This is a genomic window from Paenibacillus sp. AGC31, assembly GCF_057334655.1.
The window spans coordinates 1-57,671 of record NZ_JBHFJH010000047.1 but is presented as its reverse complement, the minus strand read 5'-3'; the positions used below and the strand labels follow the sequence as shown (position 1 = coordinate 57,671).

49 protein-coding genes, 1 tRNA gene, 1 rRNA gene and 2 other annotated features (1 of these 53 running past the window's edge) are annotated in these 57,671 nt (G+C 46.9%); of the genes, 48 read left to right on the top strand and 3 right to left on the bottom strand.

Annotated features, from left to right (window positions below; genetic code table 11):
- A protein-coding gene (locus ACE04G_RS28070) for a S8 family serine peptidase (RefSeq protein WP_449004642.1) crosses the window boundary here: on the top strand, positions 1-2,910 show its 3' portion. 1,059 nt of this gene lie to the left of the window's left edge; only the last 2,910 of its 3,969 coding nucleotides appear in the window; its start codon lies off the left edge, out of view; the stop codon is at positions 2,908-2,910.
- Between the two features lie 126 nt (positions 2,911-3,036).
- Here ACE04G_RS28070 and ACE04G_RS28065 read toward each other — a convergent pair whose 3' ends face one another.
- From ACE04G_RS28065 to ACE04G_RS28055, 3 genes are all read right to left on the bottom strand, one after another.
- Entirely contained in the window at positions 3,037-4,266 is a 1,230-nt protein-coding gene (locus ACE04G_RS28065; RefSeq protein ID WP_339178897.1) for a CynX/NimT family MFS transporter, read from the bottom strand.
- Positions 4,267-4,632: 366 nt separating this feature from the next.
- Positions 4,633-4,842, bottom strand: a complete 210-nt coding sequence (locus tag ACE04G_RS28060) for a hypothetical protein (protein WP_221820873.1) — start codon at positions 4,840-4,842, stop codon at positions 4,633-4,635.
- A 58-nt stretch (positions 4,843-4,900) separates the two neighbouring features.
- A tRNA-Arg gene (locus tag ACE04G_RS28055) sits at positions 4,901-4,974 on the bottom strand.
- 194 nt (positions 4,975-5,168) lie between these two features.
- Between ACE04G_RS28055 and ACE04G_RS28050 the strand changes: the two genes are divergently transcribed.
- From ACE04G_RS28050 to ACE04G_RS27820, 47 genes are all read left to right on the top strand, one after another.
- Complete coding sequence (locus tag ACE04G_RS28050) at positions 5,169-6,143, top strand: hypothetical protein (protein WP_397376256.1); 975 nt, start codon at positions 5,169-5,171, stop codon at positions 6,141-6,143.
- A gap of 138 nt (positions 6,144-6,281) precedes the next feature.
- On the top strand, positions 6,282-7,622 hold the full coding sequence (gene tig, locus ACE04G_RS28045; RefSeq protein WP_221820872.1) for a trigger factor: 1,341 nt from the start codon (positions 6,282-6,284) through the stop codon (positions 7,620-7,622).
- Between the two features lie 379 nt (positions 7,623-8,001).
- Complete coding sequence (gene clpP, locus ACE04G_RS28040; RefSeq protein WP_076216932.1) at positions 8,002-8,592, top strand: ATP-dependent Clp endopeptidase proteolytic subunit ClpP; 591 nt, start codon at positions 8,002-8,004, stop codon at positions 8,590-8,592.
- A gap of 12 nt (positions 8,593-8,604) precedes the next feature.
- A complete protein-coding gene (gene clpX, locus ACE04G_RS28035) occupies positions 8,605-9,858 on the top strand; it encodes an ATP-dependent protease ATP-binding subunit ClpX (protein WP_076216933.1) in 1,254 nt (417 codons plus the stop codon).
- 120 nt (positions 9,859-9,978) lie between these two features.
- Positions 9,979-11,076, top strand: a complete 1,098-nt coding sequence (ispG, locus tag ACE04G_RS28030) for a flavodoxin-dependent (E)-4-hydroxy-3-methylbut-2-enyl-diphosphate synthase (RefSeq protein ID WP_076216934.1) — start codon at positions 9,979-9,981, stop codon at positions 11,074-11,076.
- A gap of 167 nt (positions 11,077-11,243) precedes the next feature.
- Positions 11,244-12,998: an ATP-dependent protease LonB gene (gene lonB, locus ACE04G_RS28025; RefSeq protein WP_221820871.1), complete on the top strand. Its 1,755-nt coding sequence runs from the start codon at positions 11,244-11,246 to the stop codon at positions 12,996-12,998.
- 86 nt (positions 12,999-13,084) lie between these two features.
- Positions 13,085-15,424, top strand: coding sequence for an endopeptidase La (gene lon, locus ACE04G_RS28020; protein ID WP_221820870.1), 2,340 nt, complete (start codon positions 13,085-13,087; stop codon positions 15,422-15,424).
- A gap of 156 nt (positions 15,425-15,580) precedes the next feature.
- Positions 15,581-16,237: a ribosome biogenesis GTP-binding protein YihA/YsxC gene (yihA, locus tag ACE04G_RS28015; protein WP_221820869.1), complete on the top strand. Its 657-nt coding sequence runs from the start codon at positions 15,581-15,583 to the stop codon at positions 16,235-16,237.
- Between the two features lie 266 nt (positions 16,238-16,503).
- On the top strand, positions 16,504-17,091 hold the full coding sequence (locus ACE04G_RS28010; protein WP_076216938.1) for a non-ribosomal peptide synthetase module: 588 nt from the start codon (positions 16,504-16,506) through the stop codon (positions 17,089-17,091).
- A 336-nt stretch (positions 17,092-17,427) separates the two neighbouring features.
- Positions 17,428-17,829, top strand: coding sequence for an adenosylmethionine decarboxylase (gene speD, locus ACE04G_RS28005; RefSeq protein WP_091011877.1), 402 nt, complete (start codon positions 17,428-17,430; stop codon positions 17,827-17,829).
- Between the two features lie 340 nt (positions 17,830-18,169).
- Positions 18,170-19,555: a glutamyl-tRNA reductase gene (hemA, locus tag ACE04G_RS28000; protein ID WP_449004643.1), complete on the top strand. Its 1,386-nt coding sequence runs from the start codon at positions 18,170-18,172 to the stop codon at positions 19,553-19,555.
- Positions 19,556-19,569: 14 nt separating this feature from the next.
- A complete protein-coding gene (gene ccsA / locus ACE04G_RS27995) occupies positions 19,570-20,397 on the top strand; it encodes a cytochrome c biogenesis protein CcsA (RefSeq protein ID WP_371129100.1) in 828 nt (275 codons plus the stop codon).
- A 5-nt stretch (positions 20,398-20,402) separates the two neighbouring features.
- Positions 20,403-21,053, top strand: a complete 651-nt coding sequence (locus ACE04G_RS27990) for a precorrin-2 dehydrogenase/sirohydrochlorin ferrochelatase family protein (protein WP_221820867.1) — start codon at positions 20,403-20,405, stop codon at positions 21,051-21,053.
- 2 nt (positions 21,054-21,055) lie between these two features.
- Positions 21,056-22,012, top strand: coding sequence for a hydroxymethylbilane synthase (gene hemC / locus ACE04G_RS27985; RefSeq protein WP_449004644.1), 957 nt, complete (start codon positions 21,056-21,058; stop codon positions 22,010-22,012).
- A gap of 4 nt (positions 22,013-22,016) precedes the next feature.
- A complete protein-coding gene (gene cobA / locus ACE04G_RS27980; RefSeq protein ID WP_449004645.1) occupies positions 22,017-23,579 on the top strand; it encodes a uroporphyrinogen-III C-methyltransferase in 1,563 nt (520 codons plus the stop codon).
- Between the two features lie 105 nt (positions 23,580-23,684).
- Positions 23,685-24,686 (top strand): porphobilinogen synthase, encoded by a 1,002-nt coding sequence (gene hemB, locus ACE04G_RS27975; RefSeq protein ID WP_017692601.1) that lies wholly within the window; start codon positions 23,685-23,687, stop codon positions 24,684-24,686.
- A 26-nt stretch (positions 24,687-24,712) separates the two neighbouring features.
- Positions 24,713-26,017, top strand: a complete 1,305-nt coding sequence (gene hemL / locus ACE04G_RS27970) for a glutamate-1-semialdehyde 2,1-aminomutase (RefSeq protein WP_449004646.1) — start codon at positions 24,713-24,715, stop codon at positions 26,015-26,017.
- Complete coding sequence (locus ACE04G_RS27965; RefSeq protein ID WP_449004647.1) at positions 26,014-26,922, top strand: RluA family pseudouridine synthase; 909 nt, start codon at positions 26,014-26,016, stop codon at positions 26,920-26,922. Before hemL ends, ACE04G_RS27965 begins: the two co-directional genes overlap by 4 nt.
- Before the next feature lie 368 nt (positions 26,923-27,290).
- Positions 27,291-28,877, top strand: coding sequence for a LysM peptidoglycan-binding domain-containing protein (locus tag ACE04G_RS27960; protein ID WP_449004648.1), 1,587 nt, complete (start codon positions 27,291-27,293; stop codon positions 28,875-28,877).
- 155 nt (positions 28,878-29,032) lie between these two features.
- Positions 29,033-29,314: a binding site (T-box leader), on the top strand.
- A 60-nt stretch (positions 29,315-29,374) separates the two neighbouring features.
- The gene (locus ACE04G_RS27955) at positions 29,375-32,041 is read left to right on the top strand and encodes a valine--tRNA ligase (RefSeq protein ID WP_449004649.1); all 2,667 of its coding nucleotides are present in this window, start codon (positions 29,375-29,377) and stop codon (positions 32,039-32,041) included.
- A 78-nt stretch (positions 32,042-32,119) separates the two neighbouring features.
- Positions 32,120-33,496 carry a bifunctional folylpolyglutamate synthase/dihydrofolate synthase gene (locus ACE04G_RS27950; protein ID WP_036673600.1) on the top strand — a complete coding sequence of 459 codons (1,377 nt, stop codon included), beginning with the start codon at positions 32,120-32,122 and terminating at the stop codon, positions 33,494-33,496.
- A 56-nt stretch (positions 33,497-33,552) separates the two neighbouring features.
- Positions 33,553-34,872, top strand: coding sequence for a UDP-N-acetylmuramate--L-alanine ligase (gene murC / locus ACE04G_RS27945; protein WP_047841184.1), 1,320 nt, complete (start codon positions 33,553-33,555; stop codon positions 34,870-34,872).
- Between the two features lie 116 nt (positions 34,873-34,988).
- Positions 34,989-36,218, top strand: coding sequence for an SPOR domain-containing protein (locus tag ACE04G_RS27940; protein ID WP_221820861.1), 1,230 nt, complete (start codon positions 34,989-34,991; stop codon positions 36,216-36,218).
- 145 nt (positions 36,219-36,363) lie between these two features.
- Complete coding sequence (locus ACE04G_RS27935; protein WP_036605903.1) at positions 36,364-36,606, top strand: DUF4321 domain-containing protein; 243 nt, start codon at positions 36,364-36,366, stop codon at positions 36,604-36,606.
- A gap of 94 nt (positions 36,607-36,700) precedes the next feature.
- On the top strand, positions 36,701-37,312 hold the full coding sequence (locus ACE04G_RS27930; protein WP_036673538.1) for a Maf family protein: 612 nt from the start codon (positions 36,701-36,703) through the stop codon (positions 37,310-37,312).
- A 37-nt stretch (positions 37,313-37,349) separates the two neighbouring features.
- Positions 37,350-38,039 (top strand): RadC family protein, encoded by a 690-nt coding sequence (gene radC / locus ACE04G_RS27925; RefSeq protein ID WP_036673540.1) that lies wholly within the window; start codon positions 37,350-37,352, stop codon positions 38,037-38,039.
- Between the two features lie 183 nt (positions 38,040-38,222).
- Entirely contained in the window at positions 38,223-39,257 is a 1,035-nt protein-coding gene (locus ACE04G_RS27920; protein WP_017692612.1) for a rod shape-determining protein, read from the top strand.
- A 185-nt stretch (positions 39,258-39,442) separates the two neighbouring features.
- Complete coding sequence (gene mreC, locus ACE04G_RS27915; RefSeq protein ID WP_210109919.1) at positions 39,443-40,315, top strand: rod shape-determining protein MreC; 873 nt, start codon at positions 39,443-39,445, stop codon at positions 40,313-40,315.
- Positions 40,315-40,848 carry a rod shape-determining protein MreD gene (gene mreD, locus ACE04G_RS27910; protein WP_091037552.1) on the top strand — a complete coding sequence of 178 codons (534 nt, stop codon included), beginning with the start codon at positions 40,315-40,317 and terminating at the stop codon, positions 40,846-40,848. The genes mreC and mreD overlap by 1 nt, the downstream gene beginning before the upstream one ends.
- A gap of 74 nt (positions 40,849-40,922) precedes the next feature.
- On the top strand, positions 40,923-41,585 hold the full coding sequence (gene minC / locus ACE04G_RS27905) for a septum site-determining protein MinC (RefSeq protein ID WP_017692615.1): 663 nt from the start codon (positions 40,923-40,925) through the stop codon (positions 41,583-41,585).
- Between the two features lie 3 nt (positions 41,586-41,588).
- On the top strand, positions 41,589-42,383 hold the full coding sequence (gene minD / locus ACE04G_RS27900; RefSeq protein ID WP_053783092.1) for a septum site-determining protein MinD: 795 nt from the start codon (positions 41,589-41,591) through the stop codon (positions 42,381-42,383).
- A 148-nt stretch (positions 42,384-42,531) separates the two neighbouring features.
- The gene (locus ACE04G_RS27895) at positions 42,532-43,380 is read left to right on the top strand and encodes a peptidoglycan DD-metalloendopeptidase family protein (RefSeq protein WP_449004650.1); all 849 of its coding nucleotides are present in this window, start codon (positions 42,532-42,534) and stop codon (positions 43,378-43,380) included.
- Entirely contained in the window at positions 43,373-44,233 is an 861-nt protein-coding gene (locus ACE04G_RS27890) for a M50 family metallopeptidase (protein ID WP_339178851.1), read from the top strand. Before ACE04G_RS27895 ends, ACE04G_RS27890 begins: the two co-directional genes overlap by 8 nt.
- Before the next feature lie 106 nt (positions 44,234-44,339).
- Positions 44,340-45,590 carry an Rne/Rng family ribonuclease gene (locus ACE04G_RS27885; protein ID WP_036605911.1) on the top strand — a complete coding sequence of 417 codons (1,251 nt, stop codon included), beginning with the start codon at positions 44,340-44,342 and terminating at the stop codon, positions 45,588-45,590.
- Between the two features lie 56 nt (positions 45,591-45,646).
- Positions 45,647-45,731 (top strand) — a sequence feature (ribosomal protein L21 leader region).
- A gap of 14 nt (positions 45,732-45,745) precedes the next feature.
- Positions 45,746-46,057, top strand: a complete 312-nt coding sequence (gene rplU, locus ACE04G_RS27880) for a 50S ribosomal protein L21 (protein ID WP_017692620.1) — start codon at positions 45,746-45,748, stop codon at positions 46,055-46,057.
- A 14-nt stretch (positions 46,058-46,071) separates the two neighbouring features.
- Positions 46,072-46,401: a ribosomal-processing cysteine protease Prp gene (locus ACE04G_RS27875; RefSeq protein WP_449004651.1), complete on the top strand. Its 330-nt coding sequence runs from the start codon at positions 46,072-46,074 to the stop codon at positions 46,399-46,401.
- Positions 46,402-46,424: 23 nt separating this feature from the next.
- The gene (gene rpmA, locus ACE04G_RS27870) at positions 46,425-46,736 is read left to right on the top strand and encodes a 50S ribosomal protein L27 (protein ID WP_017692622.1); all 312 of its coding nucleotides are present in this window, start codon (positions 46,425-46,427) and stop codon (positions 46,734-46,736) included.
- A 90-nt stretch (positions 46,737-46,826) separates the two neighbouring features.
- Positions 46,827-47,624 carry a Spo0B domain-containing protein gene (locus tag ACE04G_RS27865; protein ID WP_017692623.1) on the top strand — a complete coding sequence of 266 codons (798 nt, stop codon included), beginning with the start codon at positions 46,827-46,829 and terminating at the stop codon, positions 47,622-47,624.
- A 17-nt stretch (positions 47,625-47,641) separates the two neighbouring features.
- The gene (obgE, locus tag ACE04G_RS27860; RefSeq protein ID WP_076216952.1) at positions 47,642-48,952 is read left to right on the top strand and encodes a GTPase ObgE; all 1,311 of its coding nucleotides are present in this window, start codon (positions 47,642-47,644) and stop codon (positions 48,950-48,952) included.
- A gap of 228 nt (positions 48,953-49,180) precedes the next feature.
- On the top strand, positions 49,181-49,618 hold the full coding sequence (locus ACE04G_RS27855) for an ACT domain-containing protein (RefSeq protein ID WP_017692625.1): 438 nt from the start codon (positions 49,181-49,183) through the stop codon (positions 49,616-49,618).
- A gap of 61 nt (positions 49,619-49,679) precedes the next feature.
- Positions 49,680-50,966 carry a homoserine dehydrogenase gene (locus ACE04G_RS27850; protein WP_017692626.1) on the top strand — a complete coding sequence of 429 codons (1,287 nt, stop codon included), beginning with the start codon at positions 49,680-49,682 and terminating at the stop codon, positions 50,964-50,966.
- A gap of 117 nt (positions 50,967-51,083) precedes the next feature.
- Positions 51,084-52,154, top strand: coding sequence for a threonine synthase (gene thrC / locus ACE04G_RS27845; protein WP_036605915.1), 1,071 nt, complete (start codon positions 51,084-51,086; stop codon positions 52,152-52,154).
- Positions 52,151-53,119: a homoserine kinase gene (gene thrB, locus ACE04G_RS27840; RefSeq protein WP_221820855.1), complete on the top strand. Its 969-nt coding sequence runs from the start codon at positions 52,151-52,153 to the stop codon at positions 53,117-53,119. Before thrC ends, thrB begins: the two co-directional genes overlap by 4 nt.
- The gene (gene pheA / locus ACE04G_RS27835) at positions 53,116-53,988 is read left to right on the top strand and encodes a prephenate dehydratase (protein WP_449004652.1); all 873 of its coding nucleotides are present in this window, start codon (positions 53,116-53,118) and stop codon (positions 53,986-53,988) included. Before thrB ends, pheA begins: the two co-directional genes overlap by 4 nt.
- Positions 53,989-54,136: 148 nt before the next feature.
- On the top strand, positions 54,137-55,021 hold the full coding sequence (gene ilvE / locus ACE04G_RS27830; RefSeq protein ID WP_017692630.1) for a branched-chain-amino-acid transaminase: 885 nt from the start codon (positions 54,137-54,139) through the stop codon (positions 55,019-55,021).
- 195 nt (positions 55,022-55,216) lie between these two features.
- Positions 55,217-56,845, top strand: coding sequence for a LysM peptidoglycan-binding domain-containing protein (locus ACE04G_RS27825; protein WP_449004653.1), 1,629 nt, complete (start codon positions 55,217-55,219; stop codon positions 56,843-56,845).
- A 549-nt stretch (positions 56,846-57,394) separates the two neighbouring features.
- Positions 57,395-57,671 (top strand): 16S ribosomal RNA (locus tag ACE04G_RS27820); the annotation flags it as partial.

Genomic DNA, 57,671 nt, shown 5'->3' with positions numbered 1-57,671 from the left:
GTTGTTGCAAGTGGTAACAGTGGTCCCAACCGTTATACACTCGGTTCTCCGGGTGCGTCTGCAATGGCCATTACAGTAGGTAACTCTACAGGACCTAGCCAGGTGATTACAGCCGATACCCACTTCTGGATTGGTGAGGAAGGCGAAGAGGCACAACCTGAACAACAACCGGTGCCAGAGGTTGAACAATCTCCTGAACTGGGTACGGCACCTGGAACAGAAGAGCCAGAAGGTTCGGAGCAAGGTGTACCTGCAACTGCTGATGAGGAAAGTGCAGCAGCTGTGGAGGACACAGTTTCTAACGAAGCTGAAGTTCCGAATGTAGAAGAAGTTACAACAGAAGAAAATACTGAAAATACTCCATCTGTATCACCTTCTGCACCGGTTGAAGCTTCTCCTGAAGCTGCTCCTGTGGAAGAAGAGTCTGTAATTGCTCCGACTGAAGCTCCACTGGCTGTTACAGAGTCGGTTTACCGTCTGGATCTGATGGGATGGAGCCTGTCTGCAGACCCTGAAACTGTTTTGACAGGCAAATATGGACTTGAATTTGCAGCACTGGGTAAGCCAACTGATTTTGAAGGCAAGGATTTTACAGGTAAAGTGGCATTAATACAGCGTGGTGAAATCGCATTTGTAGAGAAAATCGCCAATGCTAAAGCGGCTGGAGCCTTGGCTGTTATTGTATATAACAACATTCCCGGCCCAATCGGTGTAAGTCTGGGCGATAACTTTGAACTCATTCCAACACTGAGCATGTCCAAGGAAGATGGAGATGTGATCAAGGCTGAGCTGGACGCAGGCCAAGCCGTTGAAGTGAGCTTTAGTGATTTTGAACGTTCCCAAACTCCGGGCGATGAAATGAATTCATCCAGTTCACGTGGACCTGCAAAGGTCACACTGGACATCAAACCGGATATTGTTGCACCAGGTACAAGCATTTTGTCTACGATTCCTGCCTACGGCAAGGATGAGCCGGACGCAGATTATGCACAAGCTTATGATCGTAAATCAGGTACAAGTATGGCTACACCTCATGTAGCTGGTTTGATTGCGCTGCTGATCGAGAAACATCCGGAATGGACACCATTTGATATCAAAGTTGCACTGATGAACAATAGTAAGGTGCTGGATACAACCAAGTTTGATGTATTTGATCAAGGTGCTGGCCGTATTCAGGCTGTAAATACCATAGATCCTGCTGCTTTTGTCAAAGTGCTTGATGTAACTCAATACACAGAAAGTGGCTCTGTTGTTGAGAAGGAGAATATCACGGGAAGTATCAACTACGGTAATTTCCTGAGCACAGATGAAAAGACGATTACCAAAACGATTAAAGTTGAAGCGCTTAATGGTAGTGGAGGGGATTACACCGTAAATGTGAATCCAACTCGTAATGTCGCTGGTGTATCCGTTGCGGTAGACAAGAGTTCCTTCACACTGAATGGTGAAGAAGAACTTGCAGTAACAATCACCGTTCCACGAGGGGTTACTGCAACTACAGAAGCACAAGGATACATTGAATTCTCAAACGGAACCAATACTTTTACTGTGCCATATGTTGCTCATTTCAACGTTACGTTGAGCGGGGTTAAATATATTGAAACCGTAAAAGGCACTGAGAAAAATCCATTCCACTATCCATTGAAGGCTGATGGTACGTTGGATACCCTTAATGTAGCGATGGAATTCTATAATCCAATGACATTTGCCCTGATTGAGATCTATGATGGTCTTAATCCGGAAGGTGGATATTATCAAGATGGTTATATCGGCTCCATCTTTGGTAACTATTTTAACTTCAATGCCAATGCAAGATACAACCTTGCTTGGGACGGCTCATATGCAGATTACACAACCGATGAAGTGACTGAGATTCCGGATGGTTTATATACGGTAGACATCACTACTATTGGTACAGACGGCAAAACCTATAAGGAAGACACTTCGCCATTTTTGGTGAAAAAGACAGCTCCGGCTGTAACTGCACCAGAAGCGTTGGAGTTCAGAGAGGATGAGCCTGTTGTTCTTAATGGTAGCGTGGAAGACTTGTACTTCCGTGTAGCTCCTGCGCTTGCCAGCGGATGGGACATCACGTTTGATCCGGCCGCTTCCCTGGAAGCAACGTATGTTGTGAAAAAAGAGGATGGTTCGGTTTATAAAGAAGGAGTCTTTGAAGTACAAGCTGATGGCAGCTTCAGCCTTCCTTTGGAGGGGATTGTAGCCGGTGAGTATGCTGTTGAACTTACAGTAAAAGACCAACAGGGGCTTGCGGGCACAGCCAATACGGCACTGAAATTGGAAGCCGTGGAGACTGAACCTGAAACTCCGGCAACCAAGGCCCCAGGTACGCCTGTGTTGTCTCACAATAACTGGGTAGGCAACGGCCTGCCAGAGGGCTCGTATATCGTTACCATGAACCTGTGGTGGGGTGAGAACGGAACTAGCTACAAGTTATATGAGGACGGGGTTTTGATTGATACGCAGAAGCTGACTTACAACGCACCTTGGGCGCAGTTTGCTCAGACGAAGATCACGGGCAAAGCCAATGGCACGTATACGTACGTGGCTGAGCTGACCAACGACAAGGGAACAACGCGGAGTCAGACATTGACTGTTCGGGTTACCAACGCAACGCCAGGCAAAGCGGTTCTTTCTCACGATAACTGGGATGGCGACGGCCATTATAAGGTGACCATGAACCTGTGGTGGGGGACCAACGCTACAGAGTATCGTCTCTATGAAAATGATAAGTTGATAGATACGCAAGAACTCCGTTCGGCTACACCTAATGCGCAAAGTGCTGTGACTACACTGTCCGGGAAAGCATCGGGCACGTATACGTATCGGGCAGAGTTAATTAACGCAGCTGGAGTGACCAGCACAGACACGATTAAGGTAAAAGTGAAGTAAGTTCATCCCTCATTGAAATTGATTAAAATTGATTAAATTAATGAAGGAATTGTTCTATGCATAAACGGCCTCCATCCTGATTTGCAGGATGGTGGCCGTTTTGTTTTTTATAAATGAAATGTATGACTAACCGATCATTCTATTTTTGCTGGCCTGAATCCCTGCGATTAGCAAAGCGATGGCCAGAATGACCTGTATTAGTAACGGCAGGGTCCATCCTTTTGTCCAGTCATGAAGCATGCCGAACAGTAGAGGTCCCACTGCCGCAAGCATATATCCGAAGGACTGGGCCATACCGGACAGGCTGGCAGCTTGTCTGGCATCTTTTGTGCGAAGGACGAAGAACATGGTTACCATTCCAAATGAAGCTCCAGCACCTATTCCTGCCAACGTGACACCAATGGTAACGAGCGAAGCGATGCCACTTAACAATAAAGCATACCCGATAATTAAAGAAGAGCACGTTATCGCGGTTAGAACACGCTGATCTCGCGTTCGGCCGGCGAGGATTGGAACGATAAAGGTAGCTGGTACACTAACCATCTGCATTAGGGAGAGCATCCACCCTGCTGAGGTGGGGCTGAATCCTTGCTCAGCGAGAATCTCGGGAAGCCAGGTAATCGTTGTATAGAATATTAGAGATTGCAGACCCATAAATAAAGTAATGAACCAGGCCAGAGAAGAGGTCCGTAGACGTACAGGCGTCCCTTCACTCTGAGTGGCTATGAATAACATTCGCTGACGTCCTGCGGCGATCTGGGGGAGCCACAAGAGAAGCGCCAATATGGACAACAAGGCCCACATGGCTAACGAAGCACGCCAACCTATAGATGTGGCTCCTGCTACGGGCACACTCACACCTGAGGCAATGGCGCCAAATATGTTCATGGATACAGAGTATAATCCGGTGACGATACCTACTCGCAATGGGAAATCGCGTTTGATCAAACTTGGCAAAAGCACGTTGCTTAATGCAATGCCGCACCCCAAAATTGCGGTTCCAGCATATAAGGAGAGAACGGAAGGCAACAAGCGTAGGGCCACCCCAATGGTTACAATCATGACAGCCAATAGCAGAGCAGATTCGAGTCCTAACCGTTTGGCAAGACGTGGTGCAAAGGGGGAGACTGCTGCAAAGGCGAGCAAAGGAAGTGAGGTCAGAAGCCCGACCATTGTATGGCCGATACCTGTATCTGAGCGGATCATCTCCACTACAGGTCCGGTTGCTGTAATCGGTGACCTCATGGTAGCGGCGATGACGATAATGCCTGCTAACAACAGGCCGAATCTTTTGGATGTTGAAGAATGTTCTTCCTCGGTATGGATAGATGAGTGTTGCTGTATTGATGATGACATTGATAAAATCTCCTGTGTCCTAAGAAGTTAATATGTATGGATTGTTACATAATCCACTCCGTAAGCATAACATTCTATGTCAATATTGAGCAATGAAATGAAAAAACACCCAATGGACCGTGGGTGCCTTGACTAACCTGTGAACTCTAACGAATCCACGAGGTCTTATAATGGGTAAAACCGCTATTTTCAGATTCTAACGAACCTCAGCGACGTTAATCAGGCTATGAAGTGTGCAAATAAGTGAGTTAATATTCCAGAATGGTGAAATAAGCTTTCTAAGATTCGTTAGAATTCAGTTATGCTGAATTTGTAGCAAATAAACTGTCCTGTGTTCGTTAGAACATCGATACTTCAACGTATTGCTTATAGAGTGAGCAAATGCAGACGCTCCAATGCAGCGACATAGAGCACGTAACGAAGCGAATGCTCCGACGAACCATTGGGATTCTCATCCCCAGAACGCAAAAAAACTTCCCGAAGGAAGTTTCTTTTTAATACGTCCCAGGAGGGATACTCTCCTTGCAGTCGAGACTGCGAAGTGGTGCTAACGAAGCGAATGCTCCGACGAACCATTGGGGTTCTCATCCCCAGAACGCAAAAAAAGCTTCCCGAAGGAAGCTTCTTTTTAATACGTCCCAGGAGGGATTCGAACCCCCGACCGACGCCTTAGAAGGGCGTTGCTCTATCCAGCTGAGCTACTGAGACATGATTTTTTTCAAGCAAAATTGATTTTATCATATGCATACAGGAATATCAAGCATTTTATTTTAAACTGTTTTTCGTATATGATATTTGGCGGCAGTAACGTTTTTTTCATTATATTTAAGGTTATGTTAGAATATCAGGAGAACTCAAAAAAATAGATCAACAATCGTTTTAATATATATCTATTTAGGTTGATGCCAACTGGAGATTCAGGATATAGAGGAGGTGCTCCCATTAAGGAATCCACGACCCCGGAAACCGAGCATAACAACAATATTGTGCTGTTTCCTAAGACGCTGGACTATTACCAGATTCAATTGACAGTTATGCTTGAAAATGAACGGTATGGTGAAGCGATGAAATTGCTTCACTTTTTGCTGCAATGTCAGGGACAGGAAGAGCGCCACTACGATGAATGGCGGGCCCTGCTCGAATGGCTTCAGGCTGCGTTTCCTCAATATGAAGAAACCTCGCCTGCCGTTCTTGAAGAACGAGAAGAGGAAGAAGAGATTAGTGAGGAGGACATGGCACGACAGCATGCCCGAATGAAGCTTGAACAGGATGATGGCTATGCAGATAAGATGCTTCGCACAGTCATGGAAGAGCCGCTGTCTGAACAGACAATGCTGGCTTTGGAGCAGCTGGCCTATCTTGATCTGCCGAAGATTGATGAGGCACTTACGAGTTGGTTAAAAGAGAAGTCACTTCACCCTTTGCTTCAATTTCGGGTGCTGCAAACCTTGCGTCGCCGAGGCGTTCAAGGTATGATCCTGTTTACGAGAGGCGAAGAGCAGGTTGAAGTCGAGATTGATACCGTGCCTCTTAAACCAGAGGAATTCCCGCTCCAGATCGTTCAGATTTTGGAACGAGTGGCAGATCAGACGGAGGTTCATGAACCTACGCTCTTTTATTTTGCTCAGGAGTTATGGATACAATATGTCATGGCCGTGTATGGAACTCGTGATTATGTATCCATGTTGGAAGAAAATGATTCCATGACAGATATATGGGCAGCAGCTCTACATATGACCGTTGCAGACAGTCTGGGTGGCTCGCATGATGAGGAAAATACTCGCTCAATGTATGCTGTGACAGGGGCAATGCGCTTTCGGCTGGAGCAGGCTTATCGTTCCATGAAGCAGTTTGTATCTGCCGGATTGGATGGTTAATAGAGGCCGGAAACGTTTTCCTTAAACCGTATCAAGGGATTCCCCTTGAAAAAGAATCTAATCTTGTTTATACTAAAATGGTTATTTTGTACGTGATTGCCTACGTGAACATGTGAATTTTGGAGGGGAAAGTATACAATGAAAGCAACTTGGGAAAAGATAGAGAAGAACCTTGGGGTTCTTGAGGTTGAAGTGGATGCAGATCGTGTAACTGCAGCGCTCGACAAAGCTTTTAATAAAGTGGTTAAACAAGCAAACGTACCTGGATTCCGTAAAGGTAAAGTACCACGTTCCATCTTCGAAGCACGTTTTGGTGTAGAAAGCCTTTATCAAGAAGCAATCGACATTTTGCTTCCTGAAGCTTATACAGAAGCAATCGACCAAACGGATATCTTCCCGGTTGATCGTCCTGACGTAGATGTTGAACAATTCGCTAAAGGACAAACTTTCAAGTTCAAAGCAAAAGTAACTGTGAAACCTGAAGTTACTCTTGGTGACTACAAAGGAATCGAAGTTGCTGTAGCAAAAGGTGAAGTAACTGAAGCAGAAGTGACTGAAGAACTTGAGCGTCTTCAACAACGTCACGCTGAACTCGTTGTAATCGATGAAGGTTCCGCTGCTAACGGCGACGTTGCAGTAATCGACTTCGATGGTTCCGTTGATGGTGTACCTTTCGAAGGTGGACAAGCTGAACGTTATTCCCTGGAACTGGGTTCCAACACATTCATTCCTGGATTTGAAGAACAAGTTGTGGGTCTGTCCACAGGTGACTTCAAAGACGTAGAAGTGACTTTCCCAGAGAGCTACCATGCAGCAGAACTTGCTGGCAAACAAGCGGTATTTAAAGTGAAAATTCACGAAATCAAACGCAAACAGCTTCCTGCATTGGATGATGAGTTTGCTAAAGATGTTAGCGAATTCGACACTCTTGAAGAGTACAAAGCTGACCTGAAAACACAATTGGAATCCCGTAAAGCTGACGAAGCCAAAGCTGCACAAGAAAATGCAGTTGTAGAAAAAGTGGCTGAGAACGCTGAAGTGGACATTCCTGCTGCAATGGTTGAGAGCGAAGTACAAAACATGATGCGCGATTTCGATAACCGTTTGCGTAACCAAGGTATGAACCTTGAAATGTTCCTGAGCTTCTCTGGCCAGACTCAAGCTGACCTGAGAGGACAAATGCAAGAAGATGCTTCCAAACGTGTTCGCAACAACCTTGTGCTTGAAGCTGTAGGTAAAGCGGAAAACATTGAAGTATCTGACGAAGAAGTGAATCAAGAACTCGAGAAAATGGCTGAATCTTACAAGCGTCCTGCTGATGAGATCCGTGGCATCCTCGAAGGTAATGGTTCCCTGGACAGCCTTCGCGATGAAGTTAAACTGCGTAAAACGATTGACGTTCTTGTTGAGAACAGCACAGTTGTTGAACCGGTTGAAGCTCCAGCTGAAGAAGTTGTTGCAGAAGCTGACGAAAAATAAGACAAGCTATTATCAACTTGTCAGTTGAATAAACGATAAGGCACGTGAATTATTGCGTGCCTTATTTTTAAATTACGACATCCATTTTATAGAAAATGAAGTAATTATATGGATGAACACTAATTTTATTGATCCCTGTACACTTTTTACATACCTATGTACTTCATGCAAATAAAAAAAGGCAATACGGCATAGGATGGCTTCAATTTGCACATACATAGAAAACATGGTTAAATATGATCAGGCTAAAAAAGTAAACAAACGGATGTCTGACCCTTCTTGTGAAAAATGACATTGTCACAGGAAAGTGTTAGAATGAATTTGGGTTTGCTTTACAGGTGGCCTATGTCTAATTACATGTAGAAAAGAGGTTGGTCTCATGAGTCTGGTGCCAATGGTTATAGAACAAACCAATCGAGGCGAGCGGTCTTACGATATATATTCACGTTTGCTGAAAGATCGCATTATCTTTCTAACCAGTGCGATTGATGACGATGTAGCCAATCTTGTCATAGCACAGCTTTTGTTTTTGGCAGCCGACGATCCTGAGAAGGATATCAGCTTGTACATTAACTCACCTGGTGGTTCTGTCACCGCAGGGATGGGTATATACGATACGATGCAATTTATCAAGCCGGATGTATCTACCATTTGCGTTGGGATGGCAGCAAGCATGGGCTCGTTATTGCTGACAGCCGGTGCACCTGGCAAGAGATATGCGCTGACAAATAGCGAAGTAATGATTCATCAGCCGCTTGGCGGCATTCAAGGACAGGCTGCGGATATTAAGATACACGCAGAATGGATTATTAAAACACGTCAGAAACTGAATCAAATATACGTCGATCGTACGGGTCAGTCTCTTGAGAAAATTGAGCGGGATACAGACCGTGACTTCTTCATGAGCGCTGAAGAGGCTAAGACGTACGGCATTATTGACCAGGTGCTCAGTAGACCGATCAATTCCTAAAGGGGTGGTTTCATGTTTAAATTTAACGATGAGAAAGGGCAACTGAAATGCTCTTTTTGCGGTAAATCTCAGGAGCAGGTGCGTAAGCTGGTCGCTGGACCAGGCGTGTACATTTGTGATGAATGTATCGAACTTTGCACCGAAATCGTTGAGGAAGAACTCGGTCATGACGAAGAAGTAGACCTCAAAGATATTCCAAAACCAAAAGAAATTCGTAATATCCTGGATCAATATGTTATTGGACAGGAACAAGCGAAGAAGTCATTGTCTGTTGCGGTGTATAATCACTACAAACGGATCAACACACAAAGCAAAATTGAAGACGTTGAATTGTCAAAGAGTAACATTTTGCTGTTAGGACCAACAGGTTCTGGTAAAACGTTGCTTGCGCAAACGATGGCAAAAATTTTGAATGTTCCTTTTGCTATTGCGGATGCTACGTCATTAACAGAAGCGGGTTATGTAGGTGAGGATGTAGAGAACATCCTGCTCAAACTGATTCAAGCTGCTGATTATGATGTGGAAAAAGCAGAGCGTGGCATTATTTATATCGATGAGATTGATAAAGTAGCGCGTAAATCCGAAAACCCATCCATTACTCGTGATGTATCGGGCGAAGGTGTGCAACAGGCTCTCTTAAAAATTCTTGAAGGAACTGTGGCTTCTGTACCACCACAAGGTGGTCGTAAACACCCTCATCAAGAATTCATTCAGATCGATACAACGAACATCCTGTTCATTTGCGGCGGTGCCTTTGATGGTCTGGAGCAAATGATCAAACGCCGGATCGGTAAAAAAGTCATTGGTTTTAATACCGTTTCTGAGCAAAAAGATCTGAAACCAGGTGAATACCTGGGTATGGTATTGCCGGAAGATTTGCTGAAATTTGGTCTGATTCCGGAATTTGTAGGCCGTCTGCCAGTCATCTCCACTTTGGAGCCATTGGATGAAGATACGTTGGTACGGATTCTTTCTGAACCAAAAAACGCGCTTACCAAACAGTACCAAAAACTGCTTGAGCTGGATAATGTGAATCTGGTATTTGAACCAGCTGCATTGCTTGCGATTGCAAAAGAAGCAATTAAACGTAACACAGGTGCACGTGGATTACGTGCCATCATTGAAGGTATCATGCTTGAAATCATGTATGAAGTGCCTTCACGTGATGATGTTACGAACTGTGTCATTACCGAAGAAGTTGTTGAGAAAAGAGTCGTGCCTGAACTAAGCCAATCGAAGGACGATAAGCAGGAAGAGAGCGCCTAATAAAGGCCTGAATCCCGTTGAACTCTGAAATATAGACTTGTCAGTTCTCCACTTTGGCAGAAGGCGAATTCATGTCTCTGTCAGGGTGGAGCTTTGACGTTGTGGGGAGAGAAATCACTCATGTATTTAAGACAGGATACACGTCCCGTGAAAGTGGGAAACGTAACGATCGGTGGCAGTAACGAAGTCATTATCCAAAGTATGTGTACAACCAAAACGGCAGACGTTGAAGCAACGGTTGCAGAGATTCTGCGACTGGAAGAAGCGGGTTGTCAAGTGGTACGTGTAACGGTGAATAATGAGGAAGCTGCCGCAGCCATCAAGGAAATCAAGAAACGCATTCATATACCGCTCGTAGCGGACATTCATTTCAACTATAAGCTGGCTTTGCTTGCGATTGAGAACGGCATCGATAAAGTTCGGATTAATCCAGGTAACATCGGTAAACGTGCGAAAGTGGAAGAAGTGGTTAAGGCTTGTAAAGACCGTGGTATTCCGATTCGGATTGGAGTAAATGCGGGGTCTTTGGAAAACCATCTCCTTGAGAAGTATGGGTATCCTACGGCAGATGCTATGGTAGAAAGTGCATTGTATCACATTGGTATTTTGGAAGAGCTTGATTTCCATGATATCATCGTGTCACTCAAAGCATCGGATGTGCCGATGGCGATTGAGGCATATACCAAAGCAGCTCAAATCATTCCGTATCCGTTGCATCTCGGGATTACCGAAGCAGGTACACTGTTCTCCGGTACGATCAAAAGCTCCGCAGGTATGGGAGCCTTATTGTCCATGGGTATTGGTTCTACGATGCGGATCTCACTGAGTGCGGACCCGGTAGAAGAAATTAAGGTCGCTCGTGATCTGCTCAAAACATTTGGACTCATTACAAATGCAGCTACATTGATCTCCTGCCCAACGTGTGGACGATTGGATATCGACCTGTTCTCCATTGCCAACGAAGTGGAAGAGTATATCTCCAAACTGAAGGTGCCGATTAAAGTATCGGTGTTGGGTTGTGCGGTTAATGGTCCAGGTGAGGCCAAAGAAGCGGATATCGGCATAGCCGGTGCTCGTGGAGAAGGTCTCTTGTTCCGTCACGGCAAGATGATTCGTAAAGTACCTGAAGAAATCATGGTTGAGGAATTAAAAAAAGAGATCGACAAAATCGTCGAAGCCTACGAAGAGACAGGTGTTATTCCTGGTCGTTCGCACTGATTGATTCATATCTTGTTACAACAAAAGCTCGCCAGCGATGGCGGGCTTTTTATTTTCTCGCATACAAATTCTGCATCGCCCGTTTACGTCGCGTTGAAAAGGCTATACTACCAAGTATTAGCATGATCTCATATGAGAATAGCGACAAAATAGGAGGATGTGAAGACATGGAATTTGGTATGGTCATCATGTTGATTCAGTTATTTTTTGGAGTGGTGATTGGTTTGTATTTCTGGAACCTGCTGCGTGGCCAGAAAACGAACCGCAGTGCCGTTGAGCGTGAATCTCGCAAGGAACTGGAGAAGCTGCGCAAGCTGCGTTCAATCTCACTCACCAAGCCGCTGTCGGAGAAGACGCGTCCAGCTACCATTAATGATATTGTTGGGCAAAAAGATGGGTTGCGTGCCCTTAAAGCTGCATTATGCAGTGCGAATCCGCAACATGTTATCATTTATGGCCCACCCGGAGTCGGGAAGACAGCTGCCGCAAGGGTTGTGTTGGAAGAGGCCAAGAAGAATCCATCTTCTCCATTTAAGCCAGACGCCAAATTCACGGAGCTGGATGCAACAACAGCCCGTTTTGATGAACGTGGTATTGCTGACCCCTTAATTGGTTCGGTTCATGATCCGATATATCAGGGAGCAGGAGCTATGGGCGTTGCTGGTATTCCCCAACCAAAACCGGGAGCTGTGACAAAAGCGCATGGGGGAATGCTTTTTATTGATGAAATTGGTGAATTACATTCGATTCAGATGAATAAGCTGTTGAAAGTGTTGGAGGATCGCAAGGTGTTTTTGGAGAGTGCGTACTATAACTCGGAAGACACGCATACTCCTGCTTATATCCACGATATTTTTCAAAATGGCCTACCGGCCGATTTCCGCCTTGTTGGAGCAACGACACGTTCCCCTCATGAACTGCCACCAGCTTTGCGTTCACGCTGCATGGAAGTTTATTTCCGTCCTTTGTTGCCTGAGGAGATTGGGCGAATTGCAGAGGATGCTGTTCAGAAAATAGGGTTCAGTCCATGTCCGGATGCCGTTGATGTGGTCAAGCGATATGCAACCAATGGACGTGAAGCGGTTAATATCATCCAGCTGGCTGCTGGACTTGCGCTGACAGAGAAGCGTGAGACGCTTCAGGCGTCTGATGTGGAGTGGGTGGCGGGTAGCAGCCAGATTCAGCCACGGCCTGATCGGAAGGTCCCTACACAGCCGCAGGTGGGGTTTGTTAACGGCTTGGCGGTATACGGACCGAATATGGGAACCATTTTGGAGATCGAAGTGTCTGCTGTTCCGGCTCTTAAAGATCAAGGCCGAATCAACATTACAGGCGTTGTGGATGAAGAAGAGATTGGAGGCGGTTCGCGTACACTCCGGCGAAAAAGTATGGCCAAAGGCTCGGTTGAAAATGTGTTAACCGTATTAAAAGCCATGGGTATTCGCCCGAATGATTACGATTTACACGTGAATTTCCCAGGTGGGACACCTATTGATGGTCCATCCGCCGGGATTGCCATGGCGACTGCCATTACATCAGCGATTCAGGGACGCCCTGTGGATCATGAGACAGCGATGACTGGCGAGGTCAGTATTCATGGTCGGGTTAAGCCTATTGGTGGCGTGCTAGCCAAGGTGGAGGCTGCCTTTCAGGCAGGAGCGAAGACCGTTATTATTCCCGCGGAGAACTGGCAGTCCATTTTTGAGAATCTGGATGGCTTGCGCGTTATCCCGGTAGATACCGTAGAGGATGTATTCCGTGAAGTGTTTGCCTGGGTTCCGGAATCACAACAGATGGAACAAACGAAGCTTGCAGAGGAGACAGTTGCACCTGCACCGGAGATTTTTCCGCCGGCATCCGCTTCCTATTTGCGTGCGGACGTGCCTCGCCCAGGACAGGTTACAGATTCGGGAAGCTGCTAAGCGCTTCCCTTCATTGGTTTTTTATGTGAACATTTGATAGAATAATGAATGACTACAACCTGAGAGCCATTGGAGGTGCGAAAGCGATGGGACCGAGCAAAGCGAAAGGTCGTCGTTTTCCTTTACTGCCTTTAAGAGGACTTCTCGTCTACCCGAGTATGGTACTGCATCTCGATGTGGGCCGGGAGAAATCGGTCAAGGCTTTAGAAAAAGCGATGGTAGAAGAACATCTGATTCTCCTATGTTCCCAAGCCGAAGTAAATATTGAAGAACCAACACAAGAGGACATTTTCAGAATCGGAACCGTGGCCAAGGTCAGACAGATGCTGAAGCTTCCAAACGGTACGATTCGTGTACTCGTAGAAGGCTTGGAACGGGCTGAAATTATTGAATATACGGACAACGAGGAATATTATGAAGTACTGGCTAAAGAGCTGCCTGAAGAGGAGAACACCCATCCGGAGACGGATGCCTTGATGCGTACCGTTCTGAACCAGTTCGAGAATTATATTAATCTGTCCAAAAAAGTGACACCAGAGACACTCGCAGCGGTGTCTGACATCGAAGAACCAGGGCGTCTGGCCGATGTCATCACGAGTCACCTGTCCTTGAAGATCAAGGATAAACAGGAAATTCTGGAGACCATCGATGTTCGGGAACGTCTGGAGAAATTACTGGATATCCTGAACAATGAGCGCGAAGTGCTGGAGCTTGAACGCAAGATCAGCCAACGCGTGAAGAAACAGATGGAGAAAACGCAGAAGGAATATTATTTGCGCGAGCAGATGAAAGCGATCCAGAAAGAACTGGGTGAAAAAGAAGGCCGTGCGGGTGAGGTTGAGGAACTTCGCACACAGATGGAAGAACTCGGCTTGCCGGACAAGGTGAAAGAAAAGGTCGAGAAAGAAATTGATCGACTGGAGAAAATGCCTGCAAGTTCAGCTGAGGGCGGAGTCATTCGCAACTACGTGGATTGGCTGCTTGGCCTTCCTTGGAGTCAGATGACAGCGGATGATCTGGATATCCAAAAAGCCGAAGATGTGCTGAATGCAGATCATTACGGATTGGAAAAGCCCAAAGAGCGTGTGCTTGAATATCTGGCTGTCCAGAAACTCGTCAAGAAGCTCAAAGGGCCCATTCTCTGTCTGGTTGGACCTCCAGGGGTCGGTAAAACATCACTTGCTCGTTCGATCGCGAGATCGCTGGGTCGGGAGTTTGTAAGAATATCTCTTGGCGGCGTGCGGGATGAAGCTGAGATTCGTGGTCACCGACGCACCTATGTAGGGGCCATGCCTGGGCGTATCATCCAGGGGATGAAAACGGCAGGTTCTCTGAATCCGGTATTCCTGCTGGACGAGATTGATAAGATGGCTTCAGACTTCCGCGGAGATCCTTCCGCAGCGTTACTTGAGGTACTTGATCCGGAACAGAATAATACGTTTAGTGATCATTTTGTAGAATTGCCGTTTGACTTATCCAACGTTATGTTTATAACAACTGCCAACACGGTACACAATATTCCGCGTCCATTGCTGGATCGGATGGAAATGCTCAACATCCCTGGTTACACGGAGCTGGAGAAGCTGCAAATTGCGAAAAACTATTTGTTGCCCAAACAGAAGCAGGACCATGGTCTGGAAGAAAAGCAATTGGAAATACCGGATGACGCGTTGTTGCGTGTAATTCGTGAATATACACGGGAGTCAGGTGTGCGTAATCTGGAACAGCAGATGGCTTCGTTGTGCCGGAAAGCTGCCAAGAACGTCGTATCTGGTGTGGAAGGTCAGATTAACATCTCATCAGATAAGATCAAAGACTACCTTGGACCTGGCAAATTCCGTTATGGTATGGCCGAACTGGAAGATCAGATTGGTACTGTAACGGGTCTGGCGTGGACTGAAGTGGGTGGAGATACCCTTATCATTGAAGTGACTGTTGTGCCTGGAACAGGTAAATTGACTCTCACAGGTAAACTGGGGGATGTCATGAAGGAATCGGCACAAGCCGCATTCAGTTACACCCGTTCCAAAGCTACACAGCTTGGAATTTCGCCTGACTTCCATGAGAAGAACGATATTCATATTCACGTTCCGGAAGGAGCGATTCCGAAGGATGGTCCATCTGCCGGGATTACGATGGCAACAGCGTTAATCTCAGCCTTAACAAACAAACATGTGTCCAAGGATATCGCGATGACTGGTGAAATAACACTGCGTGGACGTGTACTGCCGATTGGTGGTCTGAAAGAGAAATCACTGGCAGCCCATCGTGCCGGTTATAAAAAAATATTATTGCCTAAGGATAACGAACGGGACCTGCGTGACATTCCAGACAGCATCAAGGAAGATGTGGAGTTTGTACCTGTAGCCCATATGGATCAGGTATTGCAGCATGCACTTGTGGAGCAGACAGGCATTAACCTGTAATCCACACATCCGAAAGGTTCGTATGAAGAGTAGACCGTTCTGCGGAGGCTTCGGCGTCCGCTGGAACGGTTTTTTTGGTATGATAGAACAATCCATGGCATAATACCTTCAACAGGTGATGCATAGCATAGGCGTTCAAGAGAGGAAAGATACAATATGAAAGTAAATCAATCTGAATTTATTATCAGTGCCGTTCGGCCTGAACAATACCCCGATGACGGTCTGCCAGAGATTGCTTTGGCGGGACGCTCCAATGTGGGGAAATCTTCCCTGATCAACCGTTTGATCAATCGTAAAAATTTGGCTCGGACGAGCTCAACACCGGGTAAGACACAGCAACTCAACTATTATAAAATTAATCAGGATCTCTACTTCGTCGATTTTCCGGGATATGGCTACGCTAAAGTTTCCAAAGAGCAACGCTTTGCCTGGGGTAAAATGATGGAGAAATACTTGTTGGGACGCGAAGAATTGAAACTGGTTATGCAGATGGTGGATATGAGACATGAACCGTCCAAAGAGGACAAGATGATGAACGAATGGCTTCGTCATAATGGACTGCCTTTGGTTGTTGTAGCAACCAAGATGGACAAGATTCCAAAAACACGCAGAGCCAAATATATCAAAGTCATTAAGGAATCACTGGGTCTTCGTTCAGGGGATTTGTTTGTGCCGTTTTCATCCGAAGAGGGATTGGGGAAAGAAGAGTTATGGGACATCATTACCCGCCATGCCCGCATAGATAAGTATGCACCAGTGCTGGATGCAGAGGGTGCTTCTGATGAGGAAGAAACCAACGGAATTAACGGATAACCGAGATAGTACACCGTTTTAGTGCAGGAAAGTGAGCATGCTAAGTGAATCTTTGATGAGATCCAGATTAATCCGGTTTTTTATGGGATTTCGTGAGAATTCATCATCTGGCTCTGGAGAAATATAACGTTAGGGTAGTGTATAATGAGCATAGGTGCATATTGCCAACAGTACCAAACATCCGGCTTAGCCGGCCTGAAGAATTTTGAGATGACTGCTACATGTGCAGGAAGACAAAACAATCGGGAAAGAATTGAGGGATTTGTATGGCTCAGCGGTTAGCCACAGAGTATGTTAAGGCCACTATGAAATTGTCAGAACCCCAGATGCATCAGTTTTTGCGCATGACAGAAGACGGCAGGCTTCATCATCGGGTTAAGGTGTTGGACAATGGTTGTCAGGAGGTCGTGCTGGGGGATGTAAGTGGAGAAGAAGTGCATTTCCCTTTTGACCGCATAGAAGGGTTCTATATCTGTGAGTTATCTTGCCGCCTGGTGAATCTGCATCTGACCAACGTTGTCCGGAAGCTCTTTGTGACTTTTAAGGGTGACGGGGTCGTTCATCGGATCTATAAAGGGTTCACCATGACGTATGTTTATGCTCAAGGCACTGTCCACAAAATTGTGGAGAAGACCGGGGAGAACACCCGAGTGATCTATGAATACAAAAATACGTTGCTTGAATTGCAACATCTGTTCCAGGCCAGAGATGTAGAACGCGAAATCAACCGTGTGTATGCCGAGATCGATTCACTGCTGGACACTAGAAAAGATGCGACTGCTGATCAGCTCCATCAGATTGATGAGACCCTTGCTCGTCATCAAAAACGGTTGTTTGAGCTTGAAGCCTATTAGCTTAAAATTGTATGTTTATAAACGTATGTGTATATAATGAATTCCCTTGTATCTTCCGGGCAGTGGCACTCGCCAATGTGGAGGTTTCAGGGGGATTTTTTGATGTGAGATCAAATATTCCGAATTGAACATATTTATTTTACAATCTTCTGGAAAAGGGTTGATTTCACTCTGATTCAATGTTATTTTTAATCTCGTTGAAAACAATATAGGAACCAGGATTCACTCAGGACATTATATGTTGCGAGAGATTTTTCCCTCGGGAAGTGAATGACGTAGGTCCTAGCGGATGAAATTTTTTCAAACATTTTATTCCTAGGAAGGGGGAACCGAAGGATGGAATATTCAACTTTCGGAAGACACGTTGCTGTTGATACTTGGGGTGTCGACTTTAATCTACTGAACAATGCAGAGTATCTGGAAGCCCAAATGGTTGAAGCAGCGGAGGCATGTGGCGCGACAGTAATGTCCGTGCAGTCCAAGCAGTTTGACCCACAGGGAGCAACCGTACTTGTACTATTGTCTGAGAGCCATCTCTCCATTCATACGTATCCTGAGAGAGGTTTTGCAGCGATTGATTGTTACACTTGTGGGGAGACCGTAGATCCACAGCTTGCTATTGACTACCTGGTATCCGTATTAAAGCCTGAAAAAACGTATGCAAAGAAGTTGGTACGTGGATTGGGCGAATTGCAAGTTGAAACACCAGAGATGAACAACCAGACGGAACGGGTTTAAATAAAAAGTATATTGCATACAATGTTCACATATCGGGATGGACACATAACCTCCCAAACTCTAATAGTCATGGAATAATTCCATGGCTATTTGTTTTAATATGCGTATCGTTATGAATATTCATAATCAACACTTTTTAACGCATAACGGTGAACTTTGGTGAGACACTACAATAAATGACAGTGCATATGATGATGAACATGGTGATTTCATAAACATTTCATAAAAATGACCCGGTCACGGCTATGATGTGTGATATAATTAACCATGTCAATCATAAATGGATAGACATATGCAGTAAGCACTTTGATTGGAAATTTATTAGGCAGGTGAACTTGCAATGCACATCGTTGTCGTTGGTTTGAATTATCGCACGGCGCCTGTAGAGGTTAGGGAACGATTCACATTTGCAGAAAAGGACTTGTCTGAAGCGCTGCAGCAGCTCAAGCTGACCAAGAGTGTATTGGAAGGTGTAATCGTAGCCACATGTAACCGTACCGAGTTGTATGTTGTGGTGGACCGTCTTCACATGTGTGGTTATTTTATTCGAACATTTATGGAACAATGGTTTAATGTACCACGGGAAGAATTTACGCAACACTTATATATATATGAAGATGATCAAGCCATGCGCCATTTGTTCCGTGTCATCTGCGGACTAGATTCCATGGTCATTGGTGAGACTCAGATTCTTGGACAGGTGAAACAGGCTTTTCTTAAAGCGCAGGAAGAAAAATCAACAGGTACCTGGTTTAATAAGTTATTTAAACAGGCCGTTACGCTGGGTAAACGGGCACATTCGGAGACTTCCATCGGGGAGAGCGCCGTATCTGTCAGTTATGCTGCTGTTGAACTCGGTAAGAGGATTTTTGGCATGTTCACAGACAAGAAGGTGCTCATTTTGGGTGCTGGCAAGATGAGTGAACTAACCGTGAAACATCTCTATGCCAACGGGGCATCCGAGGTCATCGTGGCGAATCGTACGCTCGCAAGAGCTGAAGAATTGGCAGCCAAGTTCCGGGGTACACCTTGTACGATGGAACAGGCACTAGATCGACTTAATGAAGTTGATATTGTGATTAGTTCCACTGGAGCTGAACGTTATGTCATGGATGCAGCAGTGGTACGGGAGAGCATGAAGCGTCGTCAATCTCGCCCATTGTTCCTGATTGATATTGCGGTTCCACGCGATATTGACCCAGCGATTGGTGAATTATCCAACGTATTTCTCTATGACATTGATGATCTGGAAGGAATCGTGGAGAGCAACCTCGAGATGCGTAAGGTGGAAGCTGCCAAGATTGAGAGAATGATTGAGCTTGAGATGGAGGATTATTACCTTTGGCTCAAAACGTTGGGTGTGCGTCCCGTTATTCGCGCTTTGCAGGAAAAAGGTGTTTCCATTCATGAAGAAACGATGGATAGCCTGTTTAATAAACTGCCTGAGCTCGATGAACATCAACGTAAAGTCATTCGTCGTTTGACCAAGAGTATTGTGAACCAAATGACGACAGATCCGATTAATCGGATTAAGGAAATGGCAGGCACGAAGCAAGGTGATGAAGCTCTGCGCATGTTTACTCAGATTTTCGCTCTGGAAGATTCAGTAGAGATGGCCGCTGAAAAAGTGAGTCAGAGTGATGCCACAGCTCTGGCGAAGCCAGCCGCTCACCTTAACGAAAACCGGCAAGACCCCGTGCCGGCTTATGCTCCGGCAGGCGTATAAGGCGGGTGGGCAGCTTGACCCTTGCTGAACAAGTTTATGAAGCTCTAATCTATATGTATGCCCTGAGCCTACTGTTCTATTTCTCGGACTGCATTCGACGCAATGCGGGGGCGAAGCGGACAGGCACAGGGTTTCTTGTCGTTGTTTGGGGATTGCAGGTAACGCATGTCATATTGCGCATGTGGACTGAAGGTCATTTCCCCATCTATACCACCTTTGATTTTTTGTTTATATTTTCATTCAGTATTGTGCTGATGTCTCTCGTCATGACTCGCATCCAGCGTTCTGAATTTGTCATTTTGTTGCTGAATGTTGTAGGTTTTTCCGTTACGGTATTAAACCGACTGTGGTTTACGGCCGGAGAGATATCACTGCATAACTGGCAAACGGTACATGGATTACTCATTATGCATATTACCTTGGCGAATCTTGGTTTTGCGGCGTTAACCGTTGCTACGGTATTTGCCTTGTTATATCTGTTCTTGCACCGTAAGTTGAAGAAAAAAAAGTGGAATGATACGATGCGACGGCTGCCAAGCCTGGAAGTGATCGGGAAGTATATGGATGGTGCTACGTTGATAGGAACACCGTTACTTGGTGTTTCTGTGATGCTTGCCGTATTATCCATTGTGGCGGAAAGACGCTGGATTCTACTCTTGGATCTCAAAGTTATTTCGACAGGTCTTGCTATAGCCATCTATGTAGGTTACTTCGTATCCAAGAGAAGGAAACAGTTCTCTACGATTATCATGGCAAGATGGACACTGATCGGGTACGGATTTGTCATTATAAGTTTTTTATCCAATGCGTATTCAGCGTTTCATCGTTGGACGGGAGAGTGAAGGGGATGGACCGTTACACGCCGATATTTGTGAATACTTCAGGCAAGAAGTGCTGCGTGGTTGGTGGTGGACGTGTTGCCGAACGTAAAATTAAGGGATTGCTGCATGCCGAGGCACAGATTACGGTCATTAGTCCGGAGCTTACTCCCGTATTAAAACAACTGCATCATGAATCCCGAATTCAATGGATAGACCGGTCCTACCGCAATGGAGATTTGCGGGGGGCCTTTCTCGTATATGCAGCGACTGACCATTCCGAGGTCAATTCAACTGTGGTTCGGGATGCGGAGGCTGCGGGCATATTGGTGAATAATGCAATGTCTTCGGAGCACAGCAGCTTTATTACGCCAAGCGTGGTAAGGCGTGGGAGATTAAGCATAGCAATATCCACAGCAGGAGCGGGACCGGCAGCAGCTGCGGAGATACGTGCCACACTCGAACGACAGTTCGGTGATGAATATGAGACGTACCTTGAGTTTTTGCACCAGATGAGGACTGAGGTGAAGTCACGCGTATCTTCTTCAAGTCTCAGAAGTACGTTGCTTCGGCAATTAACTGAAATGCACATATTAGAAGATATTCGTACAGGCCATTTTCGGTGGTGGACCGAAGAAGAAATCGGGGACTGGATATCCCATAATCAGGAGGAAGTGTAGATATGCGTACAATTAAAGTTGGAAGTAGACAGAGCGCGCTTGCGCTAACCCAGACAGGTCATGTCATTCAGGATTTACGCGATATTTGTGAGCGGGAAGGATTAGCTTTTGACTTTGAAGTACATAAGATTGTTACCAAGGGAGATCTCATTCTGGATGTAACGTTGTCAAAAGTGGGAGGCAAAGGTTTGTTTGTCAAAGAGATTGAACAGGCGATGCTTGATCGTACGATTGATATGGCTGTTCATAGTATGAAGGATATGCCTTCCGAGTTACCCGAAGGATTAATCAATGGTGCTATTCCCCGTCGTGCAGATCCACGGGATGCGCTGATCTCTAATGGTGGACTAACTCTGGATCAACTGCCAGAAGGAGCTAGAGTTGGAACAAGCAGTCTGCGCCGGTCGAGCCAATTAAAGGCCTATCGTCCAGATTTGCAATTGGAATCGATTCGCGGCAATATTGATTCCCGTCTGCGGAAGCTGGAGACCGAAGGGTTCGATGCGATTATTCTGGCAGCTGCAGGATTGTACCGTATGGGCTGGGAAGACCGAATCACAGAGTACCTGACGGAAACAGCTTGCCTTCCGGCAGTAGGTCAAGGCGCGCTTGGTATCGAATGTCGTGAAGACGATGAGGAACTGTTGCACTTGCTGCAGCTGTATAATGATCCGGAGACAGCATTTCCTGTACAGGCGGAACGCCGTTTTCTCAGTGTATTAAATGGGGGCTGCCAGGTTCCGATTGGTGCTCATGCGGTATGGGTACCTCAGCAAGATGCAGATTCCCTGAATGGTGAAAACACGTTACAATTAACAGGTATGGTCGGCACGCCGGATGGTGGACTGATTCTTAAGGAAGCTCTGATCGGCAAGGACCCGGTTCGTCTGGGTGAAGAAGTGGCTTGGAGATTGATCGAACGGGGAGCAGAGCAGATACTGGCAGAAGTTAGGGGATGAAGACATGGTGGGAAAGGTCTTTTTGGTAGGGGCAGGTCCTGGGGATGCAAAGCTGATTACGGTAAAAGGGTGGGAATCCATCGGTAAAGCCGATGCTGTAGTCTATGATCGTTTGGCAAGTCCGAGATTGTTGAAACAAATGAAGCCCGGTGCGGTCAAGATTTACGTGGGCAAAAGGCCGGATCGGCATACGATGAAACAGGAAGAGATCAATCAACTGTTGGTTGATCTGGCTCTTGAAGGCAAGGTTGTGGTTCGGCTTAAGGGCGGCGATCCAACTATCTTTGGACGCGTGGGCGAAGAGGCGGGTTTGCTGCACAAAAACGGAATTCCGTTTGAGATTGTACCTGGGGTTACCGCTGCAATAAGTGTACCTGCGTATGCCGGAATTCCTGTGACTCACCGTGACTATGCATCTTCCATCTCTATTATTACGGGGCACGAGAGTCCGGACAAGCTTGATCGCAGTATCCATTGGGATAAAGTGACGAATGCAACGGGCACACTTGTATTTATGATGGGGGTTGCCAAAATTGGATATATCAGCGAACAATTGATTCGTCATGGTCGTCCAACGCAAACACCGGTAGCTCTGATTCGTTGGGGAACACGAGCGGAACAGGATACCCTTATAGGTACCCTTGAAGATATAGAAGCGAAAGTGCTCGCAGCCAATTTTCAACCGCCTGCAGTTATTGTGGTGGGGGATGTCGTCAATCAGCGGGAACAGTTGAAATGGGCAGAAGCGCTGCCGCTGTTTGGCAAACGAATTCTGGTAACCCGTGCTCGCAGTCAGGCGAGTGAACTGGTGAATCGCATTGAGGAACTCGGCGGCGAACCGTATGAGTTTCCGGTCATTGAGACGGTCATGCCGTCCAGTGAATCTGCGCAGCAAAGTGTCAAAGACGCCTTCAGTGCTTTAAATACCTACGACTGGGTGTTTTTCACAAGTGTGAACGGCGTGGAGTTTTTCTTCCGCCATCTGGAACAGGAAGGCAAGGACATTCGCTCGATTCATCAAGCAAGAATTGCAGCCGTAGGACCTTCCACAGCAGATGCTTTGCGCAAACATGGCATCGTTGCAGAGGTTGTCAAAGGCCCTTTCCAGGCCGAAGGCATGCTTGAGACTTTTGAAAGTGAACTGAAGGAAGGTCAGAGAGTACTGCTTCCGCACGGTGATCTTGCACGTACGTGGTTGCGTGACCAGTTGAGAGAACGAGGACTCCAGGTCACCGAAGCCATCATCTACGATACGATCCTCGCTGGTGAGGATGATGATGAACTACTCAAGCTACTTGAAGAAGGTGGTATTCATGCGGTGACCTTTACAAGTTCCTCGACGGTTACCAATTTCATGAGTATGTTGAAACGTATGGGGTTGCAAGATCCACTGCCTTTATTGAAAGATGTGGAGGTTGCGTGTATCGGGCCTGTTACAGCGAAAACGGCAGAAGCCGCTGGACTAAAGGTTACACTGATGGCAGAGGAAGCAACGATGGATAGCTTGATCACAGTGCTATGCGACTGGAAACGGACAGGCACCAAAGAAGGCGCTCTTCGAAATTAATACACATGTAATCATGTCAACATATGAAGCGTGCTGAATTCGATAGGATACCAGCGCGCTTCCCTTTTTGCTCTATTTAACTTTTTTCAAGGAGGTTTTACTCGTATGAGTTTTCCAATTGTACGGCATCGCCGTTTACGCCAATCCACAGGTATTCGCAATATGGTCAGAGAGACCCATCTAACTGTGGACGACTTTATTCAACCGATCTATGTGACGTATGGAGAAAATGTAAAATCTGAAATCAAATCCATGCCTGGCGTATTCCGCTTCTCTTTGGATCGTCTTCAGGAGGAAGTAACGGAAATTGCCGAGCTGGGAATTCCAGCCGTGTTATTGTTTGGTATTCCGGAGACGAAGGACAGTGTGGGTTCGTCTGGCTTCGCTGAAGATGGCATTGTGCAGGAAGCGACGAGATTGATCAAATCCTGGTACCCGGAACTGCTGGTTGTTGCGGATACTTGTCTGTGTGAATTCACGGATCACGGTCACTGCGGTATGGTACACACTGTGGAGATTGATGGCCATATCTGCGGAGATGTATTAAATGATGAATCACTGGATCTGCTCGTGCAAACGGCAGTGTCTCAAGCCAAAGCAGGAGCGGACATTATTGCACCATCCAACATGATGGATGGATTTGTACAAGCGATCCGCGCGGGACTGGATGAGAATGGATTCAGTCATATTCCGATTATGTCTTACTCTGTTAAATATGCATCCGCATTCTATGGTCCATTCCGTGAAGCTGCGGATTCCACACCACAATTCGGAGACCGCAAGTCATATCAGATGGACCCGGCGAACGCGCGTGAAGCCTTGCGTGAAGCAGAGACGGATGTGCTCGAAGGAGCGGACATGTTGATGGTAAAACCATCCCTTTCCTATCTGGATGTTATGCGCACGATTAAGGATCAATTTGATCTTCCGCTTGTTGCCTATAATGTAAGTGGCGAGTATGCCATGGTGAAGGCAGCCGCGATTCAAGGCTGGATCGATGAGAAAAAAGTTGCCATGGAAATCCTGCTCAGCATGAAACGCGCAGGTGCAGATATGATCATTACCTACTACGGAAAAGACGCTTCACGATGGTTGGCTGAGAAATAAAATAAATGACATTAAGGAGGATATTCATGACTGCACAACAAGGTAATCGTCGCAAGGATGAGCGCTCACGCAGCGCGTTTGAGGAAGCGAAGCAGTACATACCCGGGGGTGTGAACAGCCCTGTACGTGCATTCAAATCGGTGGGACTTACTCCGATCTATGCAGAACGCGGTGAAGGGTCCAAAATCTACGATATTGATGGCAATGTTTTTATTGACTATGTGGGATCGTGGGGCCCACTCATCATGGGACATGCACACCCTGACGTTGTAGAAGCTTTGCGTGAAACAGCCCTCAAAGGAACAAGCTTTGGTGCACCGACTTTGCTGGAGACCGAGATGGCAAAACTGGTCTGTGAGCGTGTACCTTCTATCGATATCGTGCGGATGGTTAATTCCGGTACGGAAGCAACGATGAGTGCCATTCGACTGGCACGCGGGGTAACCGGACGCAGTAAAATTCTGAAGTTTGAAGGATCATATCATGGACATGCGGACAGTTTGCTGATCAAGGCGGGTTCAGGTGTTGCAACACTGGGTCTACCGGACAGTCCAGGTGTACCTGAAGGTGTAGCTGTGAATACAATTACGGTACCTTATAACGATCTGGAGTCCGTGAAGCTTGCTTTTGAACGTTATGGTGAAGAATTGGCCGCTGTTATTGTGGAACCTGTGGCGGGTAACATGGGGGTTGTACCGCCGGCTTCCGGTTTCCTTGAGGGACTGCGCAGTTTGACGACCCAATATGGCAGTTTGCTTATTTTTGACGAAGTCATGACTGGTTTCCGCGTAGGGTTGAACTGTGCTCAGGGACGGTATGGGGTTACACCTGACCTGACTTGTCTGGGTAAAGTTATCGGTGGCGGACTCCCGGTTGGTGCTTATGGTGGTCGCCGGGATCTGATGGAACAGATTGCTCCTACAGGACCGATCTATCAGGCGGGTACATTGAGCGGAAATCCGCTGGCTATGGCAGCAGGATATACAACGCTCAAATTGTTAACACCAGAGGTCTATGACCGTCTGGAGACATTGTCTGCACGTTTGCAAGCCGGATTCGAGAAAAATGCAGCTGAGACGGGTGTTGCGATAACCATTAACCGTGTCGGTTCCATGGTTTGTCCATTCTTCGGTGCCGTTCCCGTAACCAATTATGATATTGCCAAAGAAAGTAATCTGGATCAATTCCGTCGTTATTTTGCGGCCATGATTGATCAAGGTGTGAGTGTTGCTCCTTCGCAATACGAAGGCATGTTTGTCTCTGGTGTGCATACGGAGCAGGATATTGACGATACGATTGAGGCGAATCGTAAAGCTCTTCAATCGCTATGACCATCAAAAGTTGGAAACGCCGCGGGGAATGGCTTGAGTTGATGCCAGGGAGAGCCGTAACAGGCAGTTTAGACAAACCGATGGCCGCAGAGCAATGGTTATTGTCTGAACTTCAGTTTCCGGAGAAACTGCTTCGTCAGCTGAAAGCAAACCAAGGAATACAACTTGCAGGGGACCGGCTTCGGCTGGCCCTTTTTGCGTCCCAGCCAATCGATGTTGAGCCACGCTGGGCTGATGTGGATGTATTGTATGAGGATGATTTTTGTCTGGTTATGCACAAACCGGCAGGCATGAAACTGCATCCGGATGGAAGCCGTGTTGATCAGGCCATCACGCTGGATCATGTGGTAGCCTCTTATTATGAAATGAACGGAATCCAGGCGAGCGTACGCCATGTTCATCGACTGGACGAGGATACAACCGGACCTGTCCTGTATGCCAAAAATGCTTTTGCCCTCGCCAAACTGGATGAAGCGATGCGTCGCAAAGAGATTGGCCGCCATTATGTAGCCATTGCAGGTGGACAAATCCCCCTTGAACTCCACAAAATTGATGCTCCGATTGGCAAGGATAGACATCACAAACAGCGCAGACGTGTCTCCGAAGGTGGACAGGAAGCTGTTACTCACGTGGAGATCGTCGAAGTGTGGGAACGAGCAACCCTTGTACGATTAAAGCTGGATACAGGACGCACACACCAAATTCGTGTACACCTGAGTTACGTGGGACATCCGCTTATTGGTGATGCGTTGTATGGAGGTAGAGCGGATGCCATTGGACGACAAGCACTTCACGGAGAGATGCTTAAGTTTAGTCATCCGTTAACCGGAGCGATGATTGAAGTGAACGACCCATGGCCGTCCGATTTCACACAATTGGCAGAGCGTGAGCGTCAAAATTATTAATACACTATATAAGTTCGACTAACTGGTTACACGAGAACGGAGAGGACAGAGATAACGTGAAAAAGCGGAATGTTCGCCTAAAAGCTTTCTGAATGAAAGCTGCTTCGGAAGCATAAGCTATCCCCGCATTTTCCCTTTGAAGAAGGGAATCAAAAAAAATCTGGGGATAACAGTGATCGGAAGGTTATTCTGTCATCGAAGTGGCTAGGTGCAACATTCTCTATTTCGCTTAATATAACAAGGTTTTTCAAAAGGTGGCATGCTCCTCTCATTCAAGGCATATAGATGGGGTAACGAAGGATTTGGACCATGGATCAGTCCCATGAGAAGGATCATGGTGAACATATGCCGAAAGGAGGACGCCACCTTTGTTGAATCAACCTTATGGTTTGCGGTTCGATATTTATGAGCGCGTTCATTTGTCTGAGGGAGTCCCTGCGATTGAGGAATTGGAGGAGATTGAACTATACCCGCGCATTCAAGTCATAGGGCAGGATGATCATGCCACGTTAAGAGGGCATCTTTTACTTACAGGTGCGTACAGAGGAGAAAATGAGGCTTCAGAGGAGCTCAAACATTTCATTCCCGTGGAGATCACAGTGCCGCTGAACCGGGTCAGATCGATTGAGGATATTTCCATTGAGATCGAAAATTTTGACGTGGATCTGTTATCCAATCGCAGTCTGAACATTACAGGTGTATTGTCGCTGCGAGGCATCGAAGGTTTTCCTGTTGAAGAGCCACAAGTGTGGTCAGCAGATGAGTTTACAGTTGTTCATTCGCCTGATGCTCAGCAGCAATCCAACCGTTCCGATGAAGCAGCCCAGACAGGCAGCGACCCCAACACATTTGCACAAGAGTACCTGCTCCAGCGGAGTGAGGAAGAGAGACTTGCGAATGCAGCAGAACTTGCATATGGTGCTCCTGAATTCGCTGACCTGTCCACAAGGGAAGAGAAATTAGGGAATAGCGAAGAATCGCAGCAGGAATATGCGAATTCGTCATTGGCCGAGCCACTTCAATCCGAGGAGCAAAGTGCGGAGTACGCTAACGAAAACAGACAACCTGATGCAAACGAAGATCCCGCATCTCTGACGGCGAATGCAGATGAATTGGCATCTAATGAGCAATATAGCGAACCTTCTCCGGTCTCGTCATTTATGGCTGAGACTGCTGATCGGTTAGCTTCTTACCCTGAGTCGGAACCATTGCTGCCCCTGGAAGACGAGTCTTCGGGTTGGTCCGAGCCTTCCGTGGATGTATTGCCTGCGAACTCGAGAAGTGCAGATCAAGCAGTCTCAGAGCCTACTGCTCAATCATCTAATGAGTTGGCAGCACGGGATGTACCGGACGCACCAGAGGTATGGCACTTCGAATCAGCGAGATCTGTACCTCAGCAGGAGAATCAGGCGGTTGCTGATGTCCCGGGCGAATCACAGGCGGAGAACTGGCAAGGTGTATTTGCTTCGTCCGAACCAGGCAACCCGGAGGAAGACCGGCCGTCTTTTGAAGCGACTGGGGTAGACGAGTTCGTACAGAACGAAGCATTTGTTCCTGAACCTGTGGCTGAGACGGAAGACAAGCCGGAGCTGAAGGTTGCTTTTGGCAGCAAAAAAGAATCCGCACCACGGCAAGAAGAGGGCGTAGGTATCTCTTCCTTGTTATCCTCGGGCAGAGCGGCACGCGATGCTGAAGTGGAGCGAGGTGATGAGGTTCCTGCGGGGGTGGTACAGGAAGAAACGTATCCAGCTGATGATGTGGAATGGAAGAACCTGTTCCTGGGAACAATCGTGGACCAGACCCCATTCCGCAAGGTGAAACTGTGCATCGTTCAGCGTGAAGATACACTGGATGCCATTGCAGATCGATATCAATTGAGCACGAGGGAACTTCAGTTGTATAACCGATTATCTGAGCAGGTTGTGGAAGAAGGTCAGATATTGTACATCCCTTAATCCGTAGTTAAAGCCTTCGTTACGACCCGTGATCCCCTTGAGGATTGCGGGTTTTTGCATGATTCGTCCTAAACCTGCATTCCAGCGCTCTTTATCCGCTGTTGTCAGGTTGACTATCGCGCACGAGCAAGGTATGATGTGTGTAGGTTTTTTGAAGAACAACGTGGAACGGGAGTAGTAGACAGTATGACCTTTCAGAGAGTGGAATTGCAACGCTGTGAGATTCCGCAGGAACCAACTGATCGAAGTCGCCCGGGAGTTGCCTGTTTGAATACAAGGGATGAATGAGATCTATCGTCATTTATTTCTGAGGTAGGATGGGCCGGTAGCAGCCGTTATCTGCTTGAAGTGTCACGTCATGTACAGAGGGTGAAGTCTATCTTGCTGTAGGCGTGAAACAAAGGTGGTACCGCGAAAGCTAACCTTTCGTCCTTTGATGGATGAAAGGTTTTTTTTGTTTTTTTGGCGAAGATGATGAAGTAACGGAGGAATGACACATGTCTGAGGAAAAAAAATCAGCTGCAACAGAAATGCCGACCACTTACGATCCTAAGGCGGCAGAGGATAAATGGTACGCCACCTGGATGGAGCGTGGATATTTCAAAGCCGGTCAGCGTAAAGATGCCGAGCCGTATACAATTGTAATTCCGCCCCCAAATGTGACCGGGATGCTGCACATTGGGCATGCGCTCGATTTTACACTGCAGGATATTCTGATCCGCACCAAACGGATGCAAGGTTATGATGCACTGTGGCTTCCGGGTTCCGACCATGCAGGTATTGCAACCCAAACCAAAGTGGAGCAGAAGCTGCGTGAAGAAGGTCTGACTCGTTATGATCTGGGACGTGAGAAGTTTCTGGAGAAAGTATGGGACTGGAAAGATCAATATGCCACTACCATTCGTCAGCAATGGGGCAAAATGGGATTGTCGCTTGACTACTCACGTGAACGTTTTACGCTGGATGAAGGTCTGTCCCAAGCGGTTCGCAAAGTATTTGTTCAACTGTATGAAAAAGGCCTTATTTACAGAGGGAAACGCATCATTAACTGGGACCCGGTGAACCGGACAGCTCTGTCCGACATTGAGGTTGAATATAAAGAGGTTCAGGGTCACTTGTACCATCTGCGTTACCCGCTCAAAGACGGAAGTGGCTACGTTACAGTGGCAACAACGCGTCCTGAAACGATGCTGGGTGATACAGCGGTTGCTGTTCATCCGAAGGATGAGCGTTATGCAGATATGATTGGTAAAGTACTTGTACTGCCTATCATTGGACGCGAAATTCCAATTATCGCTGATGATTATGTGGATAAAGAGTTCGGAAGTGGTGCAGTTAAAATCACGCCTGCGCATGATCCAAATGACTTTGAAGTAGGTCTTCGTCATGATCTGCCTCAAATTACGGTAATGGATGAGAGCGGCACAATGAATGCTGAGGCAGGCAAGTATCAGGGACTGGATCGCAGTGACTGCCGCAAGCAGATTGTTGCTGACTTGAAAGAGCAGGGCGTATTGATCAATATCGAGGATCACACGCATCAGGTTGGACACAGTGAACGTACCGGAGCTGTTGTTGAGCCGTATCTGTCTACACAGTGGTTCGTGGAGATGAAGCCACTTGCAGAGAGAGCGATCAGGAAACAACAGAGCGGCGAAGGGGTTAATTTTGTTCCAGATCGTTTTGAGAAAACCTATCTGAACTGGATCGAAAACGTTCGTGACTGGTGTATTTCCCGTCAACTGTGGTGGGGACATCGTATTCCTGCCTGGTATGATGAGGAAACGGGTGAAATCATCGTATCTGCTGAAGATCCAACAACGCTGCCGGAGAATGCTGGACGCAAGCTGAGACAGGACGAAGACGTACTCGATACTTGGTTTAGCTCCGGCTTATGGCCGTTCTCCACACTAGGCTGGCCGGAAGATACGGAAGACCTGCAACGTTATTATCCGACAAGTGTACTTGTGACAGGGTATGACATCATATATTTCTGGGTTGCACGCATGATTTTCACTGCATTGGAATTCACGGATGAGATTCCGTTCAAGGATGTGCTGATGCATGGTCTTGTTCGTGACGCAGATGGACGCAAAATGTCCAAATCACTGGGCAACGGTGTAGATCCGCTGGATGTGATTGAGAAATACGGCGCAGATGCAATGCGTTACATGATCTCAACCAGCAGCACGCCAGGTCAGGATCTCCGTTTCCGTTGGGAACGGGTGGAACAGGCTCGTAATTTCGCCAACAAGATCTGGAATGCTTCGCGCTTTGCATTGATGAATCTGGAAGGATTCACTTATGAGGAACGTGACATCAGTGGAGAGCTTGGTACAGCGGATTATTGGATTTTGCACCGTCTGAACGAAACTTCCCGCGATATTACGCGTCTAATCGAAGCGTATGAATTTGGGGAAACGGGTCGTGTGTTGTATAACTTTATCTGGGATGACCTGTGTGACTGGTACATTGAGTTTGCGAAGCTGTCCTTCTATGGGGAAGATCCGGTTGCCAAGAAGAAAACACAATCGGTGCTTGCTTATGTGCTGGATCAGACCATGCGCCTGATTCATCCGTTTATGCCATACATCTCCGAAGAGATCTGGCAGCATCTGCCTCATGAAGGTGAGACGATTACGCTGGCATCATGGCCGGTATATGATCCTGCTCTTGAGAACCCAGAGGCTGTTGCCGAGATGAACCTGCTCATGGATACCATTCGTGCAGTTCGAAACATTCGTGCAGAAGTGAACGTGCCGATGAGCAAAAAGATCGAGTTGATGGTCAAAGCAAACAGTCCTGAGACGTCCAGCATCATTGAGCGTAACAGTCACTACATCAAACGTTTCTGTAATACGTCCGAGTTCGATAGTGGGCTGGATTTAAACTCACCGGACAAGGCAATGACTGCGATCATTACGGGGGCAGAACTATACTTGCCGCTCGCAGGTCTTATTGATATCGAGCAGGAAGTGGCTCGTTTGGAGAAAGAGTTGGAGAACCTTGAGGGCGAAGTTCTCCGTGTAGAGAAAAAGCTGGCGAACGAAGGCTTTGTTGCCAAAGCTCCTGCCAAAGTTATTGAGGAAGAGCGCGCCAAGCAAGCCGATTATTCCGATAAACGGGATAAAGTGATTGCACGAATCAAGGAACTTAAAGGTTAATATATTTGGGTCGGATGGAGAGCCATTATGCCATCCGGCCGCTTTTTTCACTCAAACTCGGGACCGAAGGTGAATCAGATGACGGAATTAGACGGGACAGATGCAGCAGCTCCTTTACTTACGTATAACGAGGCCGTGGACTGGATCAATGGCCTTATTCCTTTTGGCATCCGACCTGGATTGGAACGAATCGAGAGTCTGATGTCCATGTTAGGCAACCCACACCAACGTCTCAAATTTATTCATGTCGCGGGAACGAACGGCAAAGGTTCGACTTGCGCTTTTTTGACGTCAGTGCTTCTTCAGGCTGGATATGATGTGGGTACCTTTACTTCGCCTTATATCACCAAGTTTACAAACCGTTTTCAATACAACGGTGAGGATATTCCTGAAGAAATCCTGCTTAAGCTCTCGAATCGATTACATCCACTGGTCATGGAAATGGCCTCCACTCCGCTTGGATCACCCACGATGTTTGAGGTGTCCACGGCTCTGGCGCTTCTGTACTATGCAGAGGAGTGTTACCCTGACGTTGTGGTATGGGAGACGGGGCTAGGGGGAAGGATGGACGTAACGAATATTGTCGCACCTGTTGTGTCCGTCATCACCAACATTGGTATGGATCATACGGATGTGCTTGGAGATACGATTGAGCAGATTGCTGGAGAAAAGGCAGGTATTATCAAGCCGGGAGTACCCGTTGTGACTTGCGCGACTCAACCCGAAGCTGTGAAGGTGATTCAGGAGAAAGCACAGCAGCTTCAATCAAGCGTGTATTTGGCTGGAGATCAATTCTCTTATCATAGACTGGACAGCAATGAGAACGGACAATCTTTTCATTTTACAGGCCCGTTTCGTGACCTGGACGTTCGCATACGTATGCAGGGCTCACATCAATGTGACAATGCAGCGGCCGCACTTATGGTGCTTGAATTGCTTAGACAATACATGGCATTTATGCTGGATGACAACGATATTGCACTTGGACTGGAGAATGCTTTCTGGGCAGGAAGATTCGAAAAAGTCGTCGATGAACCCCGAATTGTGCTTGATGGAGCACATAATCCGGAAGGGGCAGAGTCACTGGCCAAGAGCATTATGGATGTCTATCCGCACAACAAGTTAATTTTGATGATGGGTATGTTGGCAAATAAGCATCACGAAGCGTATTTGCAGCATATACTGCCACTAGTGGATACGCTGATCCTGACCGAGCCAGATTTCCGACGCAAAATGGATGCAGCCGAATTGCTGCAGATTGTCGAACGGGTACGTCCCGCCATTGCGAAGCAGGAACTGGAAATCATCGTCGAGCCCGAATGGGCAAAGGCACTTGATCTATTGAAGTCACGGACGGAAGCGGAAGATCTGGGGGTGGTCTCCGGCACACTGTACCTGATTGCGGATGTGCGGGCAGCCCTTTTGCATCAAACCGATTCTGAAAAAGGTTGGTGAAAGTTTTGTTAAATACATCGGAACACGTTCATTTTATAGGGATTGGCGGATATGGCATGAGTGCCATCGCAAGAGTTATGTTGGAAATGGGATACACCGTTACCGGATCGGATGTCGCTTCACAGGAGTTGACCGAGAAGTTGGCAGCCAAGGGAGCGAAAATATATATCGGACATACGGCAGAGCACGTCACTGGAGCAGACCTTGTTGTCTACTCTACGGCAGCGCCTGCTGATAATGTGGAACGGGTAGCAGCTGCAGAGCTGAACATTCCGATTCTGCATCGTTCCCAGATGCTTGCACGTTTGTTGAACGAACGTAAAGGTGTGGCTGTAGCTGGGGCTCATGGTAAAACAACCACTTCATCCATGATTGCACTTGTTATGGATAAATGTGATACAGATCCGACATACATTATTGGCGGAGAAATCATGAATGTGGGTACCAACGCGAAGGCTGGTCAAGGCGATTGGGTAGTCGCTGAAGCGGACGAGAGCGATGGTTCGTTTTTGCAGTACCATCCATGGCTCGGTATTGTAACCAATATTGAGGCAGATCATCTGGAGAATTACAACAGTGATTTTGAGGAGCTCAAAAGGGCTTATGTGCAGTTCCTGAGCCAGATTCGTCCGGAAGGAACAGCGATTGTGTGTTCTGACGACGAGAATGTTCAAGCGATTTTGCCAGAACTCAAGTCACGGATTACAACCTATGGTATTGATCGTGCTGCAGATTATACGGCAACGGATATTGTACTGGGCGATCGCCGTATCTCCTTTACGATGAATCATCAGGGTGCTGCTATGGGCACGGTGGAATTATCAGTGCCGGGTAAGCATAACGTTTATAATGCGATGGCTACTGTGATTACCTGTCTGGAGGCAGGCATTCCATTTGAGAAGATTGTGGCAGCTATCATCCAGTTCCACGGAGCCAAACGCAGATTCCAGGTATTGGGCGAGGCGCGTGATATGCTGATCATCGATGATTATGCTCATCACCCGACTGAGATTGAAGCTACCATCAGTGCCGCCAAAGCAACGGGCAAACGCATTATTGCAGTATTCCAGCCACAGCGTTATACGCGGACCTTCTTCCTGCTGGATGCGTTCAGTCGTGCTTTCGCGGAAGCGGATGAGGTGCTTATTACGGATATCTATTCTCCTGCGGGCGAAAAACAGATCGAAGGGGTAACCTCAGCCAGACTGGTTGAATTGATCGTTCAAAACAGTAATGCTTCTGCACGTTACCTCCCAACGAAAGAGGAAGTTGTGGCTGATTTGCAGCATCGTCTGCAGCCAGGAGATCTTGTGATTACGATGGGTGCAGGTGATATTTGGAAAGTCGGCGATACACTTGCCAAAGGTTTGAAATAGATCAATTGAGAAATCGCCTGTCTTCGATACGAAGCAGGCGTTTTTTGCGTTATATGGAATGTATTCTCCAGTCTCTGCATATAGCTTATATAAATGGGACAAAGGAGAGGGTACGGGTGAGCAATGCTAGAATGACGTTTCGCTTCGGGGATCATGAGTCGGACAAGCCTGAAAACAAGAGGATATCTGCGTCCAGTCCATTGGTGACGTTAAGTGAAGAATTACCGCATAATCAACCGCTAACGCCTAAGCAGATGGATACAACCCCATCATGGACGCCTGAGGATATCCCCGGAGACTGGGGAGAGACGGTGCTGACAAGCTCTACTGTACCTGAACCTGACGAACGGGTGAGTCATGATTCGAACTTGAACTTGGATGAGGCCCATTATTTTAGGAACCGTTCCAGTTCCGGTTATGTTAATCACACCGATAATCCGGAGGAAGAGCGTCGTGATCTGCCCAATTTCCATGATGATCAAGGCCACGACTGGCTTGCAGATTCGGAGAACTATTCCTATAAACGCAATCGCCCTCCAAGGGGATGGAAAATGATTGGTTCTGTCACTGGGGCACTTGTTACCGGAGCACTTTTTGGTATGGTTATTCTTTCATTTTTTAATAAAGAAGGAGCCGCGAAGCCAGGCGATCTTCTGCCCGTCAATCAGGCAGTTTCTACTGTGACGGGTCAGGAGGGGGCTGCAGGTACAGAACAGCAACTCCAGACAGCGGCGACTGGCAGCACGTATTATGCACTTCAATACGGTGTATTCAGTTCTCCTGAACGTGCTGAGCAGGCCAAGCTTGAGCTCGCTCAGGCAGGGATAGCCGCAGGTTCTGATCCTGAAGATGGCAATCGAGTATATGCAGGCATTTCGGCTGATCGTGAAGAGGCCAAGCTGCTTAGCTCCAGGCTAAAAGCCCAGGGAGTTGAACTGTATGTCAAGGAGATTGTGAACCCTGAGATCAATCCGGCTATATTCGGTGGCAAACAAGAGGATGTGCAGCTTTTCTTCACAAACAGTTCTGCACTGGTGGAACAATTATCTACCTTGTCCATTCAGCAGCTGGGACAGTCTGCTCCGGCAGCAGTCTCTTCAGAAACGATGACCGCGATCCAAAATAAGCACGAGTCATGGCTGACGGGATTGAATAGTCTTACACCTGGCCTGACCGCAGATGTACAACCTATTATTGGTGGAATGGAGAAATCAATGAACAATGCAATTACGGCTATCGCGGAGTACAACAAAAACCCGGATGATGTACACATGTGGTCCGTGCAGTCCGATCTGATGGAATATGTACTGCAGCAGAAAAAATGGCTTGAAGCGATAAAGCAGTAACATGTTCTTTCCCATAACAACGCTTGGAAATACCCATCCGGCAAGGAACTGGAAATAGTTCCCCTTGCCGGATTTGTGTTTGTATTGACGTACAAAACCCCGTATAATAATGTGGGTGTCAAAAAATGGCGAGGGAAGATTACCGATGAAAAAAAACTTCGGCATGTTATTGCTGTTTCTGCTGCTCGGCTGGATGGCCGGAGCGTGGATCGCCAAGGCACTGCAGCCTGTAAAGGCAGTAGCCTTTCTTACGAAAGCCACGACCATACGTTGGTCGCCACAGGCTGATTTGGATATTATCAGTTATAATATTTCACTTCAATTTCAAATGAGCCTTCTGAGTCTGATCGGTATGATTGCCGCTGTGTGGCTGTATCGCAGACTGTAGGAGAATGACGAGTTATGACGAAAAAAATTAAACCAGTGACATCTATTATCGTGATCCCGACAGGATGTTGCCGTGGCATAAGGAGCCGTTCATTTTGGATAACACACAACAGCGCCCTATTATTCTGGCCTCCACATCGCCTCGGCGCAAAGAACTGATCGCATCACTCCACCTAGCGTTTGATGTAATACCAAGTCATGCCAATGAAGATACACCACCAGAGTGGACACCTGAACAGACGGTACAGGAACTTGCTTTGCGCAAGGCGCTTGCCGTGTATCGCGGGCTTGAAGGCCGCGAGCAGGAAGCCATTATTGTTGGTAGTGACACCGTTGTTGTTCTGGATGGTGAGATTCTAGGCAAACCCTTAGACGAAGCGGATGCTGAACGTATGTTATCCCGGCTGCAGGGCCGCGTACATCGGGTGTTTACGGGCGTTGCTTGTATTGATGCGGGCAATGGACAGTCGTTAGTTCATTACCGCCAGACCGATGTAACGATGAAAGAGCTGTCGGATGCGACCATCCGTGCTTATGTGCAGACAGGTGAGCCTTCAGATAAGGCAGGATCATATGCCATTCAGGGCATTGGTGCTTCACTGATCGACCGCATTGAAGGATGTTATTTTAATGTGGTTGGCTTGCCGCTATCTTTGCTAAGTGATATGTTGGACGGGTTCGGCGTACATGTGTTGCCACGAACATGAATGAAGCCAAATGTTGTGAAATGAAAAGAGGGAACATATGGAGTCGCCTCAATACATGATGCGCGACATCCCCCAGGAAGAACGCCCGAGAGAACGCATGATGGAATACGGGGCGGGCGCCTTAAGCCATGCTGAATTGCTGGCAATTTTACTTCGAACAGGCACAAGACAGGAATCCGCGGTGCATATGGCACAGCGGATTCTGGCCGAAGCGGGTGGCATTCGCTCGTTGATGGATTTGAGTCTGGAAGAACTGACCGCGATGAAAGGGATTGGCAATGCCAAGGCTGTGCAATTGAAAGCTGGCATTGAGCTGGGTCATCGGATTGCCAAAAGCAGACTCACACAGTCGACTTCAATTCGTACACCGCGTGATGCAGCTGATATCCTGATGGAACAATTGCGTTATTTGCAAAAAGAACATTTTGTGTGTCTCTTTCTGAATAGCAAAAATCATATTATTGCCCAGGAAACACTCTCCATGGGCAGCCTTAACGCTTCGATTGTACATCCACGTGAAGTGTTCCGGGCTGCCATCAAATGCAGCAGCGCATCGATTGTGTGCGCACACAACCATCCGAGTGGTGATCCTACGCCCAGTCCGGAGGATATCCAAATAACCAAGAGACTGATTGAAGCAGGCGCTATTGTTGGTATTGACGTGCTTGATCATATTATTATCGGAGATGGAACGTACGTAAGTTTGAAGGAGAAGGGCTTAGTATAATATAATGGTTGGCGTTGATGTTTTCCTATGAATGTTAACGGCGTTGTCCGTAAAAGATAGGTTCACTTTACAAATGCAAAAAAACAAATGCGAATATTAGCTCCACGTATTGCGTGGGAATAAAATTATTACGCTCTGGATCAGAATGGAGCGGCTATATGAGGCAGAAAAGGAGATTATGTTATGTTTGGTGGTTTTACGAAAGATTTGGGTATTGACTTGGGGACAGCAAATACGTTGGTTTATGTACGAGGAAAAGGAATTGTGGTGCGAGAACCTTCGGTTGTCGCTATACGGACAGATACAAATAGCATCGAGGCAGTAGGTGAAGCCGCCAAAAAAATGATTGGACGTACACCAGGTAACATTCGTGCCATTCGTCCAATGAAAGATGGCGTTATTGCCGATTTTGATACAACGGCAACGATGATCAAATATTTCATCCGTGAAGCTCAGAAACAACGCTCCATGTTCCAGCGTCATCCAAACGTAATGGTATGTGTACCATCCGGGATCACGGCAGTAGAACAACGTGCGGTTGAAGATGCAACCAAACAGGCCGGAGCACGTGAAGCCTATACAATTGAAGAGCCTTTTGCAGCTGCAATCGGTGCAGATCTGCCTGTATGGGAACCAACGGGTAGTATGGTTGTAGATATCGGTGGCGGCACAACAGAAGTGGCTGTTATCTCTCTTGGTGGTATTGTTACGAGCCGTTCGGTTCGTGTTGCAGGTGACGAGATGGATGAATCCGTTATCCAGTACATCAAACGCCAATACAATCTGATGATCGGTGAGCGTACATCAGAGCAATTGAAGATGGATATTGGATCAGCTATGCCATTGGAACAAGTAGAAACGATGGAAATTCGTGGACGTGACCTTGTAACAGGTCTGCCGAAGACCATTACGATTACTTCGGACGAGATCAGTGAAGCGCTGGCTGATACGGTGAATGCAATTGTTGAAGCGGTAAAAGTAACACTGGAAAAATGCCCGCCTGAACTTGCTGCCGATATCATGGATCGGGGTATCGTTCTTACAGGTGGTGGGGCATTGCTTCGTAACCTGGACAAGCTTCTCGCTGGTGAGACAGGAATGCCTGTCATTGTGGCTGAGAACCCGCTGGATTGTGTAGCAATCGGAACAGGTAAAGCGCTAGAGAATATTCATTTGTTCAAAAGCAGAAGCAGTTCGGCAGTTCGTTCCAAACGTTAATTGGTATTTGCCTAACTTGGCATAGCGACCAAGTGGCAAGATATCTTTATAGAGGACCCGGTTAACCCCGGGGATGAGCTATTACCCGCTTAACAGGGGAGGATCGGCTGATATTCTCGCAGGGACTACAGGTCTGACAGTCTCCCCGCCGGGCATGGCTCGGAAGAGAATATGGATGTTAGAGGGTGTTCGAACTGTTTAAACTGCTAGGCAACAAAAGACTTTTTGTTTTGCTGGTGGGCCTTGTTACATTTATCGCGTTAATGGGCTTTACGCTCAGTCCGCGAACCACTCTATCCTGGCCGGAGAAATTCCTGAAGGATTCAGTTGGATTTGTACAATACGTATTTTACAAGCCCGCTTCCTATGTAGCGGGCTTTTTCAAAGATGTAGCGAACATGCGTACGGTATATGAAGAGAATGAAGAGCTCCGCATCGCGATGGGTCACTATACCCGAGATCGGCTGAAGTATAATGATATGGAGCAAGTGAATGAGCAACTTCAGAAAGCGCTCAATTTCACAGAAGAACAGAAGAATCGCTATAATTACGGTTCACGAATTGCTCAGGTTATCAGTGCCAATTCGGATCCAAACAGCAGAACCATTAACATTGATATCGGTGAAAATGCGGGAATCAAGCCGGGGATGGCCGTTACCTCCCAGGAAGGGCTGGTCGGCGTGATCAGTCATGTCAGCTCCTATACATCAACGGTTAATCTGTTAACGTCCATGGATGCCAATGATCCAACATCCAATGCCATTGCAGCAACGGCAGTAGGTAAAGAGAAAGTGTTTGGTATGATTGAGAGTTACGATCCGAAGACGGGCATGCTCAAGATGACCAAAATCTCAGAGGATTCTAATATCAAAGAGGATGATGAGATTATCTCCTCCGGAATTATTAACAATTTTCCGAAGTACATGCGGATTGGTAAAGTGGAGAAGGTTGAAGTTGGGGAATACGGTTTAACAAGGACTGCGATTATCGAACCATACGCAAGCTTCCTTGACTGGAAAGAGCTGATTGTCATTATCCCGCCTGAGGTAAAAGAATAATGGTAACACGCAAGCAAGTTTTGTTCCTGTTACTATTCGTTTTGTTCATTGCGGAAGGCACAATTTTGCCGCTGCTCATCCCTTCTGGCTGGCACATGCGTATTTCTGCCAATCTGGTCTATATCGTAATTTTGTTTATCGCTGTATATCATCATCGTCACACGGCACTAGTACTCGGTATATTTTTTGGACTATTGCATGACGTTGTATTCTACGGCGAGATGATTGGACCTTATGGATTCTCGATGGGATTATCGGCATACATGATGGGACTCATTTTTCAAGCACCACGTGCACCACTGCCGGTTATGGTATCGGTTGTCATTTTGGGAAGTCTGCTTAATGACACCATGCTATTTTTCCTGTACAAGCTCTTCCAACTTAACCACGTGACCTTTGACTGGGCGTTGATTGAATACATGATTCCTAATTTGTTCATTCATTTTGTGTTTGCCTTGATCATATATGTCCCGCTTCGGAAACAACTGGAGCGGATCGGCAAGAGACGGAGCAAGACAGAAGAAGCTTCCTAAATACATTTATGGAGCGCAAAGCAGGAACTTGGGGCCCCGGGCACGAAATGTAATGAGATGGGAGGGACAGGCTTATGACGGTAAAATCGAATCACGTAACGATTAAAGGCATCCGAGACGGCCTGGTTTTCCTGTTGGACGATCAATGTGAATTCGAGGAATTGCTCTATGAGCTCCGCTATAAGCTGGAACACAGCCATCAAAATATTTTGACCGGACCGATTGTTCATGTGGATATCAAGTTGGGTGCCCGCGAAGTGACAGAGGACCAGAAAGAAGCAATCCTCGATATATTGAAGCAAAAAGGGAATTTGCTTATTCGATCCATCGACTCACCTGCACTCCAACCGGAGGTTAAAGGACCACCGCCGATTGTAACCATGTGTGGTATGGTGCGTTCAGGTCAGGTGCTTCATCATGAAGGAAATCTCCTGTTTCTTGGGGATATCAATCCGGGGGGCACAGTGACGTGTACCGGAGATATATATGTGTTGGGTTCACTCAGAGGTATGGCTCATGCCGGAATTGGCGGGGACGAGGAAGCGATCATTGCCGCTTCGGTATTTGCACCGACGCAGCTACGGATTGCGGATATCATCAGTCGTCCTCCCGATGAATGGGAGAGCCGAGAGACCGGAATGGAATTTGCTTACTTACAGGACAATCAGATGCAGATAGACAAAATGAGCAATATCGTTCGGTTACGCCGAGATTTTAATGTGTTTAAAGGAGTGTAGCTCATGGGAGAGGCGATCGTGATCACTTCGGGTAAAGGCGGCGTGGGTAAAACAACCACCTCGGCAAACATCGGGACAGCGCTGGCGCTGCTCGGCAAAAAGGTTTGTCTGGTAGATACCGATATCGGCCTTCGTAATTTGGATGTCGTGATGGGACTCGAAAACCGTATTATTTACGATCTGTGCGACGTTGCGGACGGCCGCTGCCGTCTGAATCAGGCTTTGGTCAAAGACAAGCGTTTCGAAGAATTATACATGTTGCCTGCAGCGCAGACGAGAGACAAAAACTCAGTGTCGCCAGAACAGGTCAAGGATATTATCCTTGAATTGAAAAAAGATTTTGAGTACGTCATTATTGATTGCCCAGCCGGCATAGAGCAGGGTTTCAAAAATGCGGTAGCAGGAGCAGATCAGGCCATCGTGGTCACTACACCGGAAAATGCTGCAGTACGTGATGCGGATCGTGTCATCGGCCTACTGGAGAGTTCGCACATTCAATCACCAAAGCTGGTGGTGAATCGAATTCGCAATAATATGGTTAAATCGGGTGACATGTTAGATATCGATGGTATTTTACAAGTACTTAATATTGACTTGATCGGCATTGTGCCTGATGATGAACTGGTCATCAAAGCTGCCAATTCAGGAGAACCTACGGTCATGAATCCGGATTCACTTGCGGCGATTGCGTATCGAAATATCGCACGACGCATTCTGGGAGATACGGTCCCATTAATGCAGCTGGAGCAGAAAAAGGGAGCTTTCACTCGGTTCAAAAAGTTCTTCGGAATGGGTTAACTCGTTAAACGAACTTATTCATTAAGCAATTACATGACAGCCGTGGCATATAGCCCGGCTTTTTTTGTTACCTGCGGGCAGGCTTGTTCATATTATCAAGCGCCTCTTCATAGGATGTAGTAAACAAGCCTCGGCGGGAGGACATTTCATGAACACGAAACTCAGAATCAAGCAGAGACGAGAAGAACGCATCCGGCGATTGATGGATGGTGCCACTGTGGAGGTCTTACAGGAGCAAAAAGTAGGTTCACTTTTGGACAAGAATGAGATCATTAACCCAAAACCATTTACGCCTAGTGAGGGGATACAGGAAAGAGATCCGGAATGGTTGTGGAAAAAAGAGAATGGTCATTTTGTTCCAGGGGGGCATTCGAGATTCAACCTGTTCAAGTCACTTCTCAAACGGACGGTCATTAGCGCTTTGATATTTGGCGGAGTATGGGGTCTGTTTCAGTTGGATACATCGTGGACGACATCAACCAAAACAGTAATTGCGGATGCACTCCATCGAGATATGGATTTTGCCTCAGCAGCGGCTTGGTATGAACGGCATTTTGGAGGAACGCCTTCGTTTCTTCCAGTCCTCGGACATACGACGGATGCTGTCAATGGTTCAGGCATTCGGCAGTTATTGGGCAAACCGATCTCAGGCACAGTGGTTCAGCCATTCGCGCTGAGCATGAAGGGAATTGAGATCGTTCCGGATGCCGCAGGTGCAGAACTTATACAGGTCGCAAGTTCTGATGCAGGGCGTGTCATGGAGGTTATCGGCGATGCAGCAAGTGGATTCACAGTTGTCATCCAGCATACAGGCAATGTCACGGCAATATACGGTCGTCTGAACGAAAGTGAAGTGAGCGTGAATGACTGGGTGGAAGCAGGGAATCTGGTGGGGAGTCTCAAGGCTACGGGTGGTGAACAACCGGCCACGCTCTATTTTGCAGTCAAAGAGGGGGAGGAGTACGTAGACCCAGCGGAAGTTGTTGCCCTTGATTAGGGTGTGGGGAGTCCGCATTACGTTTCATCCGTTTTTTGTAATTATTATGATGGCCTCCCTTCTGACTGGACATTTCATTGAACTTATTACGTTGTTTGCCATCGTATTCATTCATGAATGTGGACATGCTACGGCTGCTGCCCTTCTGGGCTATCGTGTTTTGTCAATCCAGATGCTCCCTTTTGGAGGAGTAGCGGTTATCGAAGATGGAGGTACAATCACGGCCTACCGGGAAATCATGATTGCTCTGGCTGGTCCATTACAAAACATCCTGATGGTTGGCGTGGTTATGCTGTTGCAGTATGGCAATCTGGGCGATCCGGTATTTCTCAACTATATCATTCAGGGGAACCTGCTCATTGCTCTCTTTAATCTGCTGCCTGTACTTCCTCTGGACGGAGGTAAAATTGTTCAGGCGCTTGTCAGTCTGTGGGCACCCTACTACACAACTTTAATGTGGACTTACAGAATTAGCATTCTGTGTAGCGTAGGGGTTATTTTATATGCTATCAGCCGATGGTTTACTGGCGACTACGGCCTACCGCTCAACATTCTGTTAATCGGCCTTTTTTTGTTCTATTCGAACGTAACGGATTATCGAAATGTGCCCTATCGCTTCATCCGTTTTCTCATGAATCGGGAAGGCGCGTTCGCTCGTCACGCGGCTACTGGCAGTTTGGCGCAGCCAATAATCTCATTTCCGGCGAAACCTTTGGACACTATTTTGCGTCTATTAAAGAGAGAAAGATACCATATGGTATACGTGATGAACAGACAGGGGCGAATTATGGCCGTCTTGCCTGAGCAAAGGATAATCGGTTCCTATTTTCAACAAAATGGTGATAAATTGTAGTGTTCTGGTGGACCTGTTCTGAAATGGGTTAATATATGTACAATGAGAATTGAAAAGATACTGAAATGGATGTGGATGATTTGAATTGTCTTCTAGAGGTGAAGCCATGAAACAAATGATAGTACATAATGAACATAACCTCATGCAAATGGCGCTTCTGGAAGAAGGCAAAGCTGTGGAATTTACGGCAGAGCGTACACGTGATCGTGGACTGCTGGGTTCCTTTTTCAAGGGACGGGTCGTGAATGTGTTACCAGGTATGCAAGCTGCTTTTGTGGATATTGGTCAGAAAAAGAATGCGTTCCTCTATGTGGACGATGTGTTGCATCCCCATCTGGAGAAACAGCCCAAGGTGAAGCCTTCCATCTCGGAGTTGCTTCGTCCGGGTCAGGAAGTCATTGTTCAGGTTCTGAAAGAACCGGTAGGAGGCAAGGGAGCCCGGGTGACGACTCATTATTCACTCCCGGGCCGTTGGCTTGTCTACATGCCTGTTGCTGACTATGTAGCGGTATCCAAGAAAATTGCCCGTGAAGGGGATCGTTCCCGTCTTAAGGCACTTGGGGAGCAACTGAGGCGGGATGAAGAAGGACTTATTATTCGGACCGTATCTGGAGAAGAGCAGCATGAAGCCATTAAGTCGGACTTGGAAACATTACGCGCGCAGTGGTATCTGATTCGTGAAAAAGCGGACAGTTTGCCTTCACCAAGCCTCTTGCATCGGGATCATAGCATGGTACAGCGAATCATCAGAGATGTGTATACGCCAGGGAGTGACGAAGTCATCACTGATAGTGAAGGACAAGCCCGTGAGGTAAAAGCATTGCTCGAAGAGATTAGTCCTGGTCACCAACCCAAAGTACAGGTGTATCGGGGAACAGAATCCATCTTTGCTGCCTATGGTGTGCAGGAACAGTTGAATAAGGATTTTGCCCGGAAAGTGTGGTTGCCCGGAGGCGGATACATTGTCATAGATCATACCGAAGCTCTGACGGTAGTGGATGTGAACACAGGCAAATATACGGGAGCTGGCGGTGACAGTCTGGAAGAGACCGTGACAGAGACCAACATACAGGCAGCAGTGGAGATTGCCCGTCTGATGCGCCTGCGGGATATTGGTGGCATGATTATTGTCGACTTCATTGATATGGAGGAAGCCTCGAATCGGCATGAAGTCGCGGCAACCTTGGAGGGTGAGCTTAAGAAGGATCGGACCAAAGCGTTTGTAATGGGTTGGACCAAGCTGGGTTTGCTCGAACTTACCCGTAAGAAAGTGCGGGAAGAAAGTACGTTACCCTATGTGGAGCCGTGTTCTTCCTGCCATGGTACGGGGAAAAGATATATTTCACCTTTGCATTGATTTTTGATATATTGCGTGATATAATCTTCAAGTATGTGTTTAGCCTAATGGTCTTGCACATGCTGTAACCGCACTGGCCGGGTATAAGAACAGTTCCGCAAGGATACTGTCACCTGAGAACGGGCGAGTCTGAGACATGAGGAGGTGCAAGGCAAATGTACGCAATTATTGAAACAGGCGGCAAACAGTACAAAGTCCAAGAGGGCGATGTTCTGTTCATCGAGAAATTGACTGCGAACGATGGCGAAAGCGTAACGTTCGACCGTGTCCTAGCTGTATCTAACGATCAAGGTTTGACAGCAGGTACACCATTGATTTCTGGAGCTACTGTAACGGCTAAAGTGGAGAAACATGGCAAAGGACAAAAGGTTATCGTATACAAATACAAACCTAAAAAGAACTACCATGTGAAGCAAGGTCACCGTCAACCGTACACTAAAGTAACTATCGAAACAATCAAAGCGTAAAGAAGGTGCGATAAGTGATTATCGTTCAAATCTTTCGTGATGAGGACGGGAACATCGAGCGTTTTTCCATCGAAGGGCATGCTAATTTTGCCAAGCGGGGAGAAGACATCGTATGTGCCGGGGTATCCGCTGTTACAGTGGGTACGGTGAACTCGATTGAAACATTGACCGGTGTCGAAATGGATGCCAGGATGAAGAATGGCTTTTTAAGCGGTTCTTTACCTATGTTAGAGAGAGGGGAAACCTGGTCCCAGGTGCAATTGTTACTCGAATCCATGGTGGTTATGCTCTCTAATATTGCAGAGTCATACGGGAAGTATATTAAAATACAGCAATTCAAATAAGCAAAGAAGGAGGACAACCAATCATGTTGAAATTAAATCTTCAGTTATTCGCATCGAAAAAAGGTGTAGGTTCCACGAAGAACGGACGTGACAGTAATGCTCAACGTCTGGGTGTTAAACGTGCTGATGGTCAAACTGTAACTGGTGGTAGCATTCTCGTTCGCCAACGCGGAACGAAAATTCACCCAGGAACTAACGTTGGCATCGGTAAAGATGACACTTTGTTCGCGAAAATCGACGGCGTTGTAAAATTCGAACGTTGGGGACGCGATCGCAAAAAAGTAAGCATCTATCCTGTTAATGTTGCTCCTGTAGCAGCAGCAGTAGAAGCGTAATATCGGCATTCCGCCTAAGGAGCCTTCGGCATTTTTGCCGAAGGTTTTTTGTATTCAACGGTTATTCGATAATGAACTGGCAGAAAAGACATGTTATACTTGGTTACGGTGGGTGTAGACCAACCGAGTTTTGTAGAACGGGGAGAAGCCATGAAATCTTGGAAAAGAGTGCCGTGGATTGCGGCATGTTCACTTCTGATTCCTTTGGTTTTCGTTATGTTGTATCCGGCGATGATCTCAAGCGTCGTGTGCGCATTGTGGTCCGTCGCAGTATTGCTCATTTCTGTGAATGCGATGAAGAAACAGGCGGAGGCGGAACGCAGAGCCATCATACAATCCATGGAAAAAACGGCAATTGCTTCATTAAATCATCATCGACACGACTGGATGAACGACCTTCAGGTGTTATATGGATATCTTCGGCTGGGCAAACTTGATAAATCCTTGCAATGTGTGGAAAGAATAAAAGAGCGGGTTACAGAAGAAAGCCGAATCTCCAGATTAGGCATTCCTTCCCTCGTATTTTATCTTCAGTCTTTTCGTGCCAGTGGAATTGCGCTGGAATTGCATGTGGAAATAGAAGATGAGTTGCAGCTTAGTGCTCTGGTCTCTCCCGAGGATGGCGAGTCACTTACCGGGGCGATTGCGGATGCAATCAGGGCCTATCAATATGGCGGGGGCCGGTCTTCTTGGGGAGAGGTTCGCAAACTGACCTTGAACTTCGGACAGGATCATGGAGATGTGGTTGTCCGACTGGACGGGGATCAAACACCCGATCCGGAAACACTGCGGCAGCTTACTGCCGTACTCAAAGGAAAAAAAGTCAGAACGGAGCAGTTTCCGTCTGAGGATACGTTTATACAATTCAGAATGCCGTGTGGAATATAGGAAGAAGGGGTTAACCAATGTTTGTAGATAAAGCGAAGATTTATGTAAAAGCCGGAGACGGAGGGGACGGAATTATTTCTTTCCGTCGTGAGAAGTATGTACCAAACGGCGGACCTGCCGGGGGCGATGGAGGCAGAGGAGCTGACATCATTTTCCGCGTGGATGAAGGTTTGCGTACGTTGATGGATTTCCGTTACCAGCGTCACTTCAAGGCCCCACGTGGTGAGAAGGGACGTAATAAAAGTCAGCATGGTGCAAACGCGGAGAATATGATTGTGCGCATTCCACCAGGAACTATCATATTGGATGAAGATAGTGGAGAAGTACTGGCGGATATGACACGTCACGGTCAACAGGTTGTTATTGCTCGTGGTGGTCGGGGCGGAAGGGGTAACATCCGCTTTGCTACACCGAACAATCCTGCACCTGAACTTGCTGAGAACGGTGAAGAAGGACAAGAGCGTTACATCGTACTCGAACTGAAAGTTATGGCAGATGTTGGTCTGGTTGGTTTCCCGAGTGTAGGGAAATCCACATTGCTTTCTGTCGTTTCGTCAGCCAAGCCAAAGATCGGTGCTTACCATTTCACAACCATTACACCGAATCTGGGTGTAGTCGGTGTAGGAGAAGGCCGAAGCTTTGTTATGGCCGATTTGCCTGGACTGATTGAAGGTGCACATGAAGGAGTCGGACTGGGACATGAGTTCCTGCGTCATGTTGAGCGTACTCGTATTATTGTTCATGTCGTAGATATGTCGGGTTCAGAAGGACGCGATCCTTTTGAAGACTGGCAGAAAATCAATGACGAATTGAAGTTATACAATCCGCTTCTCGCCGAGAGAACGCAAATTGTAGCAGCTAACAAGATGGATATGCCAGACTCTGAAGCGAACCTGGAGCAATTTTTACAGCAAGTTCGCGAAGTTCAACCTGATATTGAAGTGATGCCAATTTCATCCTTGACCCGGAAAGGGATTCAAGAACTTCTGTATCGTGCAGCTGATCTGCTGGATCAGGTTCCAGACGAGCGTGTGGTTGAAGAGGTAGCAGATGTATCTGAACGTAAAGTATACAGTCTGGACAAAAAAGAAGACGATGGTTTCAAAATTGTGCGTGAGAATGAAATGTTCGTTGTCGAAAGTGCCAAGATTGACCGCATGATGAAACGGATGCAACTGAACTCACATGAAGCTATACTGAAACTCGCACGTACACTTCGTTATATGGGTGTGGACGCTGAGTTGCGTAAGCGCGGAGCTGTAGAAGGCACCATCGTGCGTATTGGAGACTTTGAATTCGAATTCGTGGAAGGCAGCAGTTACTATTAAGTAGCTGTCTTCCGTGGAGAGACAGATCGATATAGGAACGCAGAGAAGTGGGAATTTGACCCGCAACTCTGCGTTTTTTTGTTTTTTCCTGACATGGGAGAGGGATAAACTTGTATACTGTGAGGAACGTATTTCAAAAAATAGGCGTGTCATGTATTGCCCTTTTGTCATAGATCCTATATAATGTCCACTATATGAATACATGAGTCTTTGAGGAGAGGACGTTCTGTGAACGAACGCTATTACTTAGTACGGGAAGATATTTTACCAGAGGCAGTGGTGAAGACCATGCAGGTAAAAGAACTACTGGCTTCTGGCGATGTTAAAACAGTGCATGAGGCGGTTGAACAGGTCGGATTAAGCCGGAGTGCCTTTTACAAGTACAAGGATGGAATACATCTGATCAACCAGCTTGAGCGCGAGAGAATTGTAACGATCTCCATTGACTTGGAGCATCAGTCGGGTATCTTGTCTCGTGTGCTTGGACATGTAGCTGGTTATGGAGCTAATGTACTCACGATTAATCAGAGTATCCCGCTTCAGGGAAGAGCCAATGTTGTCATTTCAGTGGAAACGACACATCTTCATGGTGAAATTGGTGAAATGCTGGATCGAATGCAAGATATGCCTGGAGTAAGACGCACACGTATAGTAGGCCAAGGGTAATTAGGCTTTAATAACATACAGGACTGACAGACAAGAATAGACATTAGGGGGTAGATCGTTAGTGAAACCAGTAAAAGTCGGATTGTTGGGTCTGGGAACTGTCGGAACGGGAGTCGTTCGCATTGTGGAAGGGAATCAGGAGGATCTGAGCAGTCAGGTTGGATCGCCGATTGTCATCGAGAAGATCGCAGTGAAAAATACAGAGAAAGAACGTGTTATTGCTGTAGACCGTGCCAAGCTTACGGAAGATCCTTGGGAAGTCATTCGTCATCCGGATATTGATGTCATCGTTGAAGTCATGGGCGGCATTGATCAGACGAAGGAGTATATTCTTGAAGCGTTGGAACGTGGGAAGCATATCGTAACAGCAAACAAAGATCTCATGGCACTGCATGGTACAGAGATTTTGGCGAAGGCACAGGAAAAACAATGTGACGTGTTCTATGAGGCGAGTGTTGCTGGAGGGATTCCGATCATTCGTACGCTGATTGAAGGTTTCTCTTCTGACCGGATTACCCGCATTATGGGGATTGTGAACGGAACAACGAACTTTATTCTGACCAAAATGAGTCAGGAAGGTGCATCCTATGAAGAAGTACTGGCTGAAGCACAGGCTCTGGGATACGCCGAATCCGATCCAACTTCCGATGTGGAGGGACTTGACGCAGCTCGCAAAATGGCGATCTTGAGTACACTCGGTTTCCGCACCAATGTGGAGTTGAAGGATGTAACCGTTAAAGGAATATCCTCCGTAACTCGTGAAGACATTATGTATGCCAAAAGATTGGGCTATGAGATGAAGTTACTTGGTATTGCGGACCGTATTGGCGATGAGATCACAATCAGCGTTCAGCCGACAATGGTTAGACAGAATCACCCGATTGCTTCAGTCAACGGTGTGTTCAACGCAGTATATGTACACGGTGAAGCTGTAGGGGAGACAATGTTCTACGGTGCGGGTGCGGGAGAACTCCCAACGGCAACTTCGGTTGTAGCTGACATTGTGGCGGTTACCAAAAACCTTAAACTTGGCGTGAACGGTCTCAAAGCAATTGTGCCTTATAAGATTAAGCGACTACAAAGCGACGAGCAGATCGTGTCGAAAAACTTTATTTTACTACACGTAGACGACAAAGCCGGGGTGTTGGCACAAATCACACAAATTTTCGCAGAGTATGATGTCAGTCTGGCGTCGGTTGTTCAACAGCCGAATGAGCACAACCCGGATGCCGAGATCATTATCGTTACACATAATGCAAGTAAGGCAAGCATGGATAAAGTGTTAAAACATTTTGAATCACTCAGCGTCATTCGCCGCATTAAGAGTGTCTACCGGGTCGAAGGATAATAGTTCTTATATCCCATACGGCATCTCAATTATTTCAGTTATAACGTACAAGTTAATCATATCCGGTTCAACAGGTCATCATTTCAGATTAATAAAACATAAAGGAGTTTACCCATAATGAGATATCAAGGACTTTTGCAAACGTACAGAGAGCACCTTCCAGTTAATGAAAATACACCCCTGCTTACGCTTCAGGAAGGAAATACACCGTTGATTCATGCAGAGAATCTGTCTGAGGAACTCGGTTTAAATGTTTACTTCAAATACGAAGGTTTGAACCCTACGGGATCTTTCAAAGACCGCGGTATGGTTATGGCTGTTGCCAAAGCTATGGAAGAGGGCAGCCGTACGATCATGTGTGCATCCACAGGTAATACGTCAGCAGCTGCAGCGGCCTACGCCGCACGTGGTGGCCTCAATTGTATCGTACTGATCCCGAATAACAACATTGCACTGGGTAAACTGGCCCAAGCCATGATCTATGGAGCTAAAGTGATAGCGATCAATGGTAACTTTGACCGTGCACTGGAGATTGTGCGTGAGATCACAGCCAAACATCCGATCACGCTTGTAAACTCTGTGAATCCGTTCCGGATTGAAGGACAGAAGACAGCAGCGTTTGAAGTAATTGAACAACTTGGCGAAGCGCCTGACGTTCTGGCTATTCCAGTCGGTAATGCGGGTAATATCTCGGCTTATTGGAAAGGTTTCAAAGAATATAAAGAGGCAGGTAAATCCAACACGCTTCCACGTATGGTTGGTTTCGAAGCAGAAGGTGCGATGGCCATAGTCAAAGGTGAGCCGATCCTTGAACCTGAAACGGTAGCAACAGCAATTCGAATCGGTAATCCGGCGAGCTGGAAAACGGCAGTAGCTGCAGCTGAGGAATCTGGTGGACAGATCAACTATGTAACGGATGAACAAATCCTTACAGCGTATCGTACACTTGCTTCTCGGGAAGGAATTTTTGCTGAACCTGCTTCTGCGGCTTCCCTTGCTGGTGTATACAAACTGAAGAGTGAAGGGTACTTTAAAGGCGGAGAGACTGTAGTTTGTGTACTGACAGGTAATGGCCTGAAAGATCCTAATATTGCGATCAAAACAGTAGCGACTGAGCCACTTGTTGTTGAAGATACGGAAGAAGCGGTAATGGCGGCCATTGCACAACTGGAGCAGCAATCTGTATGAGTTTGCGTGAAAAGGTAACTGTAAAAATACCTGCAAGCACAGCCAATCTCGGTCCGGGGTTTGATACCCTGGGCATGGCATTGTCTTTGTATGCCTGGTTGGAAATGAAACCTGCCGAGCAGACGTCATTTCATCTTCACGGCAATCATTTGACAGGCCTGCCAACAGATAAATCGAATTTGATTTACGAAGTGGCACAGATGGTATTCAATGAAGCTGGGGTATCCGTCCCTGAATTGGAGATTTCCATGTATTCGGATATTCCGCTTACGCGGGGACTCGGGAGCAGTGCATCAGCCATCGTTGGGGCATTGGCAGCGGCTAATGCATTAATTGGTGCTCCTTTATCCGATGCGAAGCTTTTGGATATGGCCACATCCCTCGAGAAGCATCCTGATAATGTTGGAGCATCTCTGTATGGCGGTATTATTACGGCTGCATGGAATGGTCAACAGGTAGATCATATACGTATTGAACCACACCAGGATCTGCAGGCTTTGGTTATTGTACCTGAATTCCAGCTGTCTACTTCAAAAGCAAGGAATGTAATTCCAGAGCAATTTGGCATGTCTGATGTGGTGCATAACATTAGCAGATCCTCGCTGCTCGTTGCCGCTATGGCGAGTGGACGACTGGATATGATTCAGAAGGCGATGTCAGATCGAATTCACCAACCATATCGGGCATCATTGGTGCCAGGCATGGCTGAGATATTGGAACATGCCGTCGATCATGGAGCGTTGGGAGCTGCCCTGAGCGGAGCTGGACCGACCGTATTGACTTTGGTAGATCGTCATGACACCCGGAAAGCAGGATTGGAACAATATTTGCTGGACACCATGGAGCGGGAGGGCATATCTGCTTCTGCACTGTGGCTCGATCCGGATTTGGACGGTGTAACCGTGCTGCCTGATCAAGACGAACGTCCTTTTCTGGACAGAATCAAAGGGGAAGTTAATGCATGAAACGAATTGCAGTATTACCTGAAGGCTCAGTCTCTCATGAGGCAATTGATTTCCTTTTCAACGGTGAACCGTTAGAGTTGCTTCATTCCAAGCTGATTTCGGATGTTTTTCGAGCAACGGATAGCGGGAAGGCACAATACAGTGTTATTCCGATTGAGAATACCATTGAAGGCTCCGTTAGTCTTCATATGGACTGGCTTGTGAATGAAGTGGATATTCCGATGCAAGCAGAGTGGGTATACCCCTCCATCCAGAATGTTATTGGACATGGCTCGGAATTTAAGACAGAGAGTGGCGAGTATGACTTTGGTAGAATCACCAAGATTATGTCTCACCCTGTGGCTATTCCGCAGTGTCAGAATTTTATTCGGCTGCATTCGCCTGGGGCAGACCTTGAAGGTGTGAATAGTACGGCTGAAGCTGTTGAAATTGTGAAAAAAAATCCGGGTAAAGGCTGGGTGGCGATCGGTACAAAGCTTGCTGCTCAGAAGCATGGATTGGACATTATGGCTGAAAAGGTTACAGATCATGACAACAACTACACCCGTTTTGTGCTCATCGGCCATGAACCTGTGAACATTCCACGTGAACCGGATCATGTAAAAACCAGCTTGCTGGTGACATTGCCAGAAGATGCACCGGGTGCGTTGCATCAGGTATTGTCGGCTTTTGCATGGCGGAAGCTGAACTTGACCCGTCTCGAATCTCGTCCAACGAAGAAACGATTGGGCAGTTACTATTTTTACATTGATGTTGTGGAAACGGTCGATTCGGTATTGCTTACCGCAGCCATGGCAGAGATTGAAGCATTGAATTGTCAGGTGCGCGTTCTGGGTAGCTATCCTTGTTATACATATCCTTCAAGATAATTGACCTGGTGGTGTTTGGGAATGTTAGAAGGTTGTCATAAGTCGGGATAGAATGAGCGAGTAATGGCTTGTCATTTGGTGTACAATGGACGGGTTAATAACGTTTCGGAGTACAGTGAATGGATATTTTATGGAGGTGCAGTCATCGGTGGCAGAACAATGGATCTATTTGGATGGTCAGTATGTGACCAAGGAGAACGCAACCGTTTCGGTATATGATCATGGATTTTTGTATGGAGACGGGATTTTCGAAGGTATTCGGATCTATAACGGAAATATTTTCAGATGTAAGGCCCACTTGGATCGTTTGTATGATTCGGCGAAATCCATCAGTTTGAACATTCCGCTGTCCATTGATGAGATGCTGGAAGTCATGGCTGAAACGGTGCGCCGCAATGATATGCGTAATGGTTATATTCGTCTTATTGTATCGCGCGGCCCTGGTAATCTGGGGTTGGACCCGTTACGTTGCCCTAAGGCATCCGTAATCATCATCGTGGAGCAATTGGCGATCTATCCCGAGGAAGCGTATCTTACTGGATTGAAAGCCGTGTCGGTATCCCAACGCCGGAACATTCCGGACGCATTGAATCCAAAAATTAAATCGTTGAACTATCTCAATAACATACTGGTTAAAATCCAGTCTAACTATTCAGGTGCTGGTGAAGCAATCATGCTGAACTCCCAAGGTTACGTTACTGAGGGTTCAAGTGATAACATCTTCATCATCAAAAATGGTGTAGTGTACACGCCGCCTTGTTATCTCGGAGCACTTGAAGGGATTACACGTCAAGCGATTATCGATCTATGTGGCGAACTGGAGCTTGAATTAAAAGAAGTGCCATTCACCCTGCATGATGTGTATATCGCAGACGAAGTCTTTTTCACCGGGACAGCTGCAGAAGTTATCGCTGCATATGAAGTGGATGGAAGAACAATTGGCACGGGGGTAGCAGGTCCAGTAACGCTGAGACTGCTGGAAGCATTTCGTCAGATTGTTGACAAAGATGGATATAAAGTGTGGGAATCTTAAGTTAGAATTGCATAACATAGGGAACAGGAATCCTCCTTGTCCGATAAAATTCTGCATACCTGGTGTATGGGGATTTTAGAGACAGGAGGATTTTTTTTGTTTAGTTGATGTCATTAGCCCGGTTTCTGCATAGGATGTAGTAACGGTATGGGCGAATGTACTGCCCAAGTATGACGTCTAGGAGGTTAGTTCCCTGTGAAAATACACATGGTGAAAAAAGGCGACACATTATATCTGCTGTCCCAAAAATACAATGTAGCGCTGGACAAATTGATCGCGGCTAATCCGCAAATCACAAATCCCGACAAGCTGGATATTGGCATGAAGGTCAAAATCCCTGCAGAGCCAGTAACACCGAAGCCGGAGGGTGTGCTCCACAGTCACAAGGTGCAGCAAGGAGATTCGTTATGGAAGTTGGCACAAGCCTGGGGAGTTCCTTTAAAAGATATGGTCAATGCCAATCCACAGTTGAAAAATCCGAACGCTCTGCTGGTGGGGGAGACAGTTTACATTCCATCTATGCACGCACAAGGAAACAGCACATCTAATCCGGGTGCCGGCAACATTGCTGCTCATGAAAAGTTGTCACCTGAAGGTAAGGAATATACGGGAGTCAAAGAACCGGAGCCCCCGGCTCCAGTTACGCCAACTCCCCCTGCCCCGGTAGCAGAGGTTCCTGTTCCGGTCCCGGTGCCTGCTCCACCACCTACCAATCCGGTAATGCCGAATGTAATGCCGGAACTGGAGGTACTGCCGCAGTTACCAGAGCTTCCTGAAGTGAAGCCGGAAAAGGAAACGCACAAAAAAGAAGAGGTTAAAACCGAAGTTCATGTAAAACCGGTAGCAGAATCCAAGAAATATACAATGCCTAATCTTTCGCCTGAAATTACGCCTTTGCCTGTAATGCCTAATACAAAGTCTCCAACTGAGGTTGCACCAGCAACGAAAAAGCCTTGTGGTTGTGGTAATAAGTTGCATCATGCGCCAGCCGAACACCCTTATGTTCAAATCCCGGTTCCTGCACAAGAGGTGTATGGTGCGCAGCAAGACATGTACACGGCAGGAGCGAGTAACAATACGTCGTTTCCGGGGATTCCGGAAGTTAGTCCTTATAGTAGCAGTGATCTGCCAAACAGTCCGTGGACTGGTGCGGAACAGGGTTATAACCACAATAACGTTATGCCGAATCTGTCCGCAGCAATGCAAAACAACTCATTTCCGATTGCGCCAGCTGCCGAAGTGAATAGTCCATTTCCGACGTATGCAGCACCTGGTCATATGAATCATCAGCCGCCTTTCATATCTCCATACTCAATGCTTCCGTACCCTCCATGCGGATGTGGCTCACATACACATATGCCTCAGTATACTTATCCTTCTCATGGTTATCAGGATCCGGCTTGGAATATGTATGGTCCTTCGTACGGTATGCCGCCTGAAATGTCCACATCCACGATGCCAAACCAGCCTATTGAGTATGCTTATCAGAATCCGTATCCTACTCAGAACATGGTTCCGCCGTCTCCGCTTGGAGCATTTGGTGAAATGTATCCTCCTCATGGGCAAGGAAGGGGTGGTAAAAAAGGGGGGCGTGAAGACGCTAACTTAAGTCAGGTAGCAATTGAAGAGGTTGGATCAGATTCGGAAGGGAAGTCCAAGCAAGCAGGGAATAAGCTGGCAGCTGCAAAACGCAGAACAACCAAGGCTCCTCTGAAGAATAAATCCAAAGTATCCGTGTCCGGGAAAACATCCAGAGAGGGTGAAGCTCCTTCTAACCAACGGAAATCCGATAAAAAGCGTCGTAATCCATGGATACAAAACTAACCTAGCGCGGATTGCGATTGATGAAAAAGTCAGGTGCATGTTTTATTTAGTGGGAAGTCTGCTCTGTAATGGAGAGAGGCTTCCCGCTTTCCTTAATAAACATTGAGTTTCGCATTACGGAGATACAGCTGTTCTGGAAATGATAAAGAGCATTTTTTTGAGAAGTTGTTGTAAACCCTTTCATAAATGTGTTAAAATATTTGTACCCTATGAGCGTAAGCTATTATGATAGGACAAGATAGGGAACGGATATGGTAGCTTTAGCTAATGCAAAACTACTAAAGAAAAGAAATGAAAAAAACTGTTGCATTACATTCAGCCGTATGATATATTATTTAAGTCGCCGCTGAAACACACGGCTGACACGGGAAACACAAGAGATAATGAAACAAGTTTGATCTTTGAAAACTGAACAACGAGTGAGTAAACATTCTGCTTGCAGAATGAACGCGAAAGTTTGAAACAAGCCTTGGCTTGAATCGACTGGAGCACAAATGAGATTTTTAATCTCGTCAGATTCAAAATGAGCTTATCGCTCTTTTCAATACTTTATTGGAGAGTTTGATCCTGGCTCAGGACGAACGCTGGCGGCATGCCTAATACATGCAAGTCGAGCGGACTTGAAGAGAAGCTTGCTTCTCTGATAGTTAGCGGCGGACGGGTGAGTAACACGTAGGCAACCTGCCCTCAAGTTTGGGACAACTACCGGAAACGGTAGCTAATACCGAATAATTGTTTTCTTCGCCTGAAGGAAACTGGAAAGACGGAGCAATCTGTCACTTGGGGATGGGCCTGCGGCGCATTAGCTAGTTGGTGAGGTAACGGC

Excerpts from the sequence above, each read along its gene's own strand:
- hemL (WP_449004646.1), top strand. The coding sequence starts at position 24,713 with ATGACTGCACAACAAGGTAATCGTCGCAAGGATGAGCGCTCACGCAGC.
- obgE (WP_076216952.1), top strand. The coding sequence starts at position 47,642 with ATGTTTGTAGATAAAGCGAAGATTTATGTAAAAGCCGGAGACGGAGGG.
- hemA (WP_449004643.1), top strand. The coding sequence starts at position 18,170 with ATGCACATCGTTGTCGTTGGTTTGAATTATCGCACGGCGCCTGTAGAG.
- cobA (WP_449004645.1), top strand. The coding sequence starts at position 22,017 with ATGGTGGGAAAGGTCTTTTTGGTAGGGGCAGGTCCTGGGGATGCAAAG.
- ACE04G_RS28065 (WP_339178897.1), bottom strand. The coding sequence starts at position 4,266 with ATGTCATCATCAATACAGCAACACTCATCTATCCATACCGAGGAAGAA.
- radC (WP_036673540.1), top strand. The coding sequence starts at position 37,350 with ATGGAGTCGCCTCAATACATGATGCGCGACATCCCCCAGGAAGAACGC.
- murC (WP_047841184.1), top strand. The coding sequence starts at position 33,553 with ATGAGTGCCATCGCAAGAGTTATGTTGGAAATGGGATACACCGTTACC.
- ACE04G_RS28060 (WP_221820873.1), bottom strand. The coding sequence starts at position 4,842 with ATGGTTCGTCGGAGCATTCGCTTCGTTAGCACCACTTCGCAGTCTCGA.
- ACE04G_RS27955 (WP_449004649.1), top strand. The coding sequence starts at position 29,375 with ATGTCTGAGGAAAAAAAATCAGCTGCAACAGAAATGCCGACCACTTAC.
- rpmA (WP_017692622.1), top strand. The coding sequence starts at position 46,425 with ATGTTGAAATTAAATCTTCAGTTATTCGCATCGAAAAAAGGTGTAGGT.
- hemB (WP_017692601.1), top strand. The coding sequence starts at position 23,685 with ATGAGTTTTCCAATTGTACGGCATCGCCGTTTACGCCAATCCACAGGT.
- ACE04G_RS27965 (WP_449004647.1), top strand. The coding sequence starts at position 26,014 with ATGACCATCAAAAGTTGGAAACGCCGCGGGGAATGGCTTGAGTTGATG.
- rplU (WP_017692620.1), top strand. The coding sequence starts at position 45,746 with ATGTACGCAATTATTGAAACAGGCGGCAAACAGTACAAAGTCCAAGAG.
- minC (WP_017692615.1), top strand. The coding sequence starts at position 40,923 with ATGACGGTAAAATCGAATCACGTAACGATTAAAGGCATCCGAGACGGC.
- ACE04G_RS27920 (WP_017692612.1), top strand. The coding sequence starts at position 38,223 with ATGTTTGGTGGTTTTACGAAAGATTTGGGTATTGACTTGGGGACAGCA.
- ACE04G_RS27885 (WP_036605911.1), top strand. The coding sequence starts at position 44,340 with ATGAAACAAATGATAGTACATAATGAACATAACCTCATGCAAATGGCG.
- ACE04G_RS27865 (WP_017692623.1), top strand. The coding sequence starts at position 46,827 with ATGTTATACTTGGTTACGGTGGGTGTAGACCAACCGAGTTTTGTAGAA.
- ACE04G_RS27935 (WP_036605903.1), top strand. The coding sequence starts at position 36,364 with ATGAAAAAAAACTTCGGCATGTTATTGCTGTTTCTGCTGCTCGGCTGG.
- thrB (WP_221820855.1), top strand. The coding sequence starts at position 52,151 with ATGAGTTTGCGTGAAAAGGTAACTGTAAAAATACCTGCAAGCACAGCC.
- thrC (WP_036605915.1), top strand. The coding sequence starts at position 51,084 with ATGAGATATCAAGGACTTTTGCAAACGTACAGAGAGCACCTTCCAGTT.
- pheA (WP_449004652.1), top strand. The coding sequence starts at position 53,116 with ATGAAACGAATTGCAGTATTACCTGAAGGCTCAGTCTCTCATGAGGCA.
- ACE04G_RS27950 (WP_036673600.1), top strand. The coding sequence starts at position 32,120 with ATGACGGAATTAGACGGGACAGATGCAGCAGCTCCTTTACTTACGTAT.
- clpX (WP_076216933.1), top strand. The coding sequence starts at position 8,605 with ATGTTTAAATTTAACGATGAGAAAGGGCAACTGAAATGCTCTTTTTGC.
- yihA (WP_221820869.1), top strand. The coding sequence starts at position 15,581 with ATGAAAGTAAATCAATCTGAATTTATTATCAGTGCCGTTCGGCCTGAA.
- ACE04G_RS28050 (WP_397376256.1), top strand. The coding sequence starts at position 5,169 with ATGCCAACTGGAGATTCAGGATATAGAGGAGGTGCTCCCATTAAGGAA.
- minD (WP_053783092.1), top strand. The coding sequence starts at position 41,589 with ATGGGAGAGGCGATCGTGATCACTTCGGGTAAAGGCGGCGTGGGTAAA.
- hemC (WP_449004644.1), top strand. The coding sequence starts at position 21,056 with ATGCGTACAATTAAAGTTGGAAGTAGACAGAGCGCGCTTGCGCTAACC.
- lonB (WP_221820871.1), top strand. The coding sequence starts at position 11,244 with ATGGAATTTGGTATGGTCATCATGTTGATTCAGTTATTTTTTGGAGTG.
- clpP (WP_076216932.1), top strand. The coding sequence starts at position 8,002 with ATGAGTCTGGTGCCAATGGTTATAGAACAAACCAATCGAGGCGAGCGG.
- ACE04G_RS27895 (WP_449004650.1), top strand. The coding sequence starts at position 42,532 with ATGAACACGAAACTCAGAATCAAGCAGAGACGAGAAGAACGCATCCGG.
- tig (WP_221820872.1), top strand. The coding sequence starts at position 6,282 with ATGAAAGCAACTTGGGAAAAGATAGAGAAGAACCTTGGGGTTCTTGAG.
- ispG (WP_076216934.1), top strand. The coding sequence starts at position 9,979 with ATGTATTTAAGACAGGATACACGTCCCGTGAAAGTGGGAAACGTAACG.
- mreD (WP_091037552.1), top strand. The coding sequence starts at position 40,315 with ATGGTAACACGCAAGCAAGTTTTGTTCCTGTTACTATTCGTTTTGTTC.
- speD (WP_091011877.1), top strand. The coding sequence starts at position 17,428 with ATGGAATATTCAACTTTCGGAAGACACGTTGCTGTTGATACTTGGGGT.
- ACE04G_RS27990 (WP_221820867.1), top strand. The coding sequence starts at position 20,403 with ATGGACCGTTACACGCCGATATTTGTGAATACTTCAGGCAAGAAGTGC.
- lon (WP_221820870.1), top strand. The coding sequence starts at position 13,085 with ATGGGACCGAGCAAAGCGAAAGGTCGTCGTTTTCCTTTACTGCCTTTA.
- ACE04G_RS28010 (WP_076216938.1), top strand. The coding sequence starts at position 16,504 with ATGGCTCAGCGGTTAGCCACAGAGTATGTTAAGGCCACTATGAAATTG.